Here is a 48,713-nt window from a genome sequence, read left to right as displayed (position 1 = left end):
ATTATCGCGGGGTGGAGAAGTTGGCATCTCGTCGGGCTCATAACCCGAAGGTCGTAGGTTCGAGTCCTACCCCCGCATTTTATATTTTATTGGTCCGGTGGTGTAGGGGTCAACATGCCTGCCTGTCACGCAGGAGATCGCGGGTTCAAATCCCGTCCGGACCGCTTTTATGCGGGTGTAGTTTAGTGGTAAAACTACAGCCTTCCAAGCTGTTGTCGCGAGTTCGATTCTCGTCACCCGCTTGATAAGACTAGCTGAGGCTAGTCTTTTTTTATTATTTAATATTTTGAGAGAAGATAAGGACTTGAAAAGGTTTAGGTGGATTTGGCTTTTGCTTGCTGGTTTAATGTGGGGGAGTAGTGGCTTGTTTATTCGGCAATTATCAAGTTTTGGAGTGAATAATTATGTAACAATTTTCGGACGAATGTTTTCTGCAGCTTTATTTTTAGGTTTAATTATTTTAATCAAAGATTCAAGACTTTTTAAGGTATCCTATAAAGATTGGACTTTAATGATAGGATCTGGTGTAATCGGAATGGGAATTATTAATGTCTTTTATAATATTGCTATTATTTAGACCTTCCTGGTTTTAGCTGCAGTTTTATCAGCTTTAGTTCCTGTTTTTGTCGTGTATTTTGCTGCTATATTTTTCAAGGAAAAGATTACGATTAGTAAACAGATTTGTGTGGGCCTAACTTTACTTTGTGTGATATTTGTTTCGGGTGTTTTGGAATCAGCTAGTTTGAAATGGACTTATACTGGCATTATTTACGGAGCTTTAGCGTTTTTTTTCTACGGGGTATATGGAATTTTTTCCAAACAATTAGCTGTTCGTCAATCTCATTACTTAACTTTAATATTTTATGGTTCTCTCTTTACGGCAATAAGTATTAGTTTTGTCACTGTTTTTCATGTATTCTGGCAAAGTTCGGCGAATCAACCCCAGTTATTCTTATGGTTAGGTCTAGATGCTGTATTCTTATCTGTTATTCTATCTGGTTTGTATGCCATGTCCATGAATTTTTTAGAAGCGGGTAAAGTAGCTATTTTGGTGTCAGGAGAGACGCCAGCAGCTATGGTTATGGGTTTAATCCTCTATCATGAATAGCCGACCTCTATAGCGATATTTGGTTTATGTTTAACTTTTCTAGCGATTTATATTTCAAATCTGCCAGTTAAATTAAGTCTTCCAAATATTAATGATCGTCTTTTAACTTAAGATTTTCTTTAAATATTTAACTTTTTTAATTATTACTTTAGCCCCTTAGGGGCTTTTTTATTAGTGCAACATTTTAATTTATTTCTAATATTTATTTTTTTTGTTATTTCAAGATGTTTAATCATGTTATTTGAAACTTTGTTAAAGCTTTTAATAGAGGCTTTAATTTATAAGTGTTTATTTTGTTTATACAAATCATCGATTTTATATTGACTATTATTAGTGCGACATTTATACTATATTTTGTAAATATTCAACACTAATGGAGGTCATTATGGAAAAATTATTGTATCATTTCAGTGAAGGTAATGCGTCTATGCGTGACATTTTAGGCGGTAAGGGGGCAAATTTAGCCGAAATGACGCGGATTGGTTTACCGATTCCAAACGGTTTTACGATTTCTACTAAAGCTTGTTTAGCGTTTTTAGATGGTGATCGGACTTTATCCCTAGAGTTGAAGCAACAAATTGATCAGTACTTAGAAGAAATGGAGATGAAAACAGGAAAGCAATTCTCAAATCCTAACTCCTTACTTTTGGTATCAGTTCGGTCTGGTGCAGCTATTTCAATGCCTGGTATGATGGATACAATTTTAAATTTAGGTTTAAATGATCAAAATGTAGAATACTTAGCTGATTTAACTTCTAACCCAAGGTTTGCTTATGACTGTTATCGTCGTTTATTGCAAATGTTTGGAAACGTTGTTTATGGAATTGACGGACGCGCTTTTGAAGATATTTTAGATGATATCAAATCAAGTAAAGCATATTCTTCAGACTTAGATTTAACGGTAGATGATTTAAAAGAAGTGGTTAGACGCTACAAAGAAGTCTACCAAGCCAACCAATTAACTTTCCCCCAAGAACCAATTCAACAACTCTATGATGCAGTTAAAGCTGTTTTTGCTTCTTGGGATAATGATCGGGCCATTGTGTACCGGAATTTAAATCATATTCCACATACCATGGGGACAGCGGTTAATATTCAAGAAATGGTCTTTGGTAACTTGGGTGAAACATCTGGAACGGGTGTTACTTTCTCAAGGAACCCAAATACCGGTGAGAATGAACTTTTCGGTGAATTCTTATTAAATGCTCAAGGGGAAGACGTCGTGGCTGGTATTCGGACACCTAAGCCAATTTCTTCATTGAATGATTTAATGCCGAAAATCTATTATCAATTTAATGCGATTTCAGAAAAATTAGAACGGCATTATGGCGACATGCAAGATATTGAATTTACAGTTGAAAATGGTAAGCTATTCATTCTCCAAACCCGGAATGGTAAGCGAACAGCCAAATCTGCTTTAAATATTGCTTATGAAATGGCAATGGAAGGCATTGTTGATAAGGGACAAGCGCTAATGCAAATTAACCCTGCTGCGATTAATCAACTCTTACATCCGATGTTTGATCCAAATCAAGTGGCTAATTTCCCTGTAATAACAGATTCTGGTTTAGCAGCGAGTCCTGGGGCAGCCGTTGGCCATATTTATTTTGATGCTGCGACTGCTAAAGAACATAACTTAATGGGAGAACGTGTTATCTTAATGCGACAAGAAACTTCTCCAGAAGATATTGAAGGCATGGTATCTTCGGCTGCAATTGTAACTAGCCGAGGAGGTCTAACTTCTCATGCGGCTGTCGTGGCTCGGGGGATGGGAACTTGTTGTGTAGTCGGTTGTGAAGATATCCGAATTAAAGAAGCAGAAAAAGTGGTTGAATATCCTGGTGGTGTTTTACATGAAGGAGATTTAATTTCAGTTGACGGTTCTACTGGTACCCTCTATTTAGGCGAAGTGCCTACGATTCCATCTGAGGCAGACGAACGCTTTGAAAAAATAATGACTTGGGCCCGCGAAATTGCCGATATGAAAGTAAGGATGAACGCTGAAACTCCAAGTGATATTGAAACAGGACTTCGTTTTAAAGCAGCCGGAATTGGCTTAGTTCGGACGGAGCACATGTTCTTTGGTTCAGATCGTCTACCACATATGCGGCGGTTCATTCTTGCTGAAAACGATCAAGAACGTCAAGCTGCCTTGGATAATTTAATCAATTTCCAAAAAGAAGATTTTTCAACTATTTTCCAACAAATGGAAGGTCTACCAGTGGTTGTCCGTTTATTAGATCCACCGCTACATGAGTTTGTACCGTCTTCTCAAGAAGATATCGCTCAAGTTGCTAAGCAACTTGAAATGGATCCAGCCAAATTAAACCGACGTGTTCTTGAACTTCATGAAGTAAATCCAATGCTTGGTCACCGCGGGGTACGTTTAGCCATTTCTTACCCAATGCTTTATCAAATGCAAGTTCAAGCGATTATTGAAGCCGCCTTAGAATTAAAAGCACAAGGTGTTAACGTTGAGCCGGAAATTATGATTCCATTGGTGGGAATGAAAGAAGAACTTAAAGAAAGCAAAGCCTTCTTGGAAAAACGGATTCAAGCGATTTTTGATGAAAAGGGCGATACCGTAGATTACCAGATTGGAACCATGGTTGAATTACCACGGGCTTGTCTGACAGCCGACCAATTAGCTGAGGATGCAGAGTTTATTTCTTTCGGTACCAATGACCTAACCCAAATGACCTATGGTTTCTCCCGTGATGATGCGGGTAAATTTATCCAATCCTACATTAAAGACCGGGTCTTAGCCTTTGATCCTTTCCAAACCATTGACCAAGAAGGGGTCGGTGAATTAGTTAAAATTGCAAGTCAAAAAGCTAGAGCTAGCCGTCCGGGAATAACCATGGGCGTTTGTGGAGAATTAGGCGGCGACCCTAAATCAATTGAATTCTTCCATAATATTGGTTTAGACTATGTGTCATGTTCACCTTTCCGCTTGCCGGTGGCTCAATTAGCTGCTGCTCAAGCTACGATTAAGCAACCAAGAAAGTATTAAATCAAATAATGGAGCGATGTAAGTATGGAACTAAGTCCACGACAATATCAAATTATTGAAATTGTTAAAGCCAATGAACCCATTAATGGGGATACAATTGCCCAACTTTTGGGCTTAAGTCGGTCAACTTTAAGAAGTGATTTTGCGATTTTGACCATGACGGGCATCTTGGATGCTCGGCCCAAGATAGGATATTTTTATTCAGGTCTAGATTTTCAACCTCTATTTCTAGATAAGTTAAATCACATGACCGTAGCTGAAATTATGATCCCGGCTATTATTATTAAGCAGGACACTAGTGTTCAAATGGCAATTAGTCATCTTTTCTTACATGATGCTGGCTCCCTCTATGTAGTCGATGATAACGAAGAGTTAGTTGGCTTAGTTTCAAGAAAAGATTTACTTAGGACTGTACTTAATAAAAGTGATGTTTCCGTTCCGATTGCCGTTATGATGACGCGTTGGCCTAATATACATGTCACTTATCCGAATCGTCCGGTCTTAGAAGCGGGGCAAATGCTACGTGACTTTGAAATTGACTCTTTACCCGTATTAAAATCAGACCAATCAAAACAGGTAGTTGGTAAATTATCCAAGACCAGTTTAGCCTATTTATTAGTTGACTTGGGGGTGGTTGAGTAGATGAAAGCCAGTCAAGAAGGAAGCCCACTAGCAATCTTTATGATTTCTGACTCAGTCGGTGCAACAGCCAGAAAGTTACCCAAGCAGGTTTAGCTCAATATCCCCAGTTAGCAATTGATGAAATACGACGTTTTCCTTTTGTTAGGGATAGTCAAACCTTAATACCAATCTTGGAAGATGCCCTTAAGGAACAAGCCATCGTGATTACAACTTTGGTTTCAGACCAATTAAATCAGATGGTAGAAGAATTTTGTACCTTACATGGACTAGACCATGTGGATTATATTTCTCCGCTGATGCGGATTATTTCACGGCGGACCCAACTGAAACCCACCCGCCAAAGCGGTTCAATCCATGCTATGAATAAAAACTATTTTGACCGAGTTGATGCGATTGAGTTTGCTGTAAAATTTGATGATGGCCGGTCGCCACGAGGTTTTCTAGAATCCGATTTGGTCTTATTAGGGGTGTCTAGAACATCAAAGACCCCGCTGTCTATTTATTTAGCTAATAATAATTCGCTTAAAGTTTCTAATCTACCTTTAGTTCCAGAAATTACTTTACCCAAGGAAATATTCCAGGTTCCAAAAGAGAAGCTGATTGGTCTGATTGCTAGTCCCCGTTATATTATGCGGATTCGACAAGAGCGGGTAAAAGTCTTAGGCCTTGGTCAAGGATCTGCTTATGATGATTTGAGTCGAATTAAGTCAGAATTATTATATGCTCAGAAAATCTATGACCAGTTGGGGATTCCAGTCGTTAATATTGAAAATAAATCAATCGAAGAAACAGTAGTTCATATTGAAGCCATTCTCAATCAATATCAATAAATAGTTAAAGGGACTGGATTTTTTTGCCCAGTCCTCTATTTTTATTAAAATATGATAAGAAAACACTTACAAACTTGTGGAGGAATGTTTTATGATGTGTGAATGAGAAGGGAGAGTTATGAAATTTTAGAAGTTTTCGTTAAGTTTAGTTTTAACTGGACTGTTAGCTGCGCAAATGCCAATCGTTCACTCTGAGGAATATGTTTCAGAATCAGCCGTTGCTACTGGTAAATATGGCGAATTTGAACGTGAAACCGGTATGGAATATGACTTATCTAAAGCACCTTTCTATGCAATCCAAATTGCACCGGGAATTCATCATACCATGGGTGGTTGGTCTATCAATACTGAGGCACAAGTTTTAAATGAAGATAGCCGAGCTATTTCTGGACTTTATGCAGCCGGTGAAGTAGTTGGTGGCGTCCACGGTTCTAACCGGCTTGGTGGTAAGGCTGTAGCCGATAATATTGTATTCGGTCGTCAAGCTGGTAACCAAGCAACCTCATTTGTTAAAGAATAGTTTAACAGTCTAAATAATAAAAACGTCTTAATCCGATTAAGGATTAAGACGTTTTTTGATTATTAGAAAAGAACACTGAGGCTATAAATGATAGTGAAGATACTTAAGACCGCGGATAAATAATTTATTTTCCGTTGGCTCTGGTCAGAATTTTTGGTAACAACCAGGCTTGGTATTAAGGCAAAACCTGAAACTAATAAGCAAAGAATTTGAACTAAAAAGTAGGAACGGCTTGGTAAACTAAAATAGAAGCCTAGAGCTAAGGCAAGAAAACTTAGAATATAACCTAGATAACGTAAACGGGGCCAAAGTTTAGAGGGTTGATAAATAGAAAGTTCATCTTTTAAGTGGAAAGTTTGAATATAAATCCCTGCAAACATAAGAACAATTGGAATTAAATGAATCAGCAAATCATTATTAATGGCACCAACTTGGGAATAGTAAGCTATGATGTTGAGGATAAAGCTTTCATAGAAAATAGCTAAAATATAGGCATAAATCGTATTGGAAATATTATAAGGGTAATAGATGATGTGGGTATAAATTAAATAAAATAGAATGAGCAAAATAATAATCCAATGTTGGCGAATCATTAAAAGAATCGCAGCTAAAATCATCAGGCCTTGTAGAATCCTTAGCAACAAGGGATTGTCAGTAATTGAACTCTCACGGTCAAATTTTAAATGTAGAAAATGTAAGGTTAATTGTGAAGTGAGTGCAATCAAATAAAGTAAGATTACCGCTAACCACTTAGGTGATTGACTGTGGCTTACCCCCATAATAGCGCCAAAAAGTATCAAAGAGAGGGGGGCGATAAAGATCTTGAGGTAAGGGTTTTGTAAATAATTTATAAATTTTTTCATCTTGACTAGCCTTTCCATATTACTATCATTCATATTAATAATAAGGTATAATCCTTGTTGTATCAATGGAAAATTAAAAATCCTTACATTTGTAAAGATTGTAATATTTACTACAGCAAAAAACATGCTGGAAAGGAAGATTATTTTTGGAAAAATATTTATTTACATCTGAGTCAGTCACTGAGGGACATCCTGATAAGATTGCGGACCAAATTTCAGATGCGATTTTGGACGCGATTCTTAGTCAAGACCCTTATGCCCGGGTCGCTTGTGAGACTGCAGTCAATACCGGCCTAGTCCTAGTATTTGGTGAAATTACCACCTCGGCCTATGTTGATATTCAAGCGGTAGTCCGCCAAACCATTCGTGAGATTGGTTATACGGATAAGAAATACGGCTTTGATGCAGACAATGTTGCGGTCTTGGTTTCCTTAGATGAGCAATCACCGGATATCAAACAAGGGGTTGACGCAGGAATTGAATCCCGTCAATCAGACCAACAAAAGATTGGGGCTGGAGACCAAGGGATTATGTTTGGCTATGCCACTAACGAAACCCCAGAATATATGCCTTTAGCGATTGCATTTTCCCACCGTTTAGCCCGTCGCTTAGCCGAAGTTCGAAAAAGTGGACTACTAGCCTACCTTGGGCCAGATGGTAAAACCCAGGTAACTATTGAATATGATGAGCAGGGTCAAGCTCAACGCATTGATAATATAGTCATCTCTACCCAACATGCGGAGGAAATTTCTTTAGTTAAAATTCGCCAAGACATGATTGAACATGTGGTAAAGGCAGTGATACCAGCTCATTTATTAGATGATGAGACGGTTTATTATATCAACCCAACGGGTAAATTTGTGGTCGGGGGTCCAGTGGGAGATTCTGGTTTAACTGGCCGGAAAATTATCGTAGATACCTATGGTGGCTCAGCCCACCATGGGGGTGGGGCTTTTTCTGGTAAGGATGCTACCAAGGTAGATCGGTCAGCTTCTTATGCGGCTCGTTATGTCGCCAAGAATTTAGTGGCCGCTGGAATTGCGGACCAAATCGAAATCCAAATCGCCTATGCTATTGGTGTGACTAAACCAACTTCTATTGCTGTGAATAGCTTTGGTTCTTCTAGCTACTCTGATAAAAAAATTATACGTGCCATTCGGTCTGTGTTTGACTTAACGCCAGGGGGTATTATCGAAAGTTTAGACTTAAGAAAACCAATTTACCGCCAAACAGCCGCCTATGGTCACTTTGGTCGCCTTGATATTGATTTAACTTGGGAACAAACGGATAAGGTGGCTGCTTTAAAGGCCTACTTTGCCCAATAATTAACTTTAGATACCTTTTTTCCCCCTAAAGTTGGATGATTCAATCCAATTTCAGGGAGGTTCGTTTTTTATAAATTTTTGTATAGCTATCGGGGCTAATTTATTAAGGTAATTATTTACGATGGTAAGTGAAGTCATCAGATAGATTTAAATAGATAGAAGGGTAACCAGTCCTTTACCTAAATTCAGCTGAAGTGTCTGTTTATCTTTAAATAGTTGTAGGGAAAAGTATAATAAGGGTATAAATGAGACTATGTGGATGGAGGCAAACGAATGAAAAAATGGCTAAGCATTGTTTATTTCATTTCAGTGTGTGCTAGTGCTTTAGTGGGTTTCTGGCATTTCTTTGTGCCCCATATGTTTCAGTGGTAAGACTATCTGCCAATGCAATATGAAAATCTTATCGTTGGAATCGACTATACAAACTATTGCTTTTCCTTTCTGCTTTTTGGATTGAGTCTAATGCTGATTATTTTAGGAAAGAAGGCTTTATCAGGCAATCAGGAAGTTATTTACTTTTACTTTTTCCTAACTCTTGTCTGTATTTTCCGAGTCTGCTCATCAATTTTTATCGAACCATGGCCATTGCAACCCATCCCCGCTGCCGCAATTGGACAAATGATTGCTACATTGATTCTGGCGCTTATGATGTTTATAATAAGCACTTGTCTTTATAGGAAATTAAAGAGAAATAGTTTACTTAGCATTTTTGATGAGAAAGTTTATGAACAGCTAATTTAATATTCTAAAAAAACTAGAAGATAATAAAATTTTCTATAAATTAGCAAAAATAAGAGATTCTGTTTTTCTACTTTTTGCCCGCTCCCAATAATTTTAGACATAATATCTTTATCAAACCTTTGCAGTTTTTATCCGTTCAATCACGATAACATAAGGCGGTTGGTTGGCCTGATTAAGAAATTGATATTGGAGGACCTGGAATTCTGTTTGGGACCATTGGCTGACTTCAGCTAAAAGTTTAGTGGATTCCACCTGCCCTTGAGGGTGGCCCAAATAAATCACCAAAATTAGTTGACCGTGTAGGTCTAAATGTTGGGCCAAAGTCTTTATAGCAGTTAACGTAGATTGCCATTGGGTGGTGATTTGGTGGTCGCCCCCGGGCAGATAGCCTAAATTAAAAATGGCGGCCTGTAATTTTTGCCCAGGAGTCAGATGAGCTTCTAGGTTGGCATGGCTATCATGGATTAATTGATAGCGGCTTGGGTCAAGGCCTAATTTGTTTAAGCGGTCTTGGCTATTGGTGAGGGCTTGATCTTGGATATCAAAGGCTAGGACCTGCCCATGAAAATTAGGTTTTTGTAAGATAAAGGCGGTATCGTGGCCATTTCCCAAGGTGGCATCAACAAAAGTCCCTTTAGGAAAGCGGTCAATAAGAGCAGTTAGGAGTTGGTGGGAATAATGGAGGGCAGATTGCATCGAAGTCATCTCTTTCTTTAGATAAGGAGCAATGATTGCTAAATAAGGCTTGCTATGCTATATTATACCTAATAAATAAAGGGATTAGAACTAGTAAACTTTAGACTTCTGTAGAGAGCTTATGGTCGGTGCAAATAAGTGAAGTTATCCGTTGAACTCATCTAATAAAACCTGGTGCTGCCAAGCCTTGCTAACAGCACTCGTCTGACCGCGTTAAGGCATAGAGGTGCGCTTGGCGCACAAAAATAGGTGGTACCGCGTTTTCAACGTCCTATATGAAGTTTATTTCATATGGGATTTTTTGCTTTTAGGAGCAAAAATCAGCCAACCATCTGAATAAAAAGAAAGAGGCAATAAAAAATGACTTATCAACATCGTTTAATCGAGCAAAAATGGCAAGATTTCTGGGATCAAAATCAAACCTTCAAAACCCTAGACCGGGGGGCAGACCATCCTAAGTATTATGCGCTAGATATGTTCCCTTATCCTTCAGGTCAAGGCCTTCACGTCGGTCACCCAGAAGGTTATACAGCGACTGATATTATTTCACGGATGAAACGGGCCCAAGGTTATGACGTGCTTCACCCTATGGGTTGGGACGCTTTTGGCTTACCTGCGGAACAATACGCCTTGGATACCGGCCATGATCCAGCTGACTTCACGGCGGAAAATATTCAAAACTTTAAACGCCAAATTAAGTCTTTGGGTTTCTCTTATGATTGGGACCGGGAAGTTAATACTACAGATCCTGAATTTTATAAATGGACCCAATGGATTTTCTCTGAATTATATAAACGTGGCTTAGCTTATGAAGAAGAAGTGGCAGTGAACTGGTGTCCCGCTTTAGGTACAGTTTTGGCGAATGAAGAGGTTATTGATGGTCTATCTGAACGGGGGGGTCATCCAGTCTATCGTAAACCAATGCGGCAATGGGTTCTTAAGATTACGGCTTATGCAGACCGTTTATTAGAAGACCTTGAAGAGGTTGATTGGCCAGAATCTGTCAAGGCCATGCAACGGAATTGGATTGGTAAATCTGAAGGGGCCCAAGTTGATTTCCAAGTCAAGGGAACTGACCATAAGATTACGGTCTTTACGACGCGTCCGGATACCTTATTCGGCGCGACTTATGCAGTGCTTGCACCAGAACATGATTTAGTAGAAGCGATTACTAGTCCAGATCAAGCCCAAATCGTGGCCAACTATATTAAGGAAGCTGAACTTAAATCTGATATGGAACGGACTTCCTTGAATAAGGAAAAATCTGGAGTCTTCACAGGAGCTTATGTAATTAATCCAGTCAATGGTGAAGAATTGCCATTGTGGATTGCTGATTATGTCCTAGCCTCATACGGGACCGGGGCGGTCATGGCGGTGCCAGCCCATGACGACCGTGATTTTGAATTCGCGACTAAACATCAATTACCAATTAAATTTATTATTGAAACGGGCGATGCGGGGCAAGATCAAGCCTTTACTGGCTCAGGCCTCCATTATAATTCTGAATTCTTAAATGGCATGGATAATGCTCAAGCGATTCTAACCATGATCCAATGGCTTGAAGAAAAAGGCGTTGGTAAAGGTAAAATAAACTATCGTCTCCGTGATTGGCTCTTCTCCCGTCAACGTTATTGGGGTGAACCAATCCCAGTCATCCATTGGGAAGATGGCACCACGACGTTAGTGCCGGAAGACCAACTCCCAGTCATGTTACCAAAGACCGACCAAATTCAACCCTCTGGCACTGGGGAATCACCTTTAGCTCGGATTGAAGACTGGGTAAATGTAGTGGATCCTAAGACCGGAATGGAAGGGAAACGGGAAACCCACACCATGCCACAATGGGCGGGTTCTTCTTGGTATTTCCTCCGTTATATCGATCCTGACAACAAAGAAGCCTTAGCTGCCCCTGATAAATTAGCCAAATGGTTACCAGTTGACTTATACATTGGTGGGGCCGAACATGCTGTACTTCACTTATTGTATGCCCGCTTCTGGCATAAGTTCTTGTATGATTTAGGTGTAGTCCCAACTAAGGAACCTTTCCAACGTCTTTATAACCAAGGAATGATTTTAGGCTCTAATAATGAAAAAATGTCTAAATCAAAAGGCAATGTGGTCAATCCAGACGACGTTGTGAAGGAATATGGTGCCGACACCCTCCGGGTGTATGAAATGTTCATGGGACCTTTGGATGCTTCAATTGCTTGGTCTGAAAATGGCCTTGAAGGTAGTCGTCGTTTCCTTGACCGGGTATGGCGCTTATTGGTCGACGAAGAAACGGGTCAATTGAAAGCCAGTGTGCAAGACTCTGATGATGACGCTCTAACCAAGGTTTACCATCAAACGGTTAAGAAAGTGACCGAAGACTTAGAAAACCTTCACTTTAATACAGCTATTTCACAATTAATGGTCTTCTTAAATGAAGCTAAAGACCAAACAATTATTCCACGTCAGTATGCAGAAGGTTTTGTCCAATTGCTAGCGCCAATTGCACCTCACTTAATGGAAGAAATTTGGTCAATCTTGGGGCACCAAGAATCGATTAGCTATGTGCCATGGCCAAGTTATGAAGAAGAGCTTACTATTGATAATACCGTTGAGATTGTTATCCAGTTGAATGGTAAAATTAAAACCAAGATGGATGTTGCCACTGACCTAGACCGGGAAGCTTTAGAAGCCCTAGTATTAGCCAATGAAGAAGTCAAAGATTTATTAGCCAGTAAAACTATTCGTAAAGTAATTGCTGTTCCTGGTCGCTTGGTTAACATCGTAGCTAATTAACGATTGAATGAGGAGGAAAGAAATTGACGCAAGATGAACATGATTTAAAACAAGATGCTCAAGACAAGGGCCATTATCGTCGTGATCTCGCAGATACCATTCAATTTACCGAAGATGAATTAAAACGGATTCGTAATTTTTATAATCAGCGTCTCTATGAAGCTCGTCCTGAGGAAAGCCATCTGAATCCCCAAGGCTATGATGAAGATTTCTTTGATCGTCAAGCCCGTGAACAAGAAGAAGGGTCTAGAGAACAAGATTTTTCTAGGGGCTTGGAAGCTGATGAGGGTGCCTTGGCTTCAGCTCAGACATCCGAGGGTGATGTTGAATATGATGACTATGAGTTTGCCAAGGCTTACTATGAAGGGCCTGATTTTGAAGAAAATGAAGAAAGACCAGCAGAACTAGGTCAACCTGTCCATCAAGACAAATCATTGCCGCAGCGCTGGCATGATTTTTTAAACCAGTTTAAAGCCAAGCAAGCGACAAGTGAAACTGAAATGAACCTTAATCCAGCAGAAGTTGATGATGATTATGAGGATTTTGAAACCTTATATAATCAAGTCGAGGAAGAAGATGACTACTTTAGTCCCAATGATCAAGCTTCGAGTCCTAAAATTGGTGACCTCGTTGGGTCATTTCGTGCTAAATCAGCCAGCTTCTTTGACCGTTTAACTAATTCGGATAAGACCGAAGAAAACGAGGGCGAAGCAATTGAAGCTGACTCTCTTGATGATATGGACTTGGCTGATGCAAAAAAATTAGAAGCTCAGCCTATTGAAGCAGATGAGGCACTTGTTTATGAAGATGAGAGGGTTGCTTCATCAGAGGAAAGTGAAGCCCAGCTTGACCATAATCTTGAAGTTGAAGCCCAAACTAAACCATCCATTACTGAGGAAGCTGATTTAGTTGATGCAGACCTTGTGGATATTGATGAGGATGAAGCCTTTAACCAAGCCAATCGCGATTTTGAAGAAGAATGGGCGCAAGCGGCTGCTAAAGAAGCTCAAACTAAACAGCAGTCTGAACTTGACCAAGAAATGGCAGCGCTCCACAATACCCATGAGATTATCTTAGATAACACTCTTGAGCAAGTAGGTGTGATTGATGCGGTGATTAAGGCGGAAGAAGAACAAGCTGAAGCGGATTATTTAGTAGAAAATGAAATTACCCCTGACCTCGATGTAGAAGATGAGGAGACACTTGAGCCTGAATCACACTTTGAAAGCGAAGTAATGGATGAAGATTTGAATCATATAACTGAGTCAGCTGACCAGGCTAGGTCCGACCACTTTGTCTCTGGCACAATTTGGATGACTGTAGGTTCGATTTTCTCTAGAATCTTAGGTGCAATTTATATTATTCCATGGGCTGCTTGGTTAGGCGCTGAATATACTCAAGCCAACTCCTTATATTCAGTAGGTTATAAACCATACTCACTATTTTTAGCCTTAGCAACCGCTGGCTTTCCATCAGCAATTGCTAAGTTAATGGCTTATTTCCATTCCAAGAAAGAATATGGAGTCGCTCAAAAACTATTCCGTTATGCCATGGTTATCATGTTAGTCACCGGGATCGTATCCGGTGGGTTACTCTTTGCTTTAGCACCTGCTTTAGCGGAACAATCGCCAACCATTAATCCTGAGGGTGCAACCCTGGTTATTCGGTCCTTGGTCCCAGCCTTATTAATCTTGCCGATGATGTCCTTATTAAGAGGGTATTTCCAAGGCTTTAATGACATGAAACCAACGGCTGTCTCTCAAATTATTGAACAAATTGCCCGGGTTATCTATATGCTAGCCTTAACCTATGCCATTATGAAAATCTATTCAGGTGATGTCACTCAGGCAGTGGTGCACTCCACCTTTGCTGCTTTTATCGGGGCACTCCTATCCCTTGTCTATTTGATTTACTTATTATGGCGGCAACAAAAAACCATTACTAGTTTGGTTCAAGCATCGCCAAATAAGGTAAGTATTGACTTCAAGGAAAGTTTCAAATTACTGATTCGGGACTCAATTCCATTTGTTTTATTAGGCTCTGGAATTATTATTGCCCAATTGATTGATACCTATAGTTTTAGTCAAATTATGCAGGCAACGTCACCCCTTCTATTAATTGAAATTTCTGAATTATATGGAACCTTGTCCTTGGATGTGGATAAGTTAATGATGATTATTATTTCTCTAGCAGTTGCGATGGCGGCGTCTGCGATTCCATCTGTAACCAGCTTGTTTGCTAAAAAAGATGTGCGGGCTACGTCTGATTTAGTCCAACGTATTTTAGTGATTTTCATGTTTATCATGTTACCCGCATCTTTTGGGATGGTTGCTATTTCAGATAATATTTACCATCTCTTCTATGCCAATGGAGCCCCAGCCGGACCGGGTCTACTAATTACCGGATCTTTATCCTCTATTTTCCTAGGGGCTTATACTGTTCTTTCAACGATTTTGCAATCGATGGATCAGCGCCGGATGGCCATTCGCTATCTCCTAATTGGACTCCTAGTTAAAGCCTTGGCCCAGTATCCATTTGTAGCTGTTTTCCAAGCTCATGGAGCTTTAGCAGCCACTCTCTTTGCCTTCTTAGTCGCCTCACTTTTAATGTGCTTTGAACTTCATCGTCATTTAGAATTTGACTTTGCCAAACTTATTTCAGATTTGACTGCGATTATTATCGTATCTGGGGTTATGCTGTTAATCACCGGAGCCTGGAATATCGCTTTAAATCGTCTGTTTGGCACAGTAGGACGTGGTTTAACCTTTGTTAAAGTTCTCTTTGATATGGTCATTGCAGTCTTTGTTTATGGGGCAGGCATGGGCTTAATGGGTAAACTCCACATTCTATTGGGACATCGTTTCCAAGAAATTCAAGATAAGTTAAGGATTTTCCCATCATGATGCGGCTGGATAAATTTTTAGCGACTCTTGGCCTAGGCTCGCGTAAAGAAGTCAAGAAACTCATCACTTCGGGTCAAATCCAAGTGAATGACGAAACAGTTACCAAAGTAAACCATGGGGTAGATGAAGACCATGACCAAGTTGCTTATTTAGGTCAAGAACTTGTATATCAGGCTTATTACTATGTAATGCTGAATAAACCAGATGGTTTGGTTTCTGCTACTGAAGATAAAATGCATGAAACGGTGATTGATTGGGTTGCCCTTGATTTTGACCATGTCGACCTTTTTCCAGTGGGGCGGTTAGACATTGATACCACCGGTTTGTTACTCTTAACCAATAATGGTCAATTAGCTCATCAATTACTCTCGCCAAAAAAACATGTCGCTAAGACCTATCAAGCCTTGGTGACTGGCCAAGTGAGTGAAGTAGATATCGCAGCCTTTGCAGCCGGAATTCGCTTAAAGGATTTTACAGCCCAAGCGGCTGAGTTAGAAATTTTAGATTATGATCCAGATAAAGACCAAAGCTTGACCAAGGTGACCATTCATGAGGGCAAGTTCCATCAAGTTAAACGGATGTTTCTAGCCAGAGACCATGAAGTGTTACACTTGCACCGGGTTAGTATGGGGCCCTTGGTCCTAGATCCTGACCTTGATCTAGGTCAATACCGGGAACTAACGGCGGCAGAATGTGATTTATTGCGTCCCTATGGCTTGGAATAATGAAGTGAGGAGTAGAAAATCCTTCCCTGGGGTTGGATTTTTCACTCCTTTTTATAAAAAGTGTTACAATAAATGTATTAAAAAATAAAGGAGCTTAACTATGGAAAATATCAACTGGTTACAAGAAGTTGAAAGTCGTAAAGAAGACTTATTTAAAGATCTATTTCGTTTATTAAAAATTGATTCTGTCCGTGATGATGCGGCCGCAACCGAGGAAACTCCGGTTGGTCCGGGACCCAAGGCTGCCTTAGATGAGTTCCTTAAGATGGCCCAAGAAGATGGTTTCCAAACTCAAGCCTTTGGCCCATGGGCTGGCCGGGTTGAGATTGGGGCTGGCGATGAATTGATGGGTATTCTAGGTCACGTGGACGTAGTACCAGCTGGGTCTGGTTGGGATACTGATCCTTTTGAACCACAAATCATTAATGATCGGATTTATGCCCGGGGTTCTTCGGATGATAAGGGACCAACCGTAGGAGCTTATTTTGCTTTGAAATTATTGCGTGAATTAGGGCATACTTTCAATAAACGGGTTCACTTAATTGTAGGTACGGATGAAGAATCTGGTTGGCAATGTATGGACTATTATTTCAAACATGCAGAAATGCCCGACTTTGGTTTTTCACCGGATGCTGAATTCCCAATCATTAATGGGGAAAAAGGAAATGTCTCCGCAGCCATTGATACCAAGGATTCTCAAGTCTTAGAAGGCGACTTAAAATTAATTGAATTTAAAGCAGGCTTGCGACCAAATATGGTTCCTGAATCTGCTTTTGCAGTCCTAGAGGTATTAAAAGGGGACATTGATTTCCAAGCAGATTTCGACCAATTTTTAGCGGAAAATGACTTAAAGGGTAATTTAAGCGTCGATGGCAAGCAAGTATCTATCACTGTAGTTGGTAAGTCAGCTCACGGATCCACTCCACATAAAGGTGTCAACGGGGCGACTCAATTGGGCCGTTTCTTGAGCCAATATCGCTTTGATGACCAAGCCGCGGAAAACTTTGTCCAAGTCTTAAGCCATGAATTATTTGAAGGTTTTGATGGTAGCAAAGTGGGTGTAAGCCACCATCATGATGTCATGGGCGATGTATCCATGAATATTGGAATTGCTAACTATGACGCTGAAAAGGGCGGCCATATTGATGTGAACTTCCGTTATCCAGAAGGAACAGAACCTGATACCATGTTAGGTCAAATGGAAAAAGCCCTCGGTCATTATGCTAGTCTTCAAGTTTCTATGGGCCACCATAAGGACCCTCATTATGTGCCAGCGGATGATCCATTGGTAGAAACTTTACTGGATGTTTACCATAAACAAACTGGTTTTGAAGCCCACGAACAATCGATTGGGGGCGGTACCTATGGCCGCTTAATGCCACGCGGTGTTGCATATGGTGCTTTATTCCCAGACTCAATCGATGTGATGCACCAAGCCAACGAATTCTTGGCAGTTGAAGACTTGTTAAGAGCCACAGCTATCTATGCTGAAGCCATTTATCGTTTAACTAAATAGTTTGATTGAGGTTGTGATGAGGCCTTCGCTTGTCGGCGAGGGCTTCTTTTGATATTAAAGGAAAGCAGCAGGGATTATAACCCGCTGCTTTCTGATAGGATTGGACTGGGTTATGAGCCGGTATAGGAGTTGTGCAGGAGTTGGTTAGTATTGTCTGCACTGGTGGCTTTAGTCGGTGGCCTCGCTTAGGCGAGGCCCTCATTATAGGATGGGTTGGGCGGTTTGCACAAGGTTTTGGCTTGGGATTCCAGACTTTTCCTTTAATTGTGGAAAATTTTCTTTACTATCAGTACTGATAAAGAAACCTAGGAATTATTTTCCTTAGTGGCAGCTTGCGTGTTGAAAATTTTCCTGATTCGAACTGCCAGTGTGGAAATCACCCCAATGGTTTCCTTACTTATACTACAAATTAAGAAAATAATACGCTGCTTTCCTCACTTGACTAGTAACTAAATAAAATTTTCCATAGTTAAACAAAATTAAAGAAAAGCATCGGAACATAAAACACACGAAGCCAAAGTATCATCCCCAAAATCCCAATTTTAAATTTTCCTTTAAAGAATCTGCTAATTTAGCTTGACATGCCGGAAAAATTGATCAACGTGATTAAATATAAAAATCCTCGGTGCATTACCTCGATTGAGCAAGAAATTGTTCATGAGTATCGCTTGGTGGACAAAGAAGCAAAGATTTACCGCTGTGTTTATTGTTGTGCCGAATACGCCGTGAAATAAGGTAGAATGATATAATCAAGGGAGTAGACAGAAACCAGAAAATCAAAGATTTTTATACTTCTGTTTCACTCCCTTTCATTGACAAGCCCCATAATTTACTAGACAATAGACAGAGATAAAAAGGGGGCCCATTATGTCAGCAAAACATGAAATAACATCCAAACAAAATCAAAGCATTAAAGAATGGCGGAAACTGCATACGAGTAAGGGCCGGCGCAAGGCGAGGGCTTTTCTAATTGAAGGAGACCACTTAGTGCAAGAGGCCCTCAAAGCTGGTTTACCCCTCCAAGCTCTGATGGCGACGCCGGCTTATTTAGGAGACCATGAGGAATTATTTGATCAAGACCATTGCGATACTTATTTGTTGACGCCGGGTTTGGCCCAATACTTGAGCCAAACCCAACAAGACCAAGGAGTCTTTGCGGTAGTTGAATCCAAGCAAAAACCAGCAAGTCTCGACCCAAGTTGGCACCGCCTCTTACTCTTAGATGCCATCCAAGATCCAGGTAATTTAGGGACCATGATTCGGACCGCAGATGCGGCCGGTTTTGATGCAGTCATACTAGGGCAAGGGTGTGTTGATCCTTATAATGATAAGGTCCTAAGGGCTACTCAAGGCTCAATTTGGCATCTACCGGTCATCCATTATGATTTAGAGGCAGCTATTCCGGCATTACAAGCGACTAAGATTCCGGTGCTGGCAACCGCACTTCATAAAGATGCCCAAATTTATTCAGACCTTAAATTAGACGATAAAGTGGCTTTAATCATGGGCAATGAAGGGGCTGGCGTGGCTGGTGATTTAATTCAAGCAGCGGATCATTCCGTTTATATTCCCATGCTCGGCCAAGCAGAATCCTTAAATGTAGCGGTTGCAACCGGAATCCTTTTATTCCATTTTAACCACTAGACTAAAAAAACAAGCCTCTTTTCAGAATATAGTGACCCCCAAAAAGTTGGATTTTTTGGTCCAACTTTAGGGGGTCAGTACAGAAGTAATTGAAAACTGAAGAGAGGCTTATTTTTATACAATTTTCTTGCGGGTGACATGGTTTAAAATTAAGAGGGTCGTGGTGGTTAATAGGACACAAATGACAGCCATGGCCATCCCGGTTGAAACGGACCCTTGCCCAAATTCCCTCACAATAAAGGTGGAAATCACGTATTTATTTGGCGGCGAAATTAAGGAGGCTGTGACAAGTTCTCGGAAGGAGATAATAAAAGTCATCATCCAGCCAGTAATAATACCAGGCTTAATCAGGGGTAGCGTAATCCGGCGGAAAATATAGGAAGGGCTAGCTCCGAAGACTTGACCCGCTGACATTAGGGAAGGATTAATTTGAGTAAAGGATGAAGTCACATATTGGACGGTAAAGGGGAGAAAAAGGATGATATAGGCTAAAGCTAAGAGATACATGGTATTATAAATCGGTATCAAATGATAGATATCATTCCAAAACAGCATGATACCTAAGATGAGTACAATGCCTGGTACCATCTCAGGCAGCAAACTAATCGCCTCCATTCCTTTAGCTAGTTTTCCTTTTAGGTTACGAATCGTAAGCACAATGAGGGTACCTAGTAGAGCACAAACGGTAGCTGCTACAAAGGCTAAGAGGAAGGAGTTTAGAATGGCAGCAACCGTTTTATCATTGGCAGTAAACATTTGATAATAATGTTTAAAGGTCAAGTTATCAAAGCGGAAACCATACCCTCTTAACTTAATAATTGAGGTGGCGAAGACAGAAAACATGGGGATGATGGTCGCCCCCGTAATAATCGCCAAAATATAGCCCCAAGCTAGGACTTGTTGCCAAGGTTTTAATTGGATTAGTTTGGACCGACTACCTTTACCAGAAATGAGATTATAAGTCCGCTGATTGGTTACATAGGTTTGAATCATCCATAGCCCCAGACAAATGGTCACCAGAATTGAAGCCAAGGAAGCTGACTTACCAAAGGAGATGGGCGCCACCGTGGCATAACGATGGATTTCGGTGGTAAAGACATTAAAGCCAATCCGTTTACCCAAGGTCGCAGGCGTCCCATATTCCGAAATCACCTTAACAAAAACCAGCAAAGCAGCAATCGCGTAATTACCCGTAATTAATGGAATAAAAACTTTACGAATCCGGCGCCAGAAATTGGCCCCAAAAACCGCTGCGCCTTCTTCTAAGGAGGCGGGGATATTTAAGATGGCATTTTTCATCATGGTATACATAAAAGGAAAATTATGAAAACTCATGACAATAACTAAACCGGTAATGGTAAAAAAGAATTCATCTGATTGGTCAAGTGCCGGGATGAAACGTTGGAGCAAGCCCCGTCGTTGCATAAACAAAATCCATCCCATAGAGGCAATAAAGGGCGGCGTCATAAAAGGCATCATAAAAATCGTATCAAAGAATTGATACTTGGCCATACTAGTCTTGGTAAAAAGATAAGCCAAGGGTAGGGCAATCAGGGAAGTCATTATGACAGTGAAAAAGCCCAATAAGAGTGAATTGATAATCATTTGTAAGTTTTTACGCTCAGCGAGGGTTGTGATTACTTGGTCTAAAGTAACTTGACCATCGACGACAATGGTTTGAATAAAAATCGAAAACAAGGGAGCAATAATTAATATGAATAAAATTAGTAGCAACCCGAGGCTTGCTACTAATTTTAAGTTACTCTTTAATTGTTTCATGGCAACTGATTATTGAGCCATTAATTCGTTGATTCTAGCGGCTGCTTCAGAAGCAACTTCCATCATCTTACCCCAGTCAGTATTTAAAGTAGGAATTTCATCTACGTTAGGGCGTTTTTCAGATTTTACATCCGCACGACCAGGGATTAAGTAAGCATCAGCAACCATTTGTTGGGCTTCATCAGAGAATAAGTATTCCACGAATTCTTGCGCGCCTTCAGGGTTTGGAGCGTCTTTCATAATCATAGCTGGACGAGGGTTAATTACAGTACCAGATTCAGGATAATACATGGCTAAAGGTTCACCTTCATCGATGGCTTTGTAAGCATTGTAGTCAACCCCAGCGACTAGGATACCGACTTCACCCGTAGTGACAGCTTCCATAGCAGCCTTGTTAGCGCCTGGCACAATTGTACCGTTATTAGCTAAGGCTTCGAAGTCATCCCAACCTTTTTCAGTCACATAAGCAGAAACGAAGTCTTTGGCAGCACCTGATTTTTCAGGGTCAGGAATCGCTAATAGGTCTTTATAGTCTTCGGTAGTACCTAAGTCAGCCCAGTCAGCTTCTAAGCTTTCAAATAATTCTGTATTATAGATAACACCAACAGCTGAAGCAGAGTAACCGAATAAAGTGTTGTCTTCATCGATAAAGTTTTCTACCGCGTTGTCCTTGTTAGACAATTCATAGCTAGCTAATTTGTCATCATTTTTCATGGCTAAACCATCAGACCAAGAAGCTAAGATTACCACATCGGCAATAGGGTTTTCTTTTTCAGCTTCTAAACGAGCTAAGATTTCACCGGTCGTTCCTTGGAAAACTTCAACTTCTTTACCAGATTGAGTTTTGAAACCTTCAGCAATTTTTTCAGCGAGGCCGGCAGGGGATGGCATATAAACAGTGATTTTATCACCTTCAGCTGAAACGGTTTGGTCAGTCAGACCAAATGAAGCAAAAGAACCTAAAGTTACTGCGGCAAGGGCCATTGTTTTTAAGAATTTTTTCATAATAATTATGTCTCCTTCTATAATAATTAAACTTGAGTGATATGCTGCGGGGCAAGATACAAATCAATCACTTGGTCGTGATTTAAACGAATCGGGGAGTAGACGGACCATTCTTGGCCTTGGTACTCTAAATGGACTAAGTAGTTTTGACCGAGAAACTCACTGGATATAACCTTTGCTTGGAAATGTTGATCATTGGCTTGGCCGACTAATTGGGCTTGTTCTGGTCGGAAGAGGTGATGATCATCAATCCAATTACTGGTACCAACAAAATTAGCCACCGTTTGATTGACCGGAGCCTGATAAATATTTTCAGGACTATCATATTGTTGGACTAAACCTTGTGACATCACCGCAATCTTGTCTGAAATAGACATAGCTTCAGTTTGATCATGGGTCACAAAAATTGCCGTAATTTGTAGTCGGTCAATTAAGGCTCTTAATTCCACCCGCATTTGTTCACGTAGGATGGCATCCAAAGCGGACAAGGGTTCATCAAAGAGAATACAAGCGGGTTCAATCACAATAGCGCGGGCAAAAGAAACTCGTTGTTGTTGCCCCCCCGATAGTTGGTGGGGATAACGGTCAGCCATTTTTTCTAGTTGGACTGAAGCCAAAGCTTTATGGACCCGTTCTTCTAACCGCGTGGTATTTTTTGTAGCCCGTAGACCAAAGGCGACATTTTCAAAGATGGTCATGTGAGGCCAGAGAGCAAAGTCTTGGAACACAAAGCCCAAGCCTCTTTTTTCTGGGGGTAAATTAATTCCTTTTTCTTCGGAAAAGACACAGACGTCATCGAAAAATATTTGGCCTTGGTCTGGCCTTTCTAAACCTGCAATCATACGGAGCAGGGTAGTTTTGCCACAACCAGATGGACCCAACAAGGTGGTTAAGCGGCTGGATTCAATGACCATATCGAGTGGTTTTATGACTTGGTTTTGACCAAATGACTTAGAAAGCCCTTGGATACGTATTTGCATATTACCTCCTAACTAGTAGGAACGAAGCAACAAGTAGAAATCTAGTTTTTACTTTATAGGTTCGTTCTTGAACAGTCGATTAAGCCAGAATCAGAATACAACTTGCTTCTGCCAGTTAACCGATGACTGTGGATATTATTTTATTTCGATTAAATTCCGTCAGATAATGGTTTTAAGGCCAACCTAAGGGACATAAGTAGATTATAAGCTTTGAGTGTAAATCTTGAGTAAATTTGCTGTAAATTTTATGTAAATAAAGCTCTTACAAAATCAAAATAAAATGAGAAATAGAGTCAGCTATGGATAAAATCATGAAAAATTCACGATAAGCTTGAAAAGGCTTCATAAAACTTAACATTAACTTTATGTAAAATTCATCTCTTCTTTACAATAAAGTAGTACAATAAGAGTAACTTAACTAAGGAGGCAGAATATGGCATTTTTCACCCGACTCAATTGGCAAACTGATCAAGACTATTTAGACTGCGTCCAAGACTTATTAGATCAAGAACAAGTTCAATCCTTAGCAGACTTTGTTCACCACAATTACAGTAACCGCTTAGAACATTCCTTAACTGTATCCTATCGCGCTTTCTGTTTAGCACGAAAGTTTGGCTTAGATAAACGGGCGACTGCTCGGGCTGGTCTACTCCATGATTTATTTTTCTATCAAGTATGGCAAAAAGACCAATATGGTCCAAAAGGGCATTTATATGAACATCCAAGAATTGCCTTGGCCAACGCAAAAAAACTAACCCACCTATCCGACTTAGAAGAAGATATTATCTTAAAACATATGTGGGGTGCGACCCGGGATGTGCCTAAATATGCCGAGTCTTGGCTAGTTACCTTGATGGACAAGGAAGCCGCCATGCTTGAAGTCTCAACTGGATTTTATCAAGCTAGCAAAGGCCTAAGCATCCGTTATGGGAATGCCTTAGCTTCCTTAGCGGTTTCATTCTTTATTTCTGGTCCTAAATTTAAATAATGAGATTAAGGATAGATTTTGTCGAAATAAATCACTTATTCAGAAGTCTAAATATTGACGATTTCAAGGCAAATCGCTATACTTAAGCTAATCACAAAAAACGAAGACGAAATCTAAGGTGCGACGCGAACCACAGGAAGACTTACCTTGACTGAAAGTAAGTTAGTAAGTCGTCGAACTATTCAATTTCTGAGTTTACCCCTAAAGATATGAAATGATTGAAAAGGGTACCGCACCCACGGTTATGGGTCCAAGTGCGTTGCTAGGCTAGGACCTAGCAATGAACAAGGGTGGTACCACGATAGCTCGTCCCTGACCAGGGAGGGTTTTTTTTATTGCAGTGATGAGAACTATAAGGCCTGACACCATCATATTTGTAGGTTTTAGCGAAGATTAAAAAGAAAGTAGGAAAATCATGTCAATTGTTGATTTACAAAAAGATTTAGATAATTTATTGGCAGACGCTCAGCAACAAATCAGCCTGGCTGAATCATCCAAAGTCTTAAATGATATCAAAGTAGCCTTTACCGGGAAGAAGTCCCAATTACAGGCCATTCAAAAAGAAATGCGGAGTCTTGCTCCGGATGAAAAACCTCAACTTGGTCAGGCATTAAAACAATTTAATGCCGCCTTTAATCAAAGTATGGAAACTGCTCAAAGTCAAGTCGCCGCCAAAGAACTTCAAGCCCAACTTGAAGCCGAACGATTGGATGTCACTTTGCCTGGACATAGTCACAAGTTTGGAAGCCGCCATATTTTAACTCAAACTAGGGAACAAGTAGAAGATATCTTCCTAGGTATGGGTTACCAAGTGGTAGAAGGCCCAGAAGTTGAACAAGATCTGTATAACTTTGAAAAAATGAACCTACCTAAAGACCATCCGGCTCGAGATATGCAGGATACTTTCTATATTACGGAAGAATTATTGATGCGGACTCACACATCGCCTGTGCAAGCTCGAACTATGGAAAAACATGATTTCAGCAAGGGACCTTTAAAAATGATTTCACCGGGTAAAGTTTTCCGGCGCGACTCTGATGATGCTACCCACTCTCACCAATTCCAACAAATTGAAGGCTTAGTGGTCGATAAACACGTGACTATGGCTGACTTAAAGGGAACTTTATTGTTATTTGCTCAACAAATGTTTGGTGAAGACAGACAAATTCGCCTTCGTCCTTCTTATTTCCCATTTACTGAACCATCGGTTGAAATTGATATTTCATGCTTTAAATGTAAGGGCCAAGGTTGTAATGTTTGCAAACATACGGGTTGGATCGAAGTATTAGGTGCAGGCATAGTTCATCCTAATGTGTTAGAAATGTCTGGTGTCGATTCATCTGTATATAATGGTTTTGCCTTCGGTCTTGGAATTGAACGGATTGCCATGCTTCGTAACAATGTCGATGACATCCGTCATTTCTATACCAATGATTTACGTTTTAACCAACAATTCAAAGGAGGACAAAACTAGATGTTAGTATCATTTGAATGGCTCAGTGATTTCCTAGATATGACCGGTGTACAAGGTCAAGAGTTAGCAGAATTAATGTCCCGGACTGGGATTGAAATTGAATCAGTGATTAACTATGGCCAAGACTTATCCAATTTAGTTGTGGGTCAAGTGCTTAAATTGATCGACCATCCAGACTCTGATCATTTGCATGTGGCGCAAGTTAAAGTTGGATCTTATGGTGATGCGGTCCAACAAATTGTCTGTGGAGCTCCAAATATTGAAGCGGGCCAAAAAGTGATGGTGGCCTTACCAGATGCCACTTTACCTAGCGGTGTGACCATTAAAGCGGGTAAAATTCGCGGTCAAGCTTCCAATGGGATGATTTGTTCTTTAGCAGAATTAGGCTTTCCAGATTCTGTTGTGCCCAAAGCCTATGCGAATGGTATTTATATTTTGCCTGAGGATGCACCCGTAGGTCAGGATTTAATTGAGTATTTGCAATTAGATGATCCAATTTTAGAGTTAGACATTACCCCTAACCGGGCTGACGCCTTATCAATGGTGGGTTCTGCTTATGAAATTGGGGCCATCCTAGACCAAAAACCTATAATGAATTTATTAGAAGACCTTCCTTTAGTGGAAGATAATGAGGGTGCTTTAGGTCAAGTCAAGGTGTCTATTGAAGAAGACCTAGCTAGTCATTACCAACTCCATTTGGTTGAGAATATAACCGTGGCGGAAAGTCCACTTTGGTTACAAATGCGATTAATGAAGGCGGGCATTCGCCCAATCAACAATATTGTCGATGTCACTAACTATTATTTGATTCAATACGGTCAACCCATGCATGCTTTTGACTTAGACACTTTACCATCTAAAGAAATTTCGGTGGCACGTGCGCATGCGGGTGAAACGTTTACTACTTTAGATGAGATTGACCGTAAATTGACGGCTGAAGATGTTTTAATCAAATCAGGTGATAGAGCGATTGCTTTAGCTGGAGTTATGGGTGGATTAGATTCTGAAGTAACGGATCAAACTAAAAACGTTTTATTAGAAACTGCTATCTTTAATTCGGCCAATGTCCGTAAAACTTCCCGCCGTCTTGCCTTGAGGTCCGAATCTTCAGCTCGGTTTGAAAAGGGGATTAATAAAGATACGGTGACTGAAGCAGGCGATCAAGCTGCTGGCTTGATGGCTTTATTAGGCCAAGGTCAAGTGGTGGATGGTTTTGTTGAAGAAAACCATCAAAACTACAGCCCACTTAAAATTAAGATGACCTATGCCCAAGTAGCTGATCAATTAGGGGTAGACTTAAGCTCAGACCAAATTGGCCATATTTTTAACCGCTTAAATTTTGACTGTCAATTAAGCAAAGACTCCTTTGAAGTGACCGTACCTAACCGGCGGTGGGATATCTTTATCCAAGCCGATATTTTGGAAGAAATTGCCCGTATCTATGGTTACGATAATATTCCTACTACATTACCAAGTGGTGAAACAACGCCGGGTCACTTAAGTAAGGCTCAAGCCTTTGCCCGTCATAGCCGTCAAATACTTGAAGGACTTGGCTTAAATGAAATCATTACTTATGGCCTAACTTCAAAAGACAAAGCCCAACTAATTCAAGATAAGTCATATGGTTTCGTTGAATTGGATTGGCCTATGTCTGAAGAACGGACCGTTCTACGTCAAAGTATGTTCCCAGCTTTAATGGACGTAGCCATGTATAACGCTAACCGTAAAAATACGGGATTGGCCTTTTATGAAATTGGTCGCGTTTTCTTATCTGAAGATAAACATAAGCAACCAATTGAAGAAAAACGGTTGTCAATTCTACTTTCTGGCCAAAATGAAGCCAATACTTGGTATGGTAAAGACCGTAAATATGACTTCTTTGATTTAAAAGGAATATTTGAAGCATACTTCGAAACGGTTCGCCTAAGCGACCACATTACTTATCGGAGTAAAAATGATTTGCCCGTCATGCATCCAGGTCGAACTGCGGCTATTCTCTTGGATGGCCAAGAAATTGGATTCTTTGGTCAAGTCCATCCCCAAACTGCTCGAGACTATGACCTCGATGATACCACTTTCTTCGGTGAAGTAAGGGTCGCAGATTTAATTGCCGCCCAAGCCGAAATTATCACCCAAGCACCAATTCCACGCTTCCCTGAAACGTCTCGGGACATCGCCTTACTGGTCGATGAAAAACAAAGTCATGCCTCATTGGTAGAAATCATTAAAGCCCAGGCTGGCGACAAATTAGTCGGTCTTGACTTATTTGATCGTTACCAAGGGGACCATATTGCTGCAGGTAAACAATCCTTGGCTTACCGGTTAACATTCCAAGATCCGCAAGCAACCTTGACGGATGATCAAGTCCAAGCCGCTATGGATCAAGTACTAGCTGGTTTACAAACGGTTGATGGTTTGGAAATTCGATAATAGAAGATTAATTAGATAAAAAGCGGGCTATTAGGAGCGTTCAGTTAGGGATTGAAGAAAACAAAGTATAACTGATAACCTTTAAGCGGTAAAAAAAGAAATAACGACCATACAAGAGTAAAGATGCTCTTGTATGGTCGTTTTTATGGTAGTATAAATATAGGATCAGAAAAAGGGGATAGATACATCGAAAACACTTATGAAAATAAAAGTAGTATCTATATAGATAAAATCTTTGACGTAAACTTTGATCTTAGCAAGAAGAATCTTAAGAAGAATAGAAATGGACTGGGGCTCTATATAGTTAGTAGTCTTCTTAAAAACTACAAGATTAAGTATAGAGCAACTCAAGGCGATTCAAGTTTTAAATTTGAAATAGAGTTAAATAGATAAGGAGAAAAAATGTTTATATTAGAATTATACCAAGATGGAATGAGCACAGAGCTGGGACTATTTGACACCATAGAAGAAGGAAGAAAATTTGTATCTCAACTTAAAGGATACAAATTTGAAGAGATAGACGGATTTGAATACGAAACTATAAAGCTAGATTCAATCTCAGACTACATGGAACTAGAAATAAATGGCAACATAGTACCACTAACTAAGTTTATGTTTACAGAAGATGGCGATGTAGAAGTATATTGGAAAGAAATTCCAAATTTATCTAAAAAAGGAAAAGGAATCGTAGATGGAGCAACTAGAGTGGATGCTTACACAGTAGCGAATTCAGATTTAATAGATTATATCGAAGCGAGAGAAAATAATTATTTAGAAGTAAATAAAAATCTAGAAAAGAAAGGCTACCAAGTAGAAAGAGCCTACTTTGGATCAGAAGACGGAGAAGCAATCCTATATAGAAAAAACGATTCAGAAGATTGGCACTTCTTAACCCATATGGATCCAGAATTCACAAAAAAATTTGATTTAGATGAATGTTTAGAATTGGAAGAAGAAGATAATTAAATTGAAAGCTAAAAACCACCACTCGGTGGTTTTTTTATTTCTAAATTTATTTTTTTTTAAAATAAAAACACTTAATCATGCTGATATTTTTTTTAGGAATTAAATCCCTAGTTTACAGCCCCTTTTGGCCCGCTTTTTCTTCTGGTGCTTGGTTAAATAGGGTAGATGGATAATTTAGGGAGATCATGCTGAATTGCTGGATTGCAGGGTGTGATGCTACTAACTGAGAATAAATTGCTGATCTGATTTCTTTGAATTCACCCCTAGATTTGAAAGTGAAAACAAGATTTTTTACCAGAATAGTTGGTGCAAATTAATTTGCAAGAAACCTCCATTACTGTGAGTTAAATAATTGACATTGTTTCCATAGTAGAGTAAAGTAACACTATCGAACAAAATTTGTTCAAACAAATATTAAAGGAGATTAGATTATGGACATTAAAGATTTAAAGCTAGAAAAAGATTATCAGTTGTTGATTAACGGTGAATGGACCAATGGAGCCGGCGATGACCGGATTACTTCCTACAATCCAGCTAATGGAGAAGCCTTAGCAACAATTGTTGACGCACAAGATGCCGATGTAGATGCCGCTGTCGAAGCTGCCCAAGAAGCATTTAAGACTTGGGGCCGGACTTCAGTTAAAGAACGTTCTGCTAAGCTATTAGAAATCGCTGACCGCCTTGAAGAGAAATTAGAGTTTTTTGCCTTATTAGAAACTTTAGATAATGGTAAACCTTTACGGGAAACAACCAATGCAGATATCGCTTTAGCGGTTGATCATTTCCGTTATTTTGCAGGTGTCATTCGGGGTGAAGAAGATACTGTAAAAATGTTAGACGATCAAACTATGTCAATTGTCCTACGCGAACCAATTGGTGTGGTAGGTCAGATCGTACCTTGGAACTTTCCATTCTTAATGGCAGCTTGGAAATTAGCTCCAGTTATTGCTGCAGGGGATACTGTAGTCTTCAAACCATCTTCATCCACATCTTTATCGGTTTTAGAATTTGGTAAAATTTTGAATGATATTTTACCTGCAGGGGTCATTAATATAGTGACAGGTTCTGGTTCTAAATGTGGTGAATATTTACAACATCATAAAGGTTTAGATAAATTAGCCTTTACTGGTTCAACTGCTGTGGGTCGGTCAATCGCTTTATCTGCTGCAGAAAACTTAATCCCAGCTACCCTAGAATTGGGTGGTAAGTCCGCCAATATCTTCTTTGAAGATATGGATATGGATCAAGCCCTTGAAGGAGTTCAATTAGGTATCTTATTTAACCAAGGTCAAGTATGTTCAGCTGGTTCACGGATTTTTGTCCAAGAATCTATTTATGATGAATTCTTGGAAAAATTAGTGGCAGAATTCGAAAAAGTTAAAGTGGGACTTCCTTGGGAAGATGGGGTACAAATGGGTGCCCAAGTCAATGAACACCAAATTGAAACTATTGAAAAATATATTAAAATTGGTAAAGAAGAAGGCGCTAAAATCTTAACCGGTGGTGAACGTTATTCTGAAGGTGACCTAGCCAAGGGTGCTTTCTATAAACCAACCTTGATGGAATCTACTAATGATATGGTAGTTGCTCAAGAAGAAATCTTTGGCCCAGTGGGGGTCGTAATTAAATTTAAAGATGCTGATGATGTCATCCGGATGGCCAATGAAAATGAATATGGACTAGGTGGTGGTATCTGGACCACTAACTTAAATACTGCCTTCAAGGTGGCTCGTGGAGTTCGGACAGGTCGGATGTGGGTGAATACCTATAATGCCTTTGAAGCAGGTGCGCCATTTGGTGGTTATAAGAATTCCGGTATCGGCCGTGAAACCCATAAGATGATTCTTGATGCTTATACCCAATCTAAGAATATTTATATTAACTTGAATGATGGCCGTTCTGGTATGTACTAAAATTAATCGATAAGAATAAGGTAAATCACCCTCACTAATTCAGCGAGGGTGATTTTTTATGTTGGGGAATAATCTATGAGAAAATGGTCCTTAATTAATCTGGAAAGTGATGAGCGGGTGCAAAGTTATCTTAAATAAGCGTTAAAAAGGGAAGGAGAAAAGAATCCACTTCTTTAATTTGATCAATTTTGAAGAAAAGATAAAAGAGATGAAAGCTTATATAATAGAAAATCAAAGTGAATATCAGTTAGTATCATTAATTATTGAGTATAATTTATTTATATAGTTTAAAAAATCACAAATTGTAAATTATTTGTAAATATTAATTGGACAAACGATAGAAATAATACCCAAATATAATCCTATTCTTTACATAATTTTTACAAAAAGAAGAATTTGTTTATACATCAAAGTTTCACTACTGTTTACATAAACTTTACAAAAATATTATAGTAATTTAAACTGTGGCGCTTTATAATTTTGACATGTAAGTAAATAAATATTTAGGAGGAAATCTTTCATGTTGTCGAAACAAACAGTTTTGAAATCTTTCACAGCTTTATCGGCTGGACTTATCTTAGCTTCTGCCAGTCCTCTATTAGTTAATCAAGTTGAGGCTGCTGATAAAATTAAAATTAACTACTGGCATGTTAATGCTGATACCCAAGGTGGAAAAACCGTTAATGAATTAGTTGAAGCCTATAATGCTTCGCAGGATGAAGTTGAAGTCGTAGCAACTTTCAATCCAGATATGTACAAGGGTTTAATGCAAAACTTACAAGCTGCCGTAACATCTGGTGAAACCCCAGATGTGGTTCAAGTAGGTTGGGCCTTTAAAGACTATTTCTCAGAAAACTTTGAATATACCGATCCAATTCAATTGGTGCAAGAAGTTGATCCTGATAACAAAGATTTCTTTGAAAAAAACTTCTTAGAAAATGTATTAAACTTAGCTAAGAAAGACGACAGCTATGTGGGAATCCCTTATTCTGTTTCCAACCCAGTCCTATACATTAATAAAGATTTACTAAAAGAAGCAGGCCTCGATGAAAATGGTCCACAAACCTGGGAACAAGTTCAAGAATTCTCTAAAACAATTAAAGAAAAAACAGGAAAATTTGGTTTATATGTTCAAGAACCTGCTGATTCTTGGGCTCAACAAGCACTCCTTGAATCAAATGGCGCTGCAATTATGACTGATGGCAAGGCTAGCTTTGCTTCTGAAGAAGGTATCCATGCTTACCAAGTATACCAAGATATGGTTGTTAAAGATGAATCAGCCTTACACACCACTTGGGAACAAGGGATTCAAAGCTTTATCGATGGAAATGTGGCCATGTTATATACAACCATTGCACAAAGAAATAATGTACAAAGCAATGCTAATTTTGATGTCACTGCCATTAAATCACCAACTTGGGAAGGAAAGGAAAATAAATTACCTGCAGGTGGGGCTATGTTAGCTGTTACTTCACAAGATGAAGAAAAGAAAAAAGCGACTTGGGATTTCTTAAAATATTTATATAGCGTTGAATCCATGGCTAAATGGACCGAAGGAACTGGTTATGTCCCACCGCGTAAAGACGTGGCTGAAGCTGAAAATGGCTTGAAAAAATTCTTAGAAGAAAACCAAATGATGACACCAGCGATTGAACAAATGGATGCCATGGTTTCTTGGACTTCATTCCCAGGCGATGCTGGCCTAGAAGCTGAGCAAATGCTATTAGATATGCGTGACAGTATCTTAGGTGGTTCTGACGTGGCAGAAACTCTTAAGTCTACCCAAGACGCCATTAATGATTTATTCTAGTTAAATTTATTCAGGTTAACAATCCACATTTTTTGTTTTGGCTGATATTTCAGTGCTAGCGACAACCGAAAGTTACTTTCAGTCGATCAATGCCTGTCAGCCATTTCACCATGTGGATTGTTTTTATATTTTATATCTGGTACCGAGATTACCCTTATTTTAGGAGAAGAAACTATGAAAAAAACTCACTCAGGGGTTGGCTATCTATTATTGGTTCCGTTATTGTTGGTTCAGACTTGTTTTGTTTTTTATCCTTTACTTTATACCATTTATCTAAGTTTTTTTAAGTGGAATATGGTATCACCCAATAAGAAATTTGTGGGTTTTGATAATTACATCAAAGTCTTAACCGATAATAATTTTCAAAAAATCTTAGTCAATACCTTTATTTATATTCTCATTTTTGTTATCTGCTCTTGTATTTTGCCCTATGTTTTTGCCTTTATTATGGATGTAGTTATTGTCCGTTTTAAAAAGTTATATACCGGAATTTTCTTCATTCCTGCCGTGATTTCCTTGGTAGTGGTTGCCATGGTCTATACCTGGATTCTCAATCCGGTATCTGGTCCTTTAGCCATTGTCTTACGTCATTTTGGACTAACCATGCCTATGTGGACTAATAAGGAAGGGTTCGTTGTCGTCGTAATTTCTCTGATTACTTCATGGAAGGTTTTTGGTTATAACTTTATTGTTTTGTATGCCGCCATTATGGGGATTGATCGGGAATTGATTGATGCGGCCAAAATTGACAATATTTCTAATTGGAAAATCTTCAGGAAAATTGTTTTGCCTATGTCTTCTTCTACCGGGATTTACGTCTTTGTCTTGGCGATTGTTCAAGGGCTCCAATATGTTTTTACCCCAATTAAAATAATTACCAAGGGTGGCCCTAACTATGCTTCATCCAACTTGATATACCATGCCTATCAAAAATCATTTGAAATGTTCAAGGTAGGGGAAGCCTCTGCAATTTCAGTCATGACCTTAATCATGTTCGTTATCCTCTTGTTATTAACGTTCAAGTTTATTGAAAGGAAGGTCTATTATGAAAATTAAAAAACAGACCCTCTATCATATCTTATTTATCTTGACGATATTAATTATTCTTTATCCCATTTTCTTTATTATAGCTAATGCTTTTAAGCCTTTGAAAGAGGCTTACCATACAGTTCTTTCTCTGATTCCCCAGCCCTTTACTTTTGAGAACTTTACCTATCTCTTTGAAAATATTCCCATTGTCAAAATTACGTTAAATACCTTTATTATTGCGACAACGGTAACTTTAGTGAAGCTTACATTATCATTTTTCGCGTCCTATGCCTTTGTCTACTATAAAATTAAAGGACAACGTTGGCTCTATCTATTAATTATTTCAACCATGTTTATTCCCTTTACCGTGACTATGATTCCTAACTATATTATTATGTCTAAATTTGGTCTGATTGATAATATTGTAGGGGTTATTTTGCCACAATTTGCTGATGCGATGGGGGTCTTTCTCTTAACCCAAACCATGCGGGGGATTCCTATCCCTTTAATTGAAGCGGCTACCTTAGATAATATTAAGCAACCATTGATTATGCGCAAAATTGTTTTTCCACTGATTAAACATTCAGTCACATCAACTGGAATATGGTTCTTTATCACCTCATGGAACGAATTTATTTGGCCAGTCCTTATTTTGAAGAGTATTGATAACTATACCTTGCCATTAGCCATGCAGATGTATATTTCATCTGAAGGTGGTACTAACTTTACTACCGCGATGGCCATCTCTTTAATTACTATGGCAGTACCTTTAGGTTTATATGCCATTTTCCAAAAGTATATCATTTCAACCTTTATCTCATCAGGTATCAAGTAGGAGGACACTATGGGTAAATCGATTCAACTAAAAAACATAAAAAAAACTTATGGCCCCATTACGGTGCTAAAAAATATTAATTTAGATATTGAAGCGAGTGAGCGGATTGTTTTATTAGGACCATCCGGCTCAGGTAAGTCAACTTTATTACGGATGATTGCTGGCCTAGAAACGATTACTGAGGGTGACTTGTATTTAGGAGACACGCTGGCTAATAATCTGGTTTCAGGTCAAAGAGATATTGCCATGGTATTTCAAAATTATGCACTTTATCCCCATATGACCATTGAAGAAAACGTGACCTTTGCCTTGAAGGCCAATGGCGTACCAGCAGATGAAGTCAAAAACCGTTTGGACGAAGCTTTAGCAATCCTAGGTTTATCAGAATTAAAAAATCGTTATCCACGGGAGTTATCTGGGGGTCAGAGACAGAGAACGGCCTTAGCTCGAGCCATTGTAAAGAAATCTGATTTCTTTTTATTAGATGAACCTTTATCTAATCTAGACGTGGTCTTACGCTTGGATGCCCGTAAGGAATTGGTTAAAATTCATGAAAAGTATCAACAAACCTTTATCTATGTGACTCATGATCAGATGGAAGCCATGACCTTGGCCCATCGGATTGTAGTCTTACATAATGGGGACATACAAATGGTAGATACACCTCATAATGTTTATAATCAACCGGCCAATGTCTTTACAGCCAAATTTATTGGGTCACCAGGGATGAATATCCTGAAGGTAGACCAAGGGCAAGGCCATGTAGGGATTGATACCCAAGCTTTTGACCTCGACCCAGGTTGGGCTGGCTATTTGAGTCAAGCCGGAGCATGTCTGATGGGCATCCGGCCAGAACATTTACGGATTGTTGATAAACAAGGACGGGGTCGGATTAAAGGCCAGGTTAAATACCGGGAACTTTTAGGTCAAAGCTTTGCTTTAACTGTTAATATAGGTCGACAAGAGTTCATTGTTTTGGAAGAAGAGGATAAATATCAAGTGGGAGATTCAGTCATCCTTGATTTTGATGACAAAAATCTTCACTTCTTTGATAATGGGAGTCAAGTGAATTTAGGATATCCGGAAAACTTCCAGTTTCTGATCCATGAATGATTCAAATGGCTTGATCTTATTATTTGGAAAGGACTAGACGACATGAAATTTTTACATTTATCCGATACCCATTTAAGGCAAGATTACGCTTCAGATTGGTTTACCCACCGTATTTTTACTGATTTTGATAATCCTACGATTCGTTTTCGCCGCCTTTTAGCCAGTATTAATCCAGTTGATTATGATTTTGCAATAGTAACTGGTGACTTGTGCCATGAAGGTGAGGCTAGTGATTATGATTTATTCCGAAGCTTATGGCAAGAACATCTGGGTGATTTACCTTATTTCTTTTGCCGCGGTAACCATGACCCTGGGGCTGCTTTTGCAGAAGGAATGCATGTGGAAATGAATCTTGAGGGGTCTTACATTGCTTGCCATGAGTTCAAAGGTTTACGGATTATTAGCTTAGATTCTTATCAAGAAGGTGACCATGAAGGCGCAATCTCAGAAGCTCAATTTCAACAATTGAAAACATGGTTGAGTAAACCGGCAGAAAAGGGGAGTATTTTAATCCAACACCATCCCTTGGCATGGGAAGAGCCAGACATTTGTACACGGGTACCTCAGGGGTTTGCAGAATTAATTGCTAGCAGTGATATCCGGGCCATTTTTGTAGGCCATGTGCATACGGCTTCCGTCGTGACTTATCAAGGCATCAACCAATATATGTCTGAAGCAATTTCTTTTGGTGTAGATGAGTATGACCATGAGTCAATTTTCACCAACCGTACGGGGTATAATTCGGTGACTTTAACCTCTGACCAAATCTTCTATTACCGTCATTATCTAACTCCGCATCAAAGCATGATTGCCCGGATGGCAAAGCCCTTTGACAATAGTATCTTTTAAGCATAAAGGAAACCGGGTCTTGACCCGGTTTTTCTTATAATTTTGTGGCAGAAGACGAGTCGCCCCCAAAGTCGTCACAAAATTGGCAATAGAGTGACGAGTTGACACTTAAGTCGTCATTAAATCGGTAAGAGAGGACGAGTCGCCCCCAAAGTTGTCATAAAATCAACAAATGAACGGTGACTTAACCTCCAACTCGTCACATGGCAAATTAAAAGACGACCATCTGACCGATAAATCTCCCCTAAGACTAGCAATTCCCGGATGTCTCTTATAAAATAGGGAACGAAGCAATTATCAAGGAGGAAGCATCATGAAAATAACTATTGAATCCGATTTACAAGCGGCAGGGATTGATTTTGAACTATACCATCACAGCTCCATGTATACGTATGAAGAAAGTTTAGCTATGAAGGCGGAAAAGGGGTTTACCGGTACGGAAACAAAGGCCCTCTTTATGAAGGGAAAGAAGGATGGCCGTTATTATATCCTGTTTACCTTACCTGATAAACGCAATGACTTTAAATATTTAAAAAAATTAGTCGGTCAAAAATTATCCGTGGTTAGTCCGGAAGAATTAGAAACTGAAACCGGCCAAGAGTCCGGAGCCGTATGCCCAATTGGATATCCGGCTGAAGTCGGCCAACTCATCCATGAAGATATTTTAAAAGCAGAAAAACTAGTGTTTGCTCCAGGGCGACCTGACCAAACCATGGTAATCAAGACCCAAGATTTGGACAAAATTCTGGACTTATACCAAAACGAACGATTCATGGTCTCAGATCAAGTAGAAGACTAGGAGGGCCCTATGGAATGGAAAAATATTGCCTTTAATGAATTAACGACAGACCAACTGTACCAACTTCTTAAAGTCCGTTGTGATATCTTTATTGTGGAACAAACCTGTCCTTATCCAGATATTGATAACTTAGATCCAAAGTGTCGCCATCTCTTTCTAGAAGACCAAGGCCAAGTTTTGGCATACTGTCGCCTCATCCCGGCTGGGTTAAGCTATCCAGCTGTATCCATTGGACGGGTTTTGTGCCGGGAAGATCAACGTGGCAAGGGTTATTCTCGGACTATGATGGAAGCAGCCATTGCTTATGCCAAAGACCAATGGCAAGCTAACACCATTGAAATTAGTGCCCAAAATTATTTAAAAGCCTTCTATGAAAGTTTAGACTTTCAAGCTATTTCGGATGTTTATTTGGAAGATGATATTCCTCATATTGATATGCGATGGCAAGCTTAAGCGTGAGAAGAAATTTCCCCTTATTTCTCAGCTTGTAGATAAGCAATGCCCCATCGTGCAAACTAGGCAAAAATCTGTTAAAATAAAGAATAATTTGATTTGTTAAATGATCCTTTTAAGAAAGTAGGCTAGGAATGGAAGAAAAACGCCGTTATAAAGCAGTGATTGCTGGAAAAGAATATACCATTGTGGGCAAAAAGTCTGACCAACATATGGATGCCGTTGTGACCATTTTGAACCATCAATTGGACCAATTAATTCGCTTAGATGGTTCCCTATCCAAGGGTGATTTAGCGATCTTAATGGCGGTCAATGCAATTTCCGACCAGTTAAGTAAGGAACATCAAATTGAAACCTTACAAGCTGAACTAGACCAGTTAAAGGCAGCTTCAAGCCGAGACCAAAGACAGGGGAACGACCCCGCTTATCCAGACCGGCGGATGCCTAACAATTTTCCAAATCAGTCGTCCAACAAGCAAGGTCAGCCAAGTCCGGCCAAGCGACCACACTATCAAGAACGCTTACCTTTAGATAGTCATCCTGCCAACCAAGCTGGAGAAAATTCGGGTCAAACCGCAAAAACAATCCGGCCGAATCCAACCATTGATTAATCAGGTATACCTAGTAAATTAAGTGCCAGAAGAGGAGTTTTGTCATGTTAACCTTAATAATTATCCTAGCCATAGCGATTTCAGCTTATACGGGCTACCGCCGTGGTCTAGTTATCCAAGGGATTCGTTTAATCGGTTATATCATAACCTTTATCCTATCCACCCAATATTATGATAAATTAGCAGGGTTTGTCGAAATGATTGTACCTTTTCCCGCGCTTAAACCCGACTCAACTTTTGCCATCTATTCCCAAGAAGCCAGTCTTAATATGGATTTGGCCAAGGCCTTCTATGGCGTGGTTACCTTCTTATTAATCGCTTTAGTGGGCTGGCTGGTGACCAACTTCCTAGCCTCCTTATTCCGCCCGTTGCAATATTATAACTTATGGAACTTGGCTAACGGAATATCGGGTGCCATTATTAATGCCCTTGTCACCTATGTGGTCATCTATTTTATCCTCTTTGCTTTGTCTTTGATTCCCATCGAATTTATCCAACAACAATTTGTTAATAATCCAATTGCTTATTGGATTGTGTCCCAAACACCTTTCTTATCCAGCTTTGTTTCTAACTTATGGCTGAATATTAATCCTTTCTAAGACCAATTACCACAGAGTTTAGGACCCCGTCCCAGACTCTTTTTTTACCTCAATTATTTTAAGCAAAACCCTTAGCCAATCATTAGTCATTGCCTTAACGGCAAGAAGGAGATAGATCATGAATCAGAAAATATTCGAGACCCTAGAATTTGGAAAAATTCGGGCGGCTGTCTTAAATTATGCCCAGACTGAAACGGGCAAAGTAGCCATCCAGTCCATGCTGCCTTCCGATGACTTAGCCACCGTTGAAACTTGGCAGGCAGAAACGGAACAGGCCCTAAGTTTGCTGAGCCAGAATCAGATTATACCCATTCCTCGCCTGAATGATTTGAGTGAGGCTATCAAGCGGCTCCAAGTAGGTGCTAGTTTGAATGGTAAGGAATTAGCCGATGTGGGTAAGCTCTTAAGTTCAGTGAAACAAGTCCATGATTTCTATGCCAAACAAGAAGCGGATAACCGGACCTATCCTGCCCTCTATGCCTGGATTGAACGGTCGATTGTTTTAAAAGATTGTATTGCGATGATAGGAGAGGCTATCTCAGAGGAAGGCGACGTTCTGTCTTCTGCTTCTACCGAATTAGCCCGAATCCGTCGGGCTCAACAACAAACGGAAGAAGCGGTGCGGAACCAACTTAACCAAATCCTTAAAAACAATGCCTCGGCCTTATCAGACACCCTCATTACTATCCGGAATAACCGTTATGTCTTGCCCGTCAAAGCAGACCACAAGAGTCAAATTAAGGGGACGGTCCATGACCAATCTTCCACGGGGCAAACCCTCTATATTGAACCTCGGTCGGTTGAAACCCTCAATAACCGGCGGTCTCATTTACAAACTGAAGAAAATAATGAAATTGCGCAGATTCTAATGGATTTATCGGGGCAACTCATGCCTTATTATGAAGATATTCGTCAGAACCAATATATTATTGGCCAATTAGATTATATTCAGTCCCGGGCTAGTTATGGCCGCCAACTTCAGGCTGTTCGGCCCAAGGTATCACCTGACCGTCATGTTTCTTTAATCCAAGCCCGCCACCCCTTATTAGATCCTAAACAAGTTGTGGCCAATAATATTATTATTGGTCAAGATTACCGGACCTTGATTATCACTGGACCTAATACTGGGGGGAAAACAATCTTACTTAAGACCCTAGGGATACTGCATTTAATGGGCCAAGCTGGCCTTCATATTCCCGCCCAAAAGGGGTCACAAATTGGACTCTTTGACCAAGTCTTTGCGGATATTGGGGATGAACAATCGATAGAACAAAGCTTGTCTACTTTCTCGGGTCATATGACCAATACGATTGATATCCTCAAGCATGCGACTTACCAGTCGCTCCTTCTCTTTGATGAGTTGGGTTCAGGGACCGACCCCCAAGAGGGAGCAGCTCTGGCGACAGCTATTTTAGATTATTTAACCGGGGCAGGAATGACCACCATGGCCACCACTCATTATCCTGAATTGAAGGTGTATGCCCATGAAGCGCCTCATACGATTAATGCTTCCATGGAATTTAATGCTGAGACCCTGGCGCCAACTTATCGGCTTTTGATAGGGATTCCTGGTCGGTCCAACGCCTTGGAAATTTCGCAACGCTTAGGTTTACCCGACTATATCTTGGAAAAAGCCCGGCAAGGAGTGAGCCAAGATTCCCAATCTATTAATGAGATGGTGGCCAATCTTGAAACCGAACGGCGGCGACTTGAAGCGGACCACCAAGAAACTGAGCACAGATTAGCCCAGGCAGACCAACTCCTAAAAGACCTCCGCACCGAATATGATCGGTGGGTGACTTATAAAGATGCCTTAGTTGAAAAGGCTAAGCATGAGGCCAATATGAAGGTGGACCAAGCCCAAAAAGAAGCGGATAAATTGATCCAAGAAATCCGTGATTTACAGTTGGAACAAGGGCAAAACACCACCATCAAAGAACATGTCCTGATTGATAAAAAAGGTAAGTTTGATCAGTTGAAACAACCTGAAAACCTCCGCAAGAACAAGGTGCTTAAGCGGCAAAAAGCTAAGCAAGAACTCCGGGTGGGACAAGACGTTCTGGTCCATTCCTATGGTCAACGAGGTTCGATTGTTGATAAAGTCGATGACAAAACCTTCACCGTTCAAATGGGAATTCTTAAGATGAACTTGCCAGCCAAGGATCTTGAAGTGATTGAATCGATTGAGGCCAAAAAGTCCCGGGTCAATGTCCAACGCAAGGCTGGGGCCAAGGTGACGACCAGTTTGGATTTACGGGGCCGGCGCTATGAAGACGCCATGAATGAAACTAAACTTTATTTAGACAAGGCGCTCTTATCCAACCATCCCATGGTTACCATTATTCATGGTAAGGGGACGGGAGCCTTGCGCCAGGGCATCCAACAATTATTGGCGGTCCATCCTCAAGTCGACCACTTTGACTATTCACCACCCAATGCGGGTGGTAATGGATCAACCCAAGTCTTTTTCAAATAGTTCGGTCTATGAGCAATACCTTTTGTAAAAAAGGGCGGGTGTGCTATGATAATCCCGTAAGAAAGGTTACAAGGCTAACTTGATTAGAAAGGATGTATAAAATGGTAGAATCTATTACTGATACACAATTCGTTGAAAAAACTTCTGAAGGTCTTACTTTAGTTGATTTCTGGGCTCCTTGGTGTGGTCCTTGTCGGATGCAATCACCAATCGTTGATGAACTTGCTGATGAATTAGCTGGCCAAGTTGAATTCTTTAAAATGAACGTGGATGAAGAACCTAAGACTGCACAAGAATTTGGAATCATGTCTATTCCAACCCTTATAATCAAAAAAGACGGCGAAGTCGTTGAAAAATTGATTGGTTTACACGACAAGGCTCGTTTGAACGAAATCTTAGGCCAATATAAATAAGCTATTTCTTGAGAGTGGGCAGATGATAGAAAATCTTAGATTTTCTGGCTTCTAGCTACTCTCTTTTTTTATGGTCAAAATGATGATAAAATAATGCTTAGAATATAGAAAGCAGGTGGAGTGGTATGCGCCAACAAGATAAATTTAGGGCCTGTCTCTTAGGGGGCGCCTTGGGAGATGCCTTAGGGTATCCGATTGCTGATATGACTGGGGAAGAAATAAACCACCAGTTTGGACCAGAAGGCTTAAGCAAGCTATTGGTAGACCCAACCATGCAGAAAGCACCGATTTCGGCGACTACCCAGCTGACCCTCTTTACAGCGACTGCCTTGCTCCAAGGGCAAACGCGATTAGCCACCCGGGGGGCCCGGTCGCCCTATATATATTATTTATGGCAAGCTTATAAGGAATGGCTCTACTCACAAGTTGGTCAATTTCCAGTGCCCGGTGACCACAATAATTCTTGGATGTTGAACCTAGTCGACCTTTTCCAAGTCCGGTCACCAGAGGCCACATGTGTGCAGGCTTTAGAACAAGCACAAGCTGGTTCAATGGACCAACCCCTTAATGACTCCCAAGCTGAGGGCGGAGTTATACGGGGGGCACCAATTGGCCTCTTCTTTATTGACCGAGAACTAAGTCCTAAAGAAGTGGCAGACTTGGCCGGTCAAGCAGCAGCCTTGACCCACGGCCATCCTCTAGCTTACCTTCCTGCAGCCTTTCATGCTTACCTGATTAATACGGTAGCTAGTCTAGACCTTTATCTAGAAGAAGCCGTGCTTCAAGCCAAAGTTGTCATTGCTGATTTGTATGGTGATGAGTCCCAACTTGACTTATTATTCCAAAAAATAGACCAGGCCATGGACTTGTCTGATTATCACATGAATGATCAGGAAGCCCTTGACCAAATCGGTCAAGCAAAGACTGGAGACGTAGCCTTAGCCAGTGCTATCTACTGTGCCTTGAAATACCAGACAGATTTCAAACAAGCCCTAGTTACAGCTGCAAATTTTACTGCTGCTAAGTCAGCCACAGCTGCTTTGACTGGGCAAATTCTAGGTGCTAAATTTGGTATGCCAGCCTTAGCTCAAGAATGGTTGGACCAAGTTGAATTAAGTCCAATTATTGAAGAAGTGGCAGATGACCTGTATTATGGTTGTCAGTTTGGTGAAGATGATGTGGTTCGAGCTTATTGGGGCGCCCACCACTTAGATAATCAAGTCCAAGCTCAGCTTAATTCAAATTTCCAAGCTTTGGTCCAACATTTCCAAGAATCCTACCCACCTGGCCAGGTGCCTGACCAAATTGTCCGGGATTGGGTCGATAAGTATGTTAATGGTAAATATTTACCTCAAGAAAGGAAAAGCCAGTCATGATTTATAATCAAGTCCAGCCTCTCGATTTAGATTTTGCCAAGTTTTGGCTCGAATTAGATGGTCACTCTCTAGATTTTCAAGTTCAGGATTTTGATGATTTAAGTGGCTCTTACCAAGGCCTAGAGTTAATTCCTGATTTACAAGCGGTGGAAGACTTTAGTCATTTAGAAATCAAGACCAATCTAAAGCTCAGCCAGGCTGAATATCTTGATGATAATGCCACACAAGCGGTCAGCCAATGGCTTTACCAAGGAATTCAATTTGCTGTCTTAGCCTGTGAACCAGGTGTGGATTTTGAAGATAATGAATTCTGGCCTATTTCAATAGAAGATTTAGCTTTTCCAGTTTTTATTGCATTTGATGCGGATTATCGCGACCAATACCGCTTTGCTATTTTATGGCAAGATGCCAGCAGTGACGATCCAGACCCTTTTGGTCATATTGATTATTCTTGGTATGAGTAAAGGAGTAAGCTATGGTAAAAAAATTGGAGAGAGCCAAACAGGCGAAACTTTGGCTGTTAGTGACCAGTTTCTTGTTGACGACTAGCCTGGGAAATTTTCCAGCTGGCTTGGTTTTGGCTCAGGAAGAAGGTGGCCAAGGGGAGATTCAAGTGACTGAACCAGTCCAACCGAGTCAGCCAGATATAGACCCTCCTGTCATTGAAGAACCGGTAACCCCACCGACTGAACCAGAGACGGATACTGAGGTCAATCCCACCCCTGTCACACCGAGTAATCCAGGGGATGTAGAATCTAAAGAGGGCGATGCTCCTGTCAACAATAATGAGGGTCAACAAGCTTCAGAATCGAATAGTAAGCCTTCAGAAGGAAACAGTGAATCGAGACAAGCCCGTCCATATTATCCAGAGACCCCGACCCAGGTGATTGAAGATTCTGGTCTGCATGATTACTCACCTCAAATTATCGAACGAGGTTTCCCGGCTGGCCAAGGTGAAGAAGTCCCTGAGACGGGGGAAATCAAACCTGCTAATGGGTCTTATATTCTCCTGGATAATCGGTCAATCCTTGATTTACCTGGTCAATCCTGGGCCCAAAGAGTCTATTATTTAAAGAACTTTAACTTATTAGCCGCTGTGGCTGATCCACAGTTTGATTTTGCTTTGCGGAATTTACAAGCCATGGCAGCAAGCAGCCAGGATCCTCAAGGCATACATCAAGCAGTGCAAAGCTTGCTAGATTCTTATCAAGACTTGCCAGTCTATATTTATTTTCAAATGGATATGCCAGGGGACCAACGGTATGCCCAACTTCGGGGGGACCAAGCAATCTATGGTGCTTCGACTGTCAAAATTATCTTAGCGGCCTATACCCAGGACCGGATCGATCGGGGCCTGGCTCATTGGTCTGATGAGTTAGTTTATAAGGCTTCGATAAATGAACGGCCTGAATCTTTTGATATTTCTGGCTCAGGAACGATCCAAAATGAAGATCCGGAAAATAAGGCTTATACCCTTCAGGATGTTGTTTACCGGACCATGGTTCATTCCGATAATATCGGGTCTAACATGCTTTTAAATTATATGGGCTACGCCGACTTAGAAGATTTTGATCGGTTTACCCAAGAAGTCTATGGCGTGGATCATTTCGCCCTTAAGGTATCGCCTAAAGAGCTCAGTCAAGTCATGCTCTACCTAGCTAAGCAAAACCAAGGCTTTGCCTTTAAAGCCCTATCACATACTGATTATGATGGCACTAAGTTGGATGTAGTGGATACAGATACCCATCAAAAGATTGGGGCTTGGTATCCCAAGATTAACCATACAGTAGGAATTGTGAATGGCTATGCCCGCTACCAGTTAACGATCATGTCTGACTACCTATCAGATGGTGAGATTGGCCAGATGGTGGCAGAAATTGATGCGGTAGTAAATGGACGGTAGACTTTCAAGCTTAAAATAGCGTCTATATAAATAAGTTAATAAAAAAGCTGAGGCAGATTTATGTCTCATCTTTACTACTTTAAAGGAGGTCTAATATGAAAATTGCGATTATCGGCTATAGTGGGTCAGGTAAATCAAGCTTGGCCCGTCAATTAGGGCGTCATTATGGGATTCCCGTTCCCCATTTAGACCAAGTTAATTTTAGACCTGGTTGGCAAGAAGTAACCAATGAGGAAATGATCCCTCAAGTCCAAACTATTATGGACCAAGCTGGTTGGATTTTATGGGAGGGGCGCCAATGCAAACAAAGAGATCGCTACCAGGCAACTTGTTCTCAGTATGCTGACAAAGTCCTAGTCCTAAAAAATCAGAAACACGTCGATGATTATTTGGACCGTTTACTGTTATTCAAAGAAGTTCCTAGGAAAGGGGTATAATTTATGAAAATTGCAGTAATATTAACTAATATAGATCACTATGGTTAGGATCCTGAAGCAATCGGATTTTGGTTGGCCGAAACGACGGAGTTTGTCAAAGTCGTCACTGAATCTGGCCACCAAGTCGATTATTTGAGTCCCCAAGGGGGCAAGGTGCCCCTTGACTCAAGAAGTCTGAAGGAAGAAAATGTCAGCGAAGAAGATAAAGCCACTTGGCAGTCAGAAGACTTCCAACATCAGACTTTGTTGCATTCTATATCAATCACAGAAGCAGATTTCAAGGATTATGCGGCCGTTTACTTTACCGGAGGACATGGAGTCTTGTGGGATTTCCCTGATGACCCAGTTCTTCAGAAACTGCTGAAACTATCTACCAAGACCATGGCTTTGTGTGTTCAGTTTGTCATGGGGTTGCTGGCATCTTAAACTTGAAAGATAAAACCGGTCAGTACCTGATTAAAAATAAGAAAATTACCAGCTTTACTCAAGCCGAGGAAGTCTTAGGCGATAAGTTAAAATTAGTGCCTTTTGGTACGGAAAAAGAAGCCAAGGCTCGGGGTGCTAACTTCAAGCAAAAACTACCTTATACCAAAAATGCTCTTCGAGATGGTTAATTTATTACGTGGCAAAATCTCATGTCAGGTGGTGCCGCTTATCTCTAAAATTTATGTATGGGAAAAAATTAATATTTAGAAATTAGTAATTGGAGGGATATTAGGTATGAAATCATATCAAGATATAAATAAAGAAACAATTGATAAGTGGGTTGAAGAAGGATGGGAATGGGCAAAATCTATTTCACATGAAGAATATATTAATGCTAAAAATGGTGATTGGAAAGTATTATTAACGCCAACAGTTCCTGTTCCACATGATTGGATTGGTGATATAAAAGATAAAAAAATATTGGGATTGGCATCAGGAGGAGGACAACAAATGCCAATATTTAATGCATTGGGTGCTAAATGTAGCGTACTTGATTATTCTTCAAAGCAAATAGAATCTGAATATATAATAGCTGAAAGGGAAGGTTATACTATACAAGCAATAGAAGGTGATATGACTAAAAAACTCCCATTTGATGATGAAACATTTGATATAGTTTTTCATCCTGTTTCAAATTGTTATGTCGAAGATGTACAGCATATTTTTAATGAGGCATACAGAGTATTGAAAGAAGGTGGAGTCTTTCTCGCTGGACTAAATAATGAAATAAACTATATTGTAGATCAAAATGAAAAAGAGATAGTTTGGGAAATGCCCTTTAATCCACTTAAGGACGAAAAAGCCAAAGAGTTCATGGTAAAAGAAAATGCAGGAATGCAGTTTTCACATAATATGACAGAACAAATAGGTGGTCAATTGAAAGCAGGATTTACTCTAGTTGATATTTACGAAGATACCAATGGTTTTGGAAGACTACATGAAATGAACATTAAAACTTATATAGCAACAAAGGCAATTAAAGAATAAATAAAAAGTAATCTAAGATTGTAGAACAAACATCCTCCTGAACTATTAGGAGATTAGTGTTCTGAAGCTGTTGATATTACTATATGATTTTACACCTGGGTCTCGTGTCATAATTATGACAACGGCAAATAGTAAAGATGAACACAAGGTTTCAAATCTTCTACAATATAAACAAAACATTGATAAGTGTGTGTTTTGAGTGACTATTACATGTAATTGTTATAAAAACAACTTAGTAAAAAAATTATGGATATAAAGAAAAAATCGATATATAAAGTTAAGTTAAAAGTAGTTTGTTTAATTTAACATGTTTTTTACCTAGAGGCAATGTATGATAGTCCCCGAAAGTTATGTTAGATTTTTTTGTGGGTTTCGCTTGTGTCCCTTCGGTATGTAATAATTATGACAACTGCATGTAGTAACGATGAATACAGAGTTTCAGGAACTATACAAAGAAGCCAAATTTGAGACAATTAAAGAGTTGTAAGAAATGGAGGAAAATTAATTGTTAGATAATAGAGGTTTTGACCTATGGGCAGAAGGATATGATAAAAGTGTTGGTTTATCAGATGATGATAATACATATCCATTTGCAGGTTATAAAAAAATATTAAATGAAATTTATAATCAGGTTTTGACATTATCAGCAAAAAAAGTACTAGACATTGGATTTGGTACTGGTACTTTAACTACTCGATTATATGAACAAGGTTGCAAAATTTATGGCCAAGATTTCTCTGAAGAAATGATTAAGATTGCTCAAGAAAAAATGCCAGAAGCAACTCTCTATTCAGGTGATTTTACAAATGGGCTAGTAAAGCCTTTGAAAGAACAGAAATATGATGCAATTATAGCAACTTATTCACTTCATCATTTAGATGATGAACAGAAAGTTCTCTTTATAAAATCACTACTAAACTTACTAAACACAGAGGGAATCATTTATATTGGCGATCTTGCTTTTCAAACAAGAGATGATTTGGAATCATGTCGATTAGATGCAGGAAAATATTGGGATGACGAAGAATTCTATTTTGTCTATGAAAATCTGAAAGGGCTTTTACCAAACTTGAAATTTGAGAAATATTCTTTTTGCTCGGGCATACTAACTATTAAAAAATAATTGAGGGACAAGTATGAAATATACACCAGTAAACTTTGAACTGAAAGATGGAGGATTAGATAAATGGAAATAAAATACAATCATATTTTTGATGCTACAGCAATAGCTGAAGCAATTAAGGCTGGTAAAATTACACCTCTAGAAGCTGTTCAAGCCACAATAGATGCTATTAAAAATAATAACGAAAAATTAAATGCGGTAGTACATCTATATGAAGAAGAAGCATTGGAAAAAGCTAAAAATCTTAAAGATTATAGTGACCCCAAAAAGTTGGACCAGAGAGATGAGTACATATTTTATGTACTTGTCTCTCTTATTTTTTGTTTTCTAAGCAGCTTGAAGTGAATGGCGATAAGCAATTGGGCTCATCCAGTTTAATTTTTCTTTGATTCGTTCTGCATTATAGTACTGTATATATTTAATAATCGCAGTTTCTAATTCTCTGTAACTATGATAAATCTTATCGTAATACATTTCTTGCTTCATCACACTGAAGAAGTTTTCCATGGGTGCATTATCGTAACAGTTTCCTTTCCGTGACATACTTTGAAAGATTTGATTTTCTTTAA

General features: G+C 39.8%; 45 protein-coding genes, 3 tRNA genes, 1 pseudogene and 1 other annotated feature. Of the genes and pseudogenes, 42 read left to right on the top strand and 7 right to left on the bottom strand.

The features are described from left to right. Positions 1–5 precede the first annotated feature (5 nt). The 9 genes and pseudogenes from G396_RS0105465 to G396_RS0105425 form a co-directional block, all read left to right on the top strand. Positions 6–78, top strand: a tRNA-Met gene (locus tag G396_RS0105465). 13 nt (positions 79–91) lie between these two features. After that, positions 92–164, top strand: a tRNA-Asp gene (locus G396_RS0105460). Between the two features lie 7 nt (positions 165–171). Beyond that, positions 172–242, top strand: a tRNA-Gly gene (locus G396_RS0105455). Between the two features lie 44 nt (positions 243–286). Beyond that, positions 287–577, top strand: a complete 291-nt coding sequence (locus G396_RS0105450; protein ID WP_162139967.1) for an EamA family transporter — start codon at positions 287–289, stop codon at positions 575–577. Positions 578–706: 129 nt separating this feature from the next. After that, on the top strand, positions 707–1,108 hold the full coding sequence (locus tag G396_RS0105445; RefSeq protein WP_162139966.1) for an EamA family transporter: 402 nt from the start codon (positions 707–709) through the stop codon (positions 1,106–1,108). 385 nt (positions 1,109–1,493) lie between these two features. Then, the gene (gene ppdK, locus G396_RS0105440; protein ID WP_028125311.1) at positions 1,494–4,121 is read left to right on the top strand and encodes a pyruvate, phosphate dikinase; all 2,628 of its coding nucleotides are present in this window, start codon (positions 1,494–1,496) and stop codon (positions 4,119–4,121) included. A gap of 24 nt (positions 4,122–4,145) precedes the next feature. Continuing rightward, positions 4,146–4,763 (top strand): helix-turn-helix transcriptional regulator, encoded by a 618-nt coding sequence (locus G396_RS0105435; protein ID WP_006417964.1) that lies wholly within the window; start codon positions 4,146–4,148, stop codon positions 4,761–4,763. 113 nt (positions 4,764–4,876) lie between these two features. Further along, the gene (locus tag G396_RS10265; RefSeq protein WP_345917260.1) at positions 4,877–5,593 is read left to right on the top strand and encodes a pyruvate, water dikinase regulatory protein; all 717 of its coding nucleotides are present in this window, start codon (positions 4,877–4,879) and stop codon (positions 5,591–5,593) included. A 214-nt stretch (positions 5,594–5,807) separates the two neighbouring features. Further along, positions 5,808–6,113 (top strand): annotated as a pseudogene (locus G396_RS0105425) (FAD-binding protein); the annotation flags it as partial. Between the two features lie 62 nt (positions 6,114–6,175). Here G396_RS0105425 and G396_RS0105420 read toward each other — a convergent pair. After that, the gene (locus G396_RS0105420) at positions 6,176–6,976 is read right to left on the bottom strand and encodes a hypothetical protein (RefSeq protein ID WP_028125309.1); all 801 of its coding nucleotides are present in this window, start codon (positions 6,974–6,976) and stop codon (positions 6,176–6,178) included. A 146-nt stretch (positions 6,977–7,122) separates the two neighbouring features. Here G396_RS0105420 and metK point away from each other — a divergent pair, with 146 nt between their 5' ends. Both metK and G396_RS0105410 read left to right on the top strand, forming a co-directional pair. Then, positions 7,123–8,301 (top strand): methionine adenosyltransferase, encoded by a 1,179-nt coding sequence (gene metK, locus G396_RS0105415; RefSeq protein ID WP_028125308.1) that lies wholly within the window; start codon positions 7,123–7,125, stop codon positions 8,299–8,301. Between the two features lie 384 nt (positions 8,302–8,685). Next, entirely contained in the window at positions 8,686–9,042 is a 357-nt protein-coding gene (locus tag G396_RS0105410; RefSeq protein ID WP_162139965.1) for a hypothetical protein, read from the top strand. A gap of 111 nt (positions 9,043–9,153) precedes the next feature. On the opposite strand, the gene mnmM is transcribed toward G396_RS0105410, so the two are convergent. Next, positions 9,154–9,747: a tRNA 5-(aminomethyl)-2-thiouridylate-methyltransferase MnmM gene (gene mnmM / locus G396_RS0105405; RefSeq protein ID WP_248623905.1), complete on the bottom strand. Its 594-nt coding sequence runs from the start codon at positions 9,745–9,747 to the stop codon at positions 9,154–9,156. Between the two features lie 62 nt (positions 9,748–9,809). Beyond that, positions 9,810–10,015 (top strand) — a binding site (T-box leader). Positions 10,016–10,098: 83 nt separating this feature from the next. Between mnmM and leuS the strand changes: the two genes are divergently transcribed. From leuS to G396_RS0105375, 6 genes are all read left to right on the top strand, one after another. Continuing rightward, positions 10,099–12,522: a leucine--tRNA ligase gene (gene leuS / locus G396_RS0105400; RefSeq protein ID WP_006417969.1), complete on the top strand. Its 2,424-nt coding sequence runs from the start codon at positions 10,099–10,101 to the stop codon at positions 12,520–12,522. Between the two features lie 23 nt (positions 12,523–12,545). Beyond that, positions 12,546–15,425: a polysaccharide biosynthesis protein gene (locus G396_RS10945; RefSeq protein WP_051221151.1), complete on the top strand. Its 2,880-nt coding sequence runs from the start codon at positions 12,546–12,548 to the stop codon at positions 15,423–15,425. Further along, positions 15,425–16,150, top strand: coding sequence for a pseudouridine synthase (locus G396_RS0105390; RefSeq protein WP_028125304.1), 726 nt, complete (start codon positions 15,425–15,427; stop codon positions 16,148–16,150). Before G396_RS10945 ends, G396_RS0105390 begins: the two co-directional genes overlap by 1 nt. 100 nt (positions 16,151–16,250) lie before the next feature. Continuing rightward, entirely contained in the window at positions 16,251–17,666 is a 1,416-nt protein-coding gene (pepV, locus tag G396_RS0105385; protein ID WP_028125303.1) for a dipeptidase PepV, read from the top strand. Positions 17,667–18,247: 581 nt separating this feature from the next. After that, the gene (locus tag G396_RS11195) at positions 18,248–18,400 is read left to right on the top strand and encodes an aspartate carbamoyltransferase (protein ID WP_081683550.1); all 153 of its coding nucleotides are present in this window, start codon (positions 18,248–18,250) and stop codon (positions 18,398–18,400) included. Positions 18,401–18,533: 133 nt separating this feature from the next. Further along, the gene (locus G396_RS0105375) at positions 18,534–19,310 is read left to right on the top strand and encodes a TrmH family RNA methyltransferase (protein ID WP_034907638.1); all 777 of its coding nucleotides are present in this window, start codon (positions 18,534–18,536) and stop codon (positions 19,308–19,310) included. Positions 19,311–19,424: 114 nt separating this feature from the next. On the opposite strand, the gene G396_RS0105370 is transcribed toward G396_RS0105375, so the two are convergent. From G396_RS0105370 to G396_RS0105360, 3 genes are read right to left on the bottom strand one after another with little or no spacing between them, the layout of a single operon-like run. After that, positions 19,425–21,089: an ABC transporter permease gene (locus G396_RS0105370; RefSeq protein ID WP_028125301.1), complete on the bottom strand. Its 1,665-nt coding sequence runs from the start codon at positions 21,087–21,089 to the stop codon at positions 19,425–19,427. A gap of 9 nt (positions 21,090–21,098) precedes the next feature. Next, entirely contained in the window at positions 21,099–22,094 is a 996-nt protein-coding gene (locus tag G396_RS0105365) for an ABC transporter substrate-binding protein (RefSeq protein ID WP_028125300.1), read from the bottom strand. Positions 22,095–22,120: 26 nt separating this feature from the next. After that, entirely contained in the window at positions 22,121–23,074 is a 954-nt protein-coding gene (locus G396_RS0105360) for an ABC transporter ATP-binding protein (protein ID WP_006417974.1), read from the bottom strand. A gap of 433 nt (positions 23,075–23,507) precedes the next feature. On the opposite strand from G396_RS0105360, the gene G396_RS0105355 reads away from it, so the two are divergent. From G396_RS0105355 to G396_RS0105305, 10 genes are all read left to right on the top strand, one after another. Beyond that, on the top strand, positions 23,508–24,062 hold the full coding sequence (locus G396_RS0105355; protein WP_006417975.1) for an HD domain-containing protein: 555 nt from the start codon (positions 23,508–23,510) through the stop codon (positions 24,060–24,062). A gap of 415 nt (positions 24,063–24,477) precedes the next feature. Continuing rightward, positions 24,478–25,536, top strand: coding sequence for a phenylalanine--tRNA ligase subunit alpha (gene pheS, locus G396_RS0105350; RefSeq protein WP_028125299.1), 1,059 nt, complete (start codon positions 24,478–24,480; stop codon positions 25,534–25,536). Then, on the top strand, positions 25,537–27,966 hold the full coding sequence (gene pheT / locus G396_RS0105345; RefSeq protein WP_028125298.1) for a phenylalanine--tRNA ligase subunit beta: 2,430 nt from the start codon (positions 25,537–25,539) through the stop codon (positions 27,964–27,966). A gap of 402 nt (positions 27,967–28,368) precedes the next feature. Further along, a complete protein-coding gene (locus G396_RS0105335; protein WP_006417960.1) occupies positions 28,369–28,932 on the top strand; it encodes a hypothetical protein in 564 nt (187 codons plus the stop codon). 431 nt (positions 28,933–29,363) lie between these two features. Next, on the top strand, positions 29,364–30,845 hold the full coding sequence (locus tag G396_RS0105330; RefSeq protein ID WP_034907637.1) for an aldehyde dehydrogenase family protein: 1,482 nt from the start codon (positions 29,364–29,366) through the stop codon (positions 30,843–30,845). A 520-nt stretch (positions 30,846–31,365) separates the two neighbouring features. Continuing rightward, positions 31,366–32,655 carry an ABC transporter substrate-binding protein gene (locus tag G396_RS0105325; protein WP_028125295.1) on the top strand — a complete coding sequence of 430 codons (1,290 nt, stop codon included), beginning with the start codon at positions 31,366–31,368 and terminating at the stop codon, positions 32,653–32,655. A 174-nt stretch (positions 32,656–32,829) separates the two neighbouring features. Continuing rightward, positions 32,830–33,711, top strand: a complete 882-nt coding sequence (locus G396_RS0105320) for a carbohydrate ABC transporter permease (RefSeq protein WP_028125294.1) — start codon at positions 32,830–32,832, stop codon at positions 33,709–33,711. After that, positions 33,701–34,519: a carbohydrate ABC transporter permease gene (locus tag G396_RS0105315; protein WP_028125293.1), complete on the top strand. Its 819-nt coding sequence runs from the start codon at positions 33,701–33,703 to the stop codon at positions 34,517–34,519. Before G396_RS0105320 ends, G396_RS0105315 begins: the two co-directional genes overlap by 11 nt. A gap of 9 nt (positions 34,520–34,528) precedes the next feature. Further along, the gene (locus tag G396_RS0105310; RefSeq protein WP_028125292.1) at positions 34,529–35,632 is read left to right on the top strand and encodes an ABC transporter ATP-binding protein; all 1,104 of its coding nucleotides are present in this window, start codon (positions 34,529–34,531) and stop codon (positions 35,630–35,632) included. A gap of 42 nt (positions 35,633–35,674) precedes the next feature. After that, positions 35,675–36,481, top strand: coding sequence for a metallophosphoesterase family protein (locus G396_RS0105305; RefSeq protein WP_028125291.1), 807 nt, complete (start codon positions 35,675–35,677; stop codon positions 36,479–36,481). Positions 36,482–36,600: 119 nt separating this feature from the next. On the opposite strand, the gene G396_RS11415 is transcribed toward G396_RS0105305, so the two are convergent. Then, entirely contained in the window at positions 36,601–36,738 is a 138-nt protein-coding gene (locus G396_RS11415) for a hypothetical protein (protein WP_155857414.1), read from the bottom strand. A 56-nt stretch (positions 36,739–36,794) separates the two neighbouring features. On the opposite strand from G396_RS11415, the gene G396_RS0105300 reads away from it, so the two are divergent. The 15 genes from G396_RS0105300 (at position 36,795) to G396_RS0105235 (ending at position 48,489) form a co-directional block, all read left to right on the top strand. Further along, the gene (locus G396_RS0105300; RefSeq protein WP_051221148.1) at positions 36,795–37,280 is read left to right on the top strand and encodes a YbaK/EbsC family protein; all 486 of its coding nucleotides are present in this window, start codon (positions 36,795–36,797) and stop codon (positions 37,278–37,280) included. A 9-nt stretch (positions 37,281–37,289) separates the two neighbouring features. Next, positions 37,290–37,733 carry a GNAT family N-acetyltransferase gene (locus G396_RS0105295; RefSeq protein WP_028125289.1) on the top strand — a complete coding sequence of 148 codons (444 nt, stop codon included), beginning with the start codon at positions 37,290–37,292 and terminating at the stop codon, positions 37,731–37,733. 134 nt (positions 37,734–37,867) lie between these two features. Beyond that, on the top strand, positions 37,868–38,344 hold the full coding sequence (locus tag G396_RS11190) for a cell division protein ZapA (protein ID WP_006417611.1): 477 nt from the start codon (positions 37,868–37,870) through the stop codon (positions 38,342–38,344). A 44-nt stretch (positions 38,345–38,388) separates the two neighbouring features. Continuing rightward, positions 38,389–38,943: a CvpA family protein gene (locus G396_RS0105285; protein ID WP_028125288.1), complete on the top strand. Its 555-nt coding sequence runs from the start codon at positions 38,389–38,391 to the stop codon at positions 38,941–38,943. A gap of 118 nt (positions 38,944–39,061) precedes the next feature. Further along, positions 39,062–41,419, top strand: a complete 2,358-nt coding sequence (locus G396_RS0105280; RefSeq protein WP_028125287.1) for an endonuclease MutS2 — start codon at positions 39,062–39,064, stop codon at positions 41,417–41,419. Positions 41,420–41,520: 101 nt separating this feature from the next. After that, a complete protein-coding gene (trxA, locus tag G396_RS0105275; protein WP_006417534.1) occupies positions 41,521–41,832 on the top strand; it encodes a thioredoxin in 312 nt (103 codons plus the stop codon). 125 nt (positions 41,833–41,957) lie between these two features. After that, positions 41,958–43,208 (top strand): ADP-ribosylglycohydrolase family protein, encoded by a 1,251-nt coding sequence (locus tag G396_RS0105270; RefSeq protein ID WP_028125286.1) that lies wholly within the window; start codon positions 41,958–41,960, stop codon positions 43,206–43,208. Beyond that, on the top strand, positions 43,205–43,672 hold the full coding sequence (locus tag G396_RS0105265; protein ID WP_028125285.1) for a hypothetical protein: 468 nt from the start codon (positions 43,205–43,207) through the stop codon (positions 43,670–43,672). Before G396_RS0105270 ends, G396_RS0105265 begins: the two co-directional genes overlap by 4 nt. An 11-nt stretch (positions 43,673–43,683) precedes the next feature. After that, positions 43,684–45,111 carry a serine hydrolase gene (locus tag G396_RS0105260; protein ID WP_028125284.1) on the top strand — a complete coding sequence of 476 codons (1,428 nt, stop codon included), beginning with the start codon at positions 43,684–43,686 and terminating at the stop codon, positions 45,109–45,111. 95 nt (positions 45,112–45,206) lie between these two features. Then, positions 45,207–45,548 carry a GTPase gene (locus tag G396_RS0105255; RefSeq protein WP_028125283.1) on the top strand — a complete coding sequence of 114 codons (342 nt, stop codon included), beginning with the start codon at positions 45,207–45,209 and terminating at the stop codon, positions 45,546–45,548. A 72-nt stretch (positions 45,549–45,620) separates the two neighbouring features. Further along, positions 45,621–45,974, top strand: coding sequence for a type 1 glutamine amidotransferase family protein (locus G396_RS12095; protein WP_155857413.1), 354 nt, complete (start codon positions 45,621–45,623; stop codon positions 45,972–45,974). A 2-nt stretch (positions 45,975–45,976) separates the two neighbouring features. Beyond that, positions 45,977–46,162 (top strand): type 1 glutamine amidotransferase family protein, encoded by a 186-nt coding sequence (locus tag G396_RS12090; protein WP_081683548.1) that lies wholly within the window; start codon positions 45,977–45,979, stop codon positions 46,160–46,162. Between the two features lie 106 nt (positions 46,163–46,268). After that, positions 46,269–47,021, top strand: coding sequence for a class I SAM-dependent methyltransferase (locus tag G396_RS0105245; RefSeq protein WP_028125282.1), 753 nt, complete (start codon positions 46,269–46,271; stop codon positions 47,019–47,021). 505 nt (positions 47,022–47,526) lie between these two features. Continuing rightward, complete coding sequence (locus tag G396_RS0105240) at positions 47,527–48,144, top strand: class I SAM-dependent methyltransferase (RefSeq protein WP_028125281.1); 618 nt, start codon at positions 47,527–47,529, stop codon at positions 48,142–48,144. A 63-nt stretch (positions 48,145–48,207) separates the two neighbouring features. Then, positions 48,208–48,489, top strand: a complete 282-nt coding sequence (locus G396_RS0105235; protein WP_028125280.1) for a hypothetical protein — start codon at positions 48,208–48,210, stop codon at positions 48,487–48,489. Here the strand turns inward: G396_RS0105235 and G396_RS10250 are convergent. Then, a partial coding sequence (locus G396_RS10250) for an IS3 family transposase (RefSeq protein ID WP_034907635.1) occupies positions 48,472–48,713 on the bottom strand: 242 nt, incomplete at its 5' end. The genes G396_RS0105235 and G396_RS10250 overlap by 18 nt on opposite strands.

This window comes from Eremococcus coleocola DSM 15696 (genome assembly GCF_000428865.1).
Lineage (GTDB): Bacteria > Bacillota > Bacilli > Lactobacillales > Aerococcaceae > Eremococcus > Eremococcus coleocola.
The sequence above is the reverse complement of the archived record's forward strand: the minus strand, read 5'-3'. Positions and strand labels throughout refer to the sequence as shown.

Coding starts and splice junctions, on each gene's coding strand:
- mnmM (WP_248623905.1), bottom strand. CDS start 9,747: ATGACTTCGATGCAATCTGCCCTCCATTATTCCCACCAACTCCTAACT.
- G396_RS0105355 (WP_006417975.1), top strand. CDS start 23,508: ATGGCATTTTTCACCCGACTCAATTGGCAAACTGATCAAGACTATTTA.
- G396_RS0105410 (WP_162139965.1), top strand. CDS start 8,686: ATGCAATATGAAAATCTTATCGTTGGAATCGACTATACAAACTATTGC.
- G396_RS0105320 (WP_028125294.1), top strand. CDS start 32,830: ATGAAAAAAACTCACTCAGGGGTTGGCTATCTATTATTGGTTCCGTTA.
- pepV (WP_028125303.1), top strand. CDS start 16,251: ATGGAAAATATCAACTGGTTACAAGAAGTTGAAAGTCGTAAAGAAGAC.
- trxA (WP_006417534.1), top strand. CDS start 41,521: ATGGTAGAATCTATTACTGATACACAATTCGTTGAAAAAACTTCTGAA.
- G396_RS0105420 (WP_028125309.1), bottom strand. CDS start 6,976: ATGAAAAAATTTATAAATTATTTACAAAACCCTTACCTCAAGATCTTT.
- G396_RS0105330 (WP_034907637.1), top strand. CDS start 29,364: ATGGACATTAAAGATTTAAAGCTAGAAAAAGATTATCAGTTGTTGATT.
- G396_RS0105280 (WP_028125287.1), top strand. CDS start 39,062: ATGAATCAGAAAATATTCGAGACCCTAGAATTTGGAAAAATTCGGGCG.
- G396_RS0105255 (WP_028125283.1), top strand. CDS start 45,207: ATGAAAATTGCGATTATCGGCTATAGTGGGTCAGGTAAATCAAGCTTG.
- G396_RS0105300 (WP_051221148.1), top strand. CDS start 36,795: ATGAAAATAACTATTGAATCCGATTTACAAGCGGCAGGGATTGATTTT.
- G396_RS0105365 (WP_028125300.1), bottom strand. CDS start 22,094: ATGAAAAAATTCTTAAAAACAATGGCCCTTGCCGCAGTAACTTTAGGT.
- G396_RS0105285 (WP_028125288.1), top strand. CDS start 38,389: ATGTTAACCTTAATAATTATCCTAGCCATAGCGATTTCAGCTTATACG.
- ppdK (WP_028125311.1), top strand. CDS start 1,494: ATGGAAAAATTATTGTATCATTTCAGTGAAGGTAATGCGTCTATGCGT.
- G396_RS0105235 (WP_028125280.1), top strand. CDS start 48,208: ATGGAAATAAAATACAATCATATTTTTGATGCTACAGCAATAGCTGAA.
- G396_RS11190 (WP_006417611.1), top strand. CDS start 37,868: ATGGAAGAAAAACGCCGTTATAAAGCAGTGATTGCTGGAAAAGAATAT.
- G396_RS0105305 (WP_028125291.1), top strand. CDS start 35,675: ATGAAATTTTTACATTTATCCGATACCCATTTAAGGCAAGATTACGCT.
- G396_RS0105335 (WP_006417960.1), top strand. CDS start 28,369: ATGTTTATATTAGAATTATACCAAGATGGAATGAGCACAGAGCTGGGA.
- leuS (WP_006417969.1), top strand. CDS start 10,099: ATGACTTATCAACATCGTTTAATCGAGCAAAAATGGCAAGATTTCTGG.
- pheS (WP_028125299.1), top strand. CDS start 24,478: ATGTCAATTGTTGATTTACAAAAAGATTTAGATAATTTATTGGCAGAC.
- G396_RS0105270 (WP_028125286.1), top strand. CDS start 41,958: ATGCGCCAACAAGATAAATTTAGGGCCTGTCTCTTAGGGGGCGCCTTG.
- G396_RS11195 (WP_081683550.1), top strand. CDS start 18,248: ATGCCGGAAAAATTGATCAACGTGATTAAATATAAAAATCCTCGGTGC.
- G396_RS0105390 (WP_028125304.1), top strand. CDS start 15,425: ATGCGGCTGGATAAATTTTTAGCGACTCTTGGCCTAGGCTCGCGTAAA.
- G396_RS0105370 (WP_028125301.1), bottom strand. CDS start 21,089: ATGAAACAATTAAAGAGTAACTTAAAATTAGTAGCAAGCCTCGGGTTG.
- G396_RS0105245 (WP_028125282.1), top strand. CDS start 46,269: ATGAAATCATATCAAGATATAAATAAAGAAACAATTGATAAGTGGGTT.
- G396_RS0105265 (WP_028125285.1), top strand. CDS start 43,205: ATGATTTATAATCAAGTCCAGCCTCTCGATTTAGATTTTGCCAAGTTT.
- G396_RS0105260 (WP_028125284.1), top strand. CDS start 43,684: ATGGTAAAAAAATTGGAGAGAGCCAAACAGGCGAAACTTTGGCTGTTA.
- G396_RS0105360 (WP_006417974.1), bottom strand. CDS start 23,074: ATGCAAATACGTATCCAAGGGCTTTCTAAGTCATTTGGTCAAAACCAA.
- G396_RS0105375 (WP_034907638.1), top strand. CDS start 18,534: ATGTCAGCAAAACATGAAATAACATCCAAACAAAATCAAAGCATTAAA.
- pheT (WP_028125298.1), top strand. CDS start 25,537: ATGTTAGTATCATTTGAATGGCTCAGTGATTTCCTAGATATGACCGGT.
- G396_RS0105435 (WP_006417964.1), top strand. CDS start 4,146: ATGGAACTAAGTCCACGACAATATCAAATTATTGAAATTGTTAAAGCC.
- G396_RS0105295 (WP_028125289.1), top strand. CDS start 37,290: ATGGAATGGAAAAATATTGCCTTTAATGAATTAACGACAGACCAACTG.
- G396_RS0105325 (WP_028125295.1), top strand. CDS start 31,366: ATGTTGTCGAAACAAACAGTTTTGAAATCTTTCACAGCTTTATCGGCT.
- G396_RS0105310 (WP_028125292.1), top strand. CDS start 34,529: ATGGGTAAATCGATTCAACTAAAAAACATAAAAAAAACTTATGGCCCC.
- G396_RS0105315 (WP_028125293.1), top strand. CDS start 33,701: ATGAAAATTAAAAAACAGACCCTCTATCATATCTTATTTATCTTGACG.